The sequence below is a fragment of the Ruegeria sp. AI3 genome (assembly GCF_056541245.1).
In genome coordinates, this window is the sequence record NZ_JBQFYA010000006.1 from 57,672 (window position 1) to 115,163 (window position 57,492).

Here is a 57,492-nt window from a genome sequence, read left to right on the forward strand (position 1 = left end):
TGGAGCGGCCTAAGACGCTTGAAGAGAGGTATGAGCGGGTCCGGTTTTGCGAGCGTCTCAAGCATGGGCGTGCAGGGCCGATAGATGCCGCCGCAGTTGTCCGAGGCGGCCTTGTGCGTGCAGGCGAAACGGGTATCGCGGCGCCGGAATTGCCGCTGGATCATGGTTTACTGACGGGGAACGGGTGGTATTGGGTCCTGCACGGCCGGCCTGAAAGCAGCACCGGCGAATGCGTCAGTGCGGTCAAGGCCGAACACGCGCAGAACGACGCCCTTTGGCAACGTTTCGGCGACTGTACGACCGCGTTTTTGACCGCGATTGCCTCGGGGCATGACCCGGACGATGCGATTTCCGAAAACCAGCGATTGCTGGAAATGATCGGTGTCGTGCCAGACCCTTGCCAAACGTTTGTCAGACAGATCGAAGGCATTAGCGGTGCGGCTAAAATCTGCGGTGGGGGGTCTGTACGCGGTGATTTCGGCGGGGTGGTTCTGGTGCACATGGAGGACCATGACAAAATGGCCGATTTCATGTTGGGCTATCCTCAGATGCAATGGTCCGCGCTGCGTCTGGCCTCGGCAGGTGCAGCGATGGGCAAGGCCCCTAGCCGCAGCTCAGACGGGGCCAATTCATGATACGGGCCAGCGCACCGGGATCGGTCATGATGACCGGAGAACATGCAGTCGTTTATGGCTCCAGAGCCATCGTGGCCGCGATTGAACAAAGACTAACGGTGACGCTGCGACCGCGCACCGATCAACTGGTGCGTCTCTCCTCCGAGATTGCCGAAACGCAAACGGTCGATTTGGATCAGGTGCAAGCTGCAGGGCCCTACAAGTTTGTCCTTGCTGCAATCGCCATGCACAGGGATGCGATTGACGTCGGGATGGATATCTCGATTACGTCGGAGATTGACCCGACGCTTGGGCTGGGGTCGTCCGCCGCCGTGGCCATTGCCGCTCTGGGGGCCGTTCTCACGGTCACGGGTCAGCCGTTGAACGGTATTCACTCCAAGGCCTATCAGATCATTCAGGACATTCAGGGCCGCGGCAGTGGCGCCGATTTGGCCGCCAGCTTGCAGGGCGGTATGCTGGCTTACCGCGCTCCACCAAACCCAGAGATGGTGGCACTGCCTCACCCTCCGACGATCAGCCTGCGATACTGTGGATACAAGACCCCCACCTCGGTTGTGTTGCAAAAGGTTGCTGAACGGATGATCGTAAGAGAGGCCGAGTTCAAAACGCTTTATGCCGATATGGGTGACTTGGCCGATCATGCCATCAATGCAGCAAAGGACCGCGATTGGGTGGCCTTCGCGGACGCCCTGATGAACTATCAAAACCGGATGGAGGATTTGGGTGTGAGCGACGAAACCTTGAACCGGATCATCACATCGGCCCGACAGGCCGAAGGAGTCATGGCGGCCAAGATCTCGGGCTCTGGCTTGGGCGATTGCGTTCTGGCCCTGGGAGCGCCGCCTGACGCGTTCACTCCGGTGACACTGGCCAGCGAAGGACTGATCATACATGACTGACGCCGTTCAGACCCTCATTCAGCAAGCGATGCGAGACGCGGACGAGGTTCAAAGCTTCAGCGCCTATGCCCCAAGCAATATTGCGTTGTCGAAATACTGGGGCAAGCGGGACAGAGCGTTGAATCTGCCGCTCAACAGTTCCTTGTCGATCTCTTTGGCGGAATGGGGGTCTCATACAACTGTCGAGCCATCCCAGAGCGGGTCGGATCAGGTTTTGCTGGACGGTCAGCCTCTGCCGCCGACCTCAGAGTTCGCGCGCAAGGCGCTTGCGTTTGCGGATTTGTTTCGCGGTGGCCGCGATGTGCCACTGATGATTTCGACCAGAAACACAATTCCGACGGCGGCCGGTTTGGCATCCTCCGCCTCGGGCTTTGCTGCGTTGACCCGCGCGCTATGTGGCAGTTTCGGGTTGGACCTGCAAGCACAGGACATGAGCCTGATCGCCCGATTGGGCAGCGGCAGCGCAACCCGTTCGCTCTGGCACGGCTTTGTGCGTTGGGACAAGGGCATGCGCGCTGACGGCGGTGACAGCCACGGCGTGCCGCTTGAGCCGGTATGGCCGGAGTTCCGCATTGCCATTGTCGAGGTGGACACAGGCCCGAAACTGCACTCGTCCCGCGATGGAATGAACCACACAGTCGATACAAGCCCTCTGTTTTCCAGCTGGCCCGAGATGGCCGATCGGGACTGCAAGACCATCGAGCAAGCGATCAATGAGAGAGACTTTGAAACCCTAGGCCAAACGGCCGAGGCAAATGCGTTGGCCATGCACGCGACCATGCAAGCTGCGCGCCCTTCGCTGACCTACCTTTCAGATCAAAGCTGGGTGATCCTGCATCGTTTGTGGCAGGCCCGCAAAGATGGTCTTGCAACCTATGCCACGATGGATGCGGGGGCGAATATCAAGCTGGTTTTCCTGAAAGAAGCCGAGGCAGATGTCCTGCAAGCGTTTCCTGACGCCCGCGTGATATCTCCGTTCGAATGGTCAAACGCATAGAAGCCACGACACAAGATTGAGTGGTCGCCGCTGCCGAACGTGTCACGCTTTGGAAGGTGACCGCGCGCGATCCAATGCACGCTCACCAGGCGTTGGAGGTTGGCAATGCCCTCAAGTCTTCCTACCCTTTGGCGGGCAATAGACTTTCGCCAAAGGCTTCGCTATCCAACTTGCAGGCTCAGCGCCTTGCCGAACAGGCTCAAACACTTGTAGCAAGGGCAGTGGATATGACGGCCAACCCTAACGACAGAGCCTCAATGACGAAACTCACGCAGGATCCTCATTCGATCCGGTCTGGTGACCGGGAAAAGGTTCTGGAAGTGGCTATCGGTCGCGAGGTTCGGGCCTTTCGCAAGCAACAGAACACAACGGTCGCCGAGCTGGCGCAGGTTACCGGCCTGTCGATCGGGATGCTGTCCAAGATCGAAAACGGCAACACGTCGCCATCGCTGACCACGCTGCAACTGCTGGCCGATGCGTTGTCGGTTCCGCTGACCAGCTTCTTTCGCCGTTTTGAAGAGCGTCGCGATGCTGTCCACACCAAGGCCGGTGAAGGCGTCGAGCTAGAGCGCGAAGGCACGCGGGCGCATCACCAATACAACCTTCTCGGCCATTTAGGCGCCAATGGTTCGGGCGTGATTGTCGAGCCTTATCTGATCACTCTGACCGCGGAATCGGATGTTTTCCCAACGTTCCAGCATGGCGGGATCGAAACGATCTATGTGCTGGAGGGTGAGGTCGACTATCGCCATGGTGATCAGGTTTATCCGTTGAAACCCGGTGATACTCTGTTTTTCGACGCGGATGCGCCGCATGGGCCGGAGCGTCTGGTCAGCCTGCCAGCGCGGTATCTGTCGGTGATCAGTTACCCTCAGACAAGCTGATCCGCCTTTTATCAGAGTGCTGATAATCAGCTAGCCTAGCCTAAAGGCGTGTCGTCCGGGCTTTCTTGGGACGGCGTATTTCTGTGCGCCCAGAAATTGGGCATAATTTGCCTGTTAGGAAAAAACATTTCCTCTAGTTATTGAGGGTCCGATGTTTTGTTGCTAGCGTACACGCGCAACGAAACACGCAAGGAGAGCTGTCTGCCATGTGCGGAATTGTCGGACTATTCCTTAAAGACCAGTCACTGTCGCCCAAGCTGGGTGAGATGCTGACGGATATGCTGATCACCATGACCGACCGTGGACCCGACAGCGCTGGTATCGCGATCTATGGCGAACCATCTCAGGGCACTACAAAAGTCACCGTTCAGTCTGCAAACCCCGAACAGGACTTCGCCGGTCTGGCGGATGAGCTGGGTCAACGCCTGAACACGTCCGTGACCCAGACGATCAACGACACACATGCGGTGCTGGATATCCCCGGCGATCAGTTCGAGGCCGCGCGCGCTGCGCTAGCCGAAATCCGCCCCTCGGTCCGGATCATGAGCCGCGGAGAAAGCCTTGAGATCTACAAGGAGGTCGGTCTGCCCAAAGATGTTGCCGCGCGCTTCAACCTCAGCGGCATGACCGGCACGCATGGCATCGGCCACACGCGTATGGCCACGGAATCGGCGGTGACCACAATGGGTGCGCACCCGTTCAACACCGGGGATGACCAGTGTCTGGTGCATAACGGATCGCTGTCCAACCACAACTCGCTGCGGCGCAAGCTGCGTCGTGAGGGCGTCCATATCCAGACCGAGAATGACACCGAGGTGGGCGCGGCCTATCTGACGTGGAAAATGATGAATGGCGCGTCTCTGGGCGAGGCGCTGGAAAGCAGTCTTGAGGATCTGGATGGGTTCTTTACCTTTGTCGTTGGCACCAAGGACGGGTTCGGCGTGGTCCGCGACCCGATAGCCTGCAAACCGGCCGTCATGGCGGAAACCGATCAATATGTGGCTTTCGGCAGTGAATACCGCGCCCTGGTGAACCTGCCCGGCATCGAAGAAGCCCGCGTGTGGGAGCCGGAGCCGGCGACGGTCTACTTCTGGTCCCACACAAACACTCCTAACAAAAAGGCCGCGTAAGATGCAGACCTATGATCTTGAGGCTGACTGCCTGCGCGGGTTGAACGCCGCCCTGCAGGACCAGAGCAAAGAGACCAACCAGACCAGCTGGCAGGTGGTGAACCCCAAGGGCAGCCACGCCATCGCGGTCGGGTTGGACGCGCCGATCGAGGTGACCGTGAAAGGTTCGACCGGTTATTACTGCGCGGGCATGAACCAGCAGGCCACCATTCGGGTCGAAGGCTCGGTCGGGCCGGGCGTGGCCGAAAACATGATGTCGGGTCAGGTCATCGTCGATGGCGATGCCAGCCAATACGCTGGGGCCACGGGCCACGGTGGATTGTTGGTGATCAAGGGCAATGCCAGCTCGCGCTGCGGGATCTCGATGAAGGGGATCGACATCGTGGTGCACGGCAACATCGGCCATATGTCGGCATTCATGGCGCAGGCGGGCAATCTGGTGGTTTGCGGTGATGCTGGCGACGCGCTGGGGGATTCCCTCTACGAGGCGCGGCTGTTCGTGCGCGGCTCGGTTAAAAGCCTCGGCGCGGATTGTATCGAGAAAGAGATGCGCCCAGAGCATCTCGAGATCCTGAAGGATCTGCTTGACCGCGCTGGCAGCGATGCCAAGCCGGAAGAGTTCAAACGCTATGGCTCGGCGCGTCAGCTGTATAACTTCGACGTCGACAACTCGGCCGCTTATTAAGGATGAAGGGTATGAAAGATATGGACGATCAGACCCCCCGCACCGTGCCGATCCAGTCGGCGACTTTTTCCAACCCGATCAACGCCGAGATCCGCCGCGCGGCGGCCACCGGTATCTATGATATCCGGGGTGGAGGCGCCAAACGCAAGGTACCGCATTTCGATGACCTGCTGTTTCTGGGGGCCTCCGTCTCACGCTATCCGCTGGAGGGCTATCGCGAACGCTGTGATACCTCGGTGACGCTGGGCACGCGTTTTGCCAAGAACCCGATCCAGTTGGATATCCCGATCACCATCGCAGGTATGAGCTTTGGCGCGCTTTCGGGACCGGCCAAAGAGGCCTTGGGCCGCGGCGCTTCAGCGGCCGGCACTTCGACCACGACTGGCGATGGCGGTATGACGCCCGAGGAACGCGGCCACTCGACCAAGCTGGTCTATCAGTATCTGCCCTCGCGCTATGGCATGAACCCCAACGACCTGCGCAAGGCTGACGCGATTGAGATCGTGGTGGGGCAGGGGGCCAAACCCGGCGGCGGCGGCATGCTTCTGGGCCAGAAGATCAGCGACCGCGTGGCCGAGATGCGGACCTTGCCCAAGGGGATCGACCAGCGCTCGGCCTGTCGCCACCCGGACTGGACCGGGCCGGATGATCTTGAGATCAAGATCCTCGAATTGCGTGAGATCACCAACTGGCAGGTGCCAATCTACGTCAAGGTCGGCGCGACGCGGCCTTACTATGACACCGCACTGGCGGTAAAAGCCGGAGCCGATGTGGTTGTCATGGACGGCATGCAGGGCGGCACGGCGGCCACGCAGGATGTGTTCATCGAACATGTGGGCATTCCGACGCTGGCCTGTATCCGACCCGCAGTGCAGGCGCTGCAGGATTTGGGGGTGCATCGCGAGGTGCAGCTTGTGATCTCGGGCGGTATCCGCACCGGGGCAGACGTGGCCAAGGCGATGGCGCTTGGCGCGGATGCGGTGGCGATAGGCACGGCGGCTCTAATTGCCCTTGGCGACAACGACCCGAAATGGGAAGCTGAGTATCAGAAGCTGGGCACCACAACCGGGGCCTATGACGACTGGCATGAAGGGAAGGACCCCGCGGGCATCACCACTCAGGACCCCGAGCTTGCCGCGCGTCTTGACCCGGTTGATGCCGGGCGACGGCTGCGCAACTACCTGAAGGTCATGACGCTTGAGGCGCAGACCATCGCGCGGGCCTGCGGCCACAATCACTTGCACAATCTTGAACCCGAGGACTTGTGTGCCCTGACGATGGAGGCGGCTGCGATGGCAAAAGTGCCCCTGGCAGGCACCGACTGGTATCCGGGCAAGGCCGGGTTCTGATCTGACATTCGGAAGGCGCGGTCCCACGAGGCTGCGTCTTTCTTCTATTGGGATTGATAAACAGGGAAAGGAAGGCCGACCATGACGACAGATCTGGCAGCTTTCGCCAAAGAAAAAGGCGTCAAATATTTCATGATTTCGTTCACCGACCTGTTCGGTGGACAGCGGGCCAAACTGGTTCCCGCACAAGCCATTGCCGACATGCAGAAAGAGGGCGCCGGTTTTGCCGGGTTCGCCACTTGGCTGGATATGACCCCCGCGCATCCCGACATGCTGGCGGTGCCGGACCCGTCCTCGGTGATTCAACTGCCATGGAAGCCCGAAGTCGCTTGGGTTGCCGGTAATTGCGTGATGGAGGGGCAGGATGTGGCCCAAGCCCCACGCAACGTGCTACGCCGTCTGATCGACGAGGCCGCCGAGATGGGCCTGCATGTAAAAACCGGCATCGAAGCCGAGTTCTTCCTGCTGACCCCCGATGGCGAACAGATCAGCGACCCGTTCGATACTGCCGAAAAGCCCTGTTATGATCAGCAGGCCGTGATGCGCCGCTATGACGTGGTGCGCGAGATCTGCGACTACATGTTGGACCTTGGCTGGGGCCCGTATCAGAACGACCACGAGGACGCCAATGGCCAGTTCGAGATGAATTGGGAATTCGATGATGTTCTGAGAACCGCCGACAAGCATTCCTTCTTCAAGTTCATGACCAAATCCGTGGCCGAGAAGCATGGGCTGCGCGCCACTTTTATGCCCAAGCCGGTCGAAGGGCTGACGGGCAATGGCTGCCACGCCCATATCTCGGTTTGGGACGCGCCGGGCGCGGATGCGAAGACCAACGTGTTTGCGGGCGACGGCGACGGCCCTACCGGAGAGGTTGGGCTAGGCGAGCAGGGCAAATACTTTCTCGGCGGCATCATGAAACACGCCAGCGCGTTGGCGGCGATCACCAACCCGACGGTCAACAGCTACAAGCGCATCAACGCCCCGCGCACCATGTCAGGCGCCACATGGGCGCCCAACACAGTGACATGGACCGGCAACAACCGCACTCATATGGTGCGCGTCCCCGGCCCGGGGCGGTTCGAACTGCGCCTGCCCGATGGGGCGGCGAATCCGTATCTGCTGCAGGCGGTGATCATCGCCGCCGGTCTGTCGGGCATCCGCAGCAAGGCTGATCCGGGACCGCGCTACGACATCGACATGTACGCCGAAGGCCACACTGTCACTGACGCGCCCAAACTGCCGCTGAACATGCTGGATGGGTTGCGCGAATACGACAAGGATGCCGAGTTGAAAGAGATGATGGGGCAGGAGTTCTCTGGCGCTTTCCTGAAGATGAAGCATCAGGAGTGGAACTCGTTCGTGTCCCACTTCTCGAACTGGGAAAAACAGCATACTCTTGATATCTGAGAGCAAAAAAGAGGCCGCAGCAAAAGCTGCGGCCTTGGTCTTTTTGGCGCACAGGGCCATTCGCCAATACTGCCGATCTGCGTGTTCCGACTTTGGCGGCGTTGCAGAACCCTGAAATGGTCCTGCGCCTAGGGTTCGACGTCCTGCAAGATCGGAACTGAATGCTTTGCAAGCAATCCTGACAGTTCCGGGCGGCAAGAGCCGCAGTTCGTACCCGCCTGCAAAAGCCTGCCGATGTCATCGACATCAGCGATGTTCCGGGAACCGATGGCCCGGACGATCGTATTCAACCCAACCCCGAAACACGAACAGACAATCGGCCCGCCATCCTCGACACCGTTTGCGGAACGACCGGAGAGGAGCTGATGAGGCGCAGCATCGGGCAGGGTTGCAAGATACTCCCGCATCAAGGTCACAGGGTCCCGAGAGACAAAGAGAACGGCAAGAACGCGCGGACCGTCTGACAGGGCGATCCTGAATGACCCGCGTTTGGGGTCTTCGACCGATGTGGACAGGGCGTCCGGCAGTTGGAACCAGTCTCGGGCCGTTTCCTCCCAGTCAGAGGGCATCTCAGAGCCCGCCAGCTCGGTTCTATAGCCGTTTTCGGTTTTCGCCGTTGCCCGATATTCTGCCGACGGTGATGGAGGTGTCGCGGAGACTGCAAAACCGTACCAACCCGCCTTCATGGGTTGCAGGGACACAGCGGCGGCTTTGCTTTCGGGTTGGCCTGATACCGGGTCAGTAACGCCGGGTATCAATGCATCGACACGGGCCGAGGGGGCTGTTTCACCCGTCCAGTGGATCGGCGCGAACACCTGTCCGGGCGCGACGGCATCGGATGTCTTTAGTCGGAAGATACATGCCCCGACCGCGCTTTTGACCTCGACCAAGCTGTCGGGGTCTAGCCCGAGACGATCCGCATCATCCGGGTGAACCTCAATGAAAGGCTCAGCAAGGTGCGACGACAGGCGTGGTGACAGGCCAGTGCGGGTCATGGTGTGCCATTGGTCCCGTGTGCGCCCGGTGTTCAGAAGGAACGGGTAGCGGTCCGAGGCCTTCGCCTCGGGCGGTCTGTGGCTGACCGGGATCAGGCGGGCTTTGCCGTCAGGGTGGAAGAACTGCCCGCCGCCAAAGAACCTCCCTCCAGTGCCGTCAGGCGTCACCGGCCAGCGGGTTGGTTGCAGCTCGGCATAGTCGTCTTCCGACAGGTCCGCATATCCAGAGATGTCGAAATCGCGCCCAAAGGGTTTGGCCACCAATGACAGGGCAGCGTATTCGCGGAAAATCTGCACTGGCGAGGTATAATCGAATGCCTCTTGCCACCCCATACGGCGGCCCACTTCGGCGAGGATATCCCAATCGGCCCGAGCATGGCCCGGAGGGGTCAGTACGGCGCGCTGGCGGCTGATCGTGCGGTCCGAGTTGGTTACGGTGCCGCTTTTCTCGGCCCATCCTGCTGCTGGCAACACCACATCTGCGACGCGGGCGGTGTCTGTATGTTCGGTCAGGTCGCTGACAACCGTGAAGGGACAGGCTTTGATGGCGGCCTGCACCCGGTCGGCCTCGGGCATGGTGACGGCGGGGTTGGTATGGATCACCCAGAGAGCCTTGATCTGCCCTTTTTCGATCTCTCGAAACAGGTCGACGGCTTTCAGCCCCGGTTTCTTGGGCATGTTTGGTGCAGCCCAGAACCGCTGAACCGCCGCGCGGTGGTTTTCGTTTTCGATATCCAGATGGCAGGCGAGCATATTGGCCAACCCACCGACTTCTCTCCCGCCCATGGCGTTCGGCTGCCCGGTGACGGAAAACGGCCCCATGCCGGGTCGACCGATCCGGCCCGCAGCCAAATGGCAATTCAGGATCGCGTTGACCTTGTCCGTCCCGCTGGAAGACTGATTGACACCTTGGCTAAAGATCGTGACCACGCGCTCGGTCCTGATCCACATGTCGCAGAAGGTGTCGAGGTCTTTTTGATCCAGATCGGTCGCCGCCGGGTTGTCCTTTTGCGCGGCGGCCAATGCGTCGGTGAACCCTTTCGTATGGCTCAGAAAACCCGCGTCGACCTTTCCGGATTCGTGAATGCGGCCAAGCAGATAGTTGAATAGGGCCACATCGCTGCCCGGTGCCAGAGGCAGGTGTAGATCCGCCTGATCGCAACTTGCCGTTCTGCGCGGGTCGATCACAACGATCCGGGTCCCACGCGCCTTACGTGCCGCCATGAGCCGTTGATAGAGAACCGGATGGCACCACGCGAGGTTTGAGCCGACCAGAATAACCAAATCGGCCTGATCCAGATCCTCATAGGTTCCGGGCACGGTATCTGTGCCAAAAGCGCGTTTGTGCCCGGCCACGGTGGATGCCATGCAGAGCCGCGAATTGGTGTCGATATTCGCCGACCCGATGAACCCCTTCATCAGCTTGTTGGCGACATAGTAGTCCTCGGTCAGCAATTGCCCCGAGACGTAGAAGGCAACACTGTCCGGCCCGTGCGCCTTGATCGCCGATGAGAACCGATCCGCAACCAGTTCAAGGGCGTCATCCCAGCTGACATCCTCACCAAATGCGCGCGGGTTTCGCAGGCGGTGGTCGAGGCCGAGGGTCTCACCCAAAGCCAAGCCCTTCGAACAGAGCCGGCCATGGTTTGCCGGGTGGTCCGGGTCGCCGCGTACGGCCAGCCCTCCGGCCCCGTCGGGGCGCAGCAGGACGCCACAGCCGACCCCGCAATAAGCGCAGGTCGAGCGGACCTCGGGCAGGCCAGTGCCGTCCATCAGGCGGCGCTCCGGTGAGAGACTGTGCTGGCATCCAACAGGATGCGCCCGCCTTCGAGACGCACCGGATAGGTGGCGATCTGCCCCTCGTCAGCGCCCTGCGCCTGACCTGTGTTCAGGTCGAAGACCCAGTTGTGCAGAGGGCAGGTGACCGAATGCCCATGCACGATCCCCTCGGACAGCGGCCCGCCTTTGTGGGGGCAGCTGTTGGTGGCGGCGAAGACCTCGGCCTCGGCGGTGCGGAAGACCGCGATACAGCCGATATGCGTTTTCACCAAACGCGCGCCACGTCGTGGGATGTCTTCGATATGTCCGATGTCAATCCAGCTCATTCCGCGGCCTCCAGTGTGAAATCTGCGATCGGCGCATAGGTCTGCGCCTTGTCTTTGACGTGTTCCGCCCACGGATCCTTGCGGTAGATGCTTTGGGACAGTTCGAACCGTTCGACCAGAGCGGCACGGTTCTCCCGGTCCTCGACGACCTGAGCCTTGACCCAGTCCATGCCCACCTTGCCCAGCCATTTATACAAGCGGTCCAGATACTTGCCGCCTTCGCGATAGGCCTGAGTGACGGCCATCACGACCTCGATCGCTTCGTCTTCAGTTGGAACCTGACACAGGAGCTCGGTCTCTTTGACGTCCATACCGGCGGCCCCGCCGATGCTGATCTGGTACCCTGATTCCACGCAGACCACACCGATATCCTTGCAGGTCGCCTCGGCGCAGTTGCGCGGGCAACCTGACACCGCCAATTTCAGCTTGTGCGGGGTCCAGGAGCCCCACAGGATTTTCTCAAGCTTGATGCCTAGACCCGTGCTGTCTTGCGTGCCAAAGCGGCAATGATCGGTGCCGACGCAGGTTTTGACGGTACGCAGCCCCTTGGAATAAGCATGCCCCGAGACCAGACCGGCCTGGTTCAGATCAGACCAGATGGCGGGCAGATCTTCACCCTTCACGCCCAACAAGTCGATGCGCTGACCGCCGGTGACTTTCACCGTGGGCACGTCGTATTTGTCCGCCGCATCCGCGATGGCGCGCAATTCTTCGGGGGTGGTGATGCCTCCCCACATGCGCGGGACAACGCTGAAAGTGCCGTCCTTTTGGATGTTGGCGTGCTTGCGTTCGTTGACGAAGCGGCTTTGCGGGTCGTCTTGATATTCCAGAGGCCAGTCGGCCAGCAGGTAATAATTGATCGCCGGACGGCAGACATGGCAGCCATTCGGCGTTGTCCAGCTTAGTTCTTGCCAAACGGCGGCCTGGCTTTTTAGTTCCTGCCCCTTGATCAGACGGCGCACATCTTCATGGGTCAGATCGGTGCATCCGCAGATCGGTTGCGCCGTTGGCATTTGGAACTCATCGCCCAGAGTGACTTGCAACACCTGTTCAACCAGCCCCGTGCATGTCCCGCAGGATGCGCTGGCCTTGGTGCTTGCACGCACGGCGCCCAGATCGCTGGCACCCGCGTTAATCGCCTCGACAATGTCACCTTTGCATACGCCGTTGCAGCCGCAAATCTCCGCCTCAGGCGGCAATGCTGCAACGGCTGAAAGAGGGTCCGCAGTGTCGCCCCCCTGATAGGCGGGTCCGAAGATCAGCGTCTCGCGCATGTCTTCGATACTGGTGCCGTCCTTGATCAGCCCGAAGAACCAGCTGCCATCGTCAGTGTCGCCATACATGACAGCGCCAATCAGGCTATCCTCTTCGATCACAAGGCGTTTGTAGACCCCGCGCGAGGGGTCGCGAAACACGATATCCTCGCGTCCAGGCCCATCCGCGAAATCGCCCGCACTGAACAGATCGCAGCCGGTGACTTTCAACTTGGTCGAGAGGGTTTTCTGAACAAACGCAGCCTCTTCGCCCAATAGCGCCTGCGCCACCACCTTCGCCTGATCGTAAAGCGGCGCGACAAGGCCAAAGACAGCCCCGTCATGTTCGACGCATTCACCCACGGCGTAGACATCCGGGTCCGAGGTCAACATCTGGTCGTCCACATGGATACCGCGCCCGGTGGCCAGACCTGCCTGTTGCGCCAGCGCCGTGTTCGGGCGGATTCCCACGGCCATGACCAGCAGATCACAGGGCAATTCGGTCCCGTCGTCCAGAAGCAGCGCGCGGACTTTGCCATCTTGCCCGAGGATTTCTTTCGAGTTCGCCTGCAGGCAAATCTTGATGCCTTTGTCTTCCAGCGACTTCTTCAGCAGATACCCTGCGGCTTCGTCCAGCTGACGTTCCATCAGGTGGCCCATGATGTGAACGACGGTCACGTCGACCCCATGCGCGGCCATGCCCGCAGCGGCCTCAAGCCCCAGCAGGCCGCCGCCGATGACGACAACCTTGTTGCCCGAACCCATGCCCATCATCCGCTGGGTATCTTCCAGATCGCGATAGGCGATCACACCTTCCAGATCATGACCGGGCAGAGGGATGATGAATGGATTTGACCCCGTCGCAACAATCAGCTTGTCGTAGGGCACATGTCCGTTGACGCCCTCGACCACCTTCATCTCACGGTCGATCTTGGCAACCTGCTCGCCAAAGCGGCAGGAGATGCCGCGTTGGGCATACCAGGCGTCGTCATGGGTGACGATCTCTTCATAGGTTTTCTCGCCCGAAAGGACCGGGCTGAGCATGATGCGGTTGTAGTTCCCGCGCGGCTCGGCGTTGAACAGGGTGATGTCGAACGCATCCGGCGCGGCGTCGGTCAGGTGCTCCAGCACCCGGCCCGAGGCCATCCCTGCGCCAATGACAACAAGTCTTTGCTTCATAGTTTCACTCCGCTGCAATCGCCTTGGGGGCGGGTGTTTTAGGCTTGGCGCCGTGTTCGTATTCTTCGAGGAAATCGAGGACCTCCTGCCGGTAGGCGTAGTAATCCGGGTGCTCGAGCAGCGCTTTGCGCGTCCGCGGACGCGGCAGGTCGACCTTGGTGATCTTGCCGATTGTGGCATGCGGGCCGTTGGTCATCATCACGACACGGTCGGCCAACAGGATTGCCTCGTCCACGTCGTGGGTGACGCAGATCGCGGTCACTTTGGTGCGGGACCAGACCTCCATCAGGACCTCTTGCAATTCCCAGCGTGTGAGGCTGTCGAGCATCCCGAAGGGTTCGTCCAGCAGCAGCAGCTTGGGGGACAGGGCGAAGGCGCGGGCGATGCCGACGCGTTGCTTCATACCGTTCGAGAGATCTGAGGCAGATTTGTCCATCGCATCGGCCAGTCCGACGCGTTCCAGATAGTACTCCACCACGTCCTGCCGCTCGGCCATGCTGGCCTTGGGATAGACCTTGTCGACGCCAATCGCGACATTTTCCTTGGCGCTGAGCCAAGGGAACAGGTTGGGCGATTGGAACACCACCGCGCGTTCCGGGTCGGCCCCTTCGACGTGGCGGCCATCCAACTTGATCGCGCCTTTCGAGATGTCGTTCAGCCCTGCCGCCATGGTCAAAACCGTGGACTTGCCGCAGCCGGAATGGCCGATCAGCGAGATGAACTCACCCTTGTCGATCTTCAGGTCGAAATCCTCGACCACGGTCAGAGGGCCTTTGGGCGTCGGATACACTTTGTGCAGCTGCGAGAAGTCGAGGAAGCGGTTCTCGATCATCCCCTTTTGCGCCTCGGCCACTGCCGTTGGGACCCCGTGGATTGGGGTGACATCCGGCAGGATACGAGAGCCTTCGACCTTGGCCTCGATCCCCACATCCATCAGGTACTTGGTGACGTCAGCGCGAAGGCGTTTGAAGGTCTCATCGTTGTTCATCGCACCCCGATCGCGTGGGCGGGGAATCGACACGCGGAACTCCTGCCCCAGAGTCCCATCGGGGTTCAGAGCGACAATCCGGTCGGCCAGAATGATCGCCTCGTCGACATCGTTGGTGATCAGCACGCAGGTCTTCTTGTCGGCCTCCCAAATATGTTCGATCTCATCCGCCAGATTGGCGCGGGTCAGCGCGTCAAGCGCCGACAGAGGCTCATCCAGCAGCAGAACTTCGGGGTTCATCGACAAGGCACGCGCCACGTTGACCCGCTGGCGCATCCCGCCGGACAACTCCGCCGGGCGGCGCGATGCGGCATGGCTGAGTCCAACCATCTTCACATAGTGTGCGACTTTCTCTGCTTTCTCGGCCTTGCTGAGGCCGGGAAAGACCGTATCCACCGCCAGCCCCACATTGCCGCTGACCGTCAGCCATGGCATCAGAGAGTAGTTCTGGAAAATCACGCCACGCTCAGGGCCCGGACCCTTGATCGGAGTACCTTTGAATGTGACCTCGCCCTTGGTTGGCGTATCCAGACCGGCCATCAGGTTGATCAGGGTCGTCTTGCCGGTGCCTGAGAAGCCGAGGATCACCAGAAACTCACCCTCTTCTACGTTAAGGTCGATACCTTTCAGCACATCGGTTCGTGCAGTGCCTTCTCCGAAGGACTTCGAGGCGTTTTTGAAGCTCAGAATGCTCATCGCGCTCACCGGTTGTTTGTGAAGGTGAAGAGGGATTGCAGCGCGTACATCACCCGATCCAGCAGGAAGCCGATGATACCGATGGTGAAGACCGCAACCATGATCTTGGCGAGCGAGCTGGACGAGCCGTTCTGGAACTCATCCCAGACGAACTTGCCCAAACCGGGGTTCTGCGCCAGCATCTCCGCCGCGATCAGAACCATCCAGCCAACACCAAGCGAGAGGCGCAGGCCGGTGAAGATCAGCGGCAGTGCAGAGGGCAGCACCAATTTTGTGATCTTGGTATAGGTGTTCATTTTCAACACCTTGGAGACGTTCACCAGGTCCTTGTCGATCGAGGCTACACCCAGCGATGTATTGATCAGCGTGGGCCACAGCGAACACAGGGTGACGGTGATGGCCGAGATCAGGAAAGACTTGGCGAACCAGCCATCATTTGTGACATAAACGGCCGAGACGATCATGGTGACGATCGGCAGCCAGGCCAGCGGAGATACCGGTTTGAAGATCTGGATCAGCGGGTTCAGCGCGGCATTGGCTGTCGGCGACAGACCAGCGGCAATGCCAAGCGGCACGGCGACCACTGTGGCGATCAGAAAGCCGAAGAACACCGTTTTGATTGAGGTCCAGATTTGCTGGTAGTAGGATGGCGCCCCGGTAAAGGCGACTTCTTTCACCTTTTCGGGTTGCCCAGCATCAATGAACTTCTGATTGCGCTTTTCGACCATCGCTTCGAATTTGGCGCGCTTGGCGGCCTTGGCCTGCGCATCTTCGTTCAGGCTGACCATCTCGCTCCAAACCTGCGCAGGTCCGGGGACCGCACCAAGCGAGGTTTGTACCTTGGGGGCCAGTGTGGCCCAGAGCAGCAGGAAGGCACAGATCGACAGAACGGGAACGATCAACAACCGCCAAATCTCGGTCATCTGGGCGCGTGGGTTGTCTCCTGCGGCGGCCTTCAGGACGGGCGTGGCCCAGCTGAGGCCCAACACCTGAAACCATTTGTCAGCTGCGTTGATGCGGGTGAAAAGGCGGGCGCGACGTTCCTCGCGGGCAGCGTCTGCGTTGAATTCGGGATCGACCGTTGTCATCTGATGTGTCCTTGCGATGGCGGGGCACTTTGGGGTCCGCGCCCGACGAGGGCCGGGCGCGGCGTTTGGGGAATTAGCCTTGTACGTCGGAACCGACGATCTTCTGCTCGCCCTTCAGACCGATGGACAGGCTTTCGAGATAGGCGTTGGGGGTGCGGCCGTCATAGGCGATACCGTCGATGATATCTTCGGCCGGGGTCGGGGCTTTGTAGCCGTCGCTGTCCCAGGGGAAGTCAGCCTCGTTCGCCAGGCCTTCGTCGACCAGCAGGCGCGCGGCCTCAAGGTAGATCTCGGGCTTGTAGACCGACTTGGCGACTTCGTCATACCAGCTGTCGGGCTTGGCCTCGGCGATCTGACCCCAACGGCGCATTTGAGTCAGGTACCAGACGGCGTCCGAGTAGAATGGGTAGGTCGCATTGTAGCGGAAGAACACGTTGAAATCCGGAACCTCGCGCTTGTCGCCTTTTTCATATTCGAACGTGCCGGTCATCGAGTTGGCGATGACGTCATAATCCGCGCCCACATATTCCGGGCGGCTCAGGATCTCGACCGCCTCGGGGCGGTTGGCGTTGTCGTTTTCATCCAGCCACTGTGCCGCGCGGATCAGCGCCTTGGTCACGGCCAGAGTGGTGTTCGGATACTCTTCGGCGAACTCGGCTGTGATGCCGAAGACCTTTTCAGGGTTGTTCTTCCACAGCTCATAATCGGTGATGACCGGAACACCGATGCCTTTGAAAACGGCCTGCTGGTTCCACGGCTCACCCACGCAATAGCCGTAGATCGTACCGGCTTCCAACGTGGCGGGCATCTGCGGCGGAGGGGTTACGGACAGGAAAACATCCGCGCCAATCTGACCTGTCACGTTTTCGGGGCTGTAGTACCCCGGATGCAGACCGCCAGCGGCCAGCCAGTAGCGCAACTCGTAGTTATGGGTCGAAACCGGGAAAACCATGCCCATGTTGAACGGCTTGCCTTCGGACTTGTATTTCTCAACGACCGGTGCCAATGCCTCGGCGCTGATCGGGTGCTGCGGGCGACCGTCATCCATCTTTGGGATATTGGGCTTCATTTCTTTCCAAATCTCGTTCGAGACGGTGATGCCATTGCCGTTCAGGTCCATCGAGAAAGGCGTGATGATATGGGCTTCGGTCCCGTATCCGATGGTCGCCGCCAAAGGCTGGCCTGCCAGCATATGCGCGCCGTCAAGTTGCCCGCCGATCACGCCGTCCAGCAGCACTTTCCAGTTGGCTTGCGCTTCCAGCGTCACGAACAGACCCTCTTCCAGGAAGTAGCCCTGTTCGTAGGCGACGGCCAACGGGGCCATATCCGTCAGCTTGATAAAGCCAAAGGTCAGCTCGTCTTTTTCCAGTTCCAGCTCGGCCAATGCCGGAGAGACAAGCGCGGTAGACGCAACAAGGCCCAGAAGTAGCTTTTTCATCTCGATCCCTTTCGGTTCAGCCCAATCGCTTTGGGCAAACAAAAAAGCCGCCGACACACACCGCCGGGAGGATTGGCGGGTGGTCGAGCGGCTCTGCTCTTAGTGGATGCCCATTTCGGCGGGCGAATTCTTACGGTGGGCGTCGTTGCCTGCCGTTGACCCGATTAAGCCTTGTCGGGTTTGGGTCGTCATCCTTTTTTGGCATTTCAGAGGTACTTTTTCTGCAATGCAGCACTGTCGAATGCTGCACTGCAAAAAAAATAGGCAATCTTAACCGGTCGGCTCGAAAATGCGCCGGTCGAAAAAGACATTAGGGGGCAGAATCAGGCTGCCATGGGTTGAGGCCACAGCGGTCGAATTGGGCAGCGCTCCCTCCAGCTTTTCCGAGGCGCCCGGTGATTCCACGCCCAAACCCTGCAGTTCACGACGATAAAGATCGGTGCGAAAGACCTTGGCGGCCTGACGCTCGGCGGTTGCGACATCCAACCCATTTCGCAACGCCAATTGGTGCGCCATCCATTTCGCCTGACTGCGCCAAGGGAAGGTGGCGGCCCCGTCAAAAAATTCGACGAACCCGTCAACATGGCGCTGTTCGCCGCGGGCGGAGATCGTGAACTCTCCCATCAGCGCGCGGTCGATAAGTTCGGGCGAGACGTTTAGGTAGGATTTGCGCGACAGCATTTCAGACGCGGTTGTGCGGCTGTCTTCACTTGATAGCCAACGCCCGGCGCGCCAGACGGCCCGCATCAGGCTGCCAAGCAGATGCGGCTCGGTCTCAGCCCAGTCGTTGCGCACGGCCAGCACCTTTTCCGGTGCGCAGGTCCAGATCGCCTGGCCCGGTAGAAGTAGGGTACCGACATTGTCGTCGACCGCGAAGGATCCCCAGGGCTCACCCACGCAGAAGGCGTCGATCTCGCCTCCTGCGAGGGCCTGTGCCATCAATGGCGGAGGTACGGTGCGGATTTCCACCTTTTTTGAGGCCAGCGGGGTTCCCGCCACCCAGTAGCGCAACAGTTCGACATGCATCGAGAAAGGGAAGGGGACGCCAAAGACGAGAACGTCTCCGGCGGCTTTTGCCAATGCTGCGCCGGCTTTGGCGGCATCGACGAAATCAAAACCATATCCCTGATGTGCTAGCCGCCCGGCCAGTTGAGTGCCAACGCCAATCACGGTTCCATTCATCGACAGCACGGACACCGCCGACAGCGGCGTTGCGATACCGCCCAGACCCAAGGCCATGGCAACCGGCACCGGAGACAGCAGATGCGCCGCATCAACATGTCCAAAGGCCAGCATGTCGCGCAGGGACGACCAGGATGGGGCAGGGCGCAGATCCAGCGAGACACCCTCTGCATGGTCGAACCCCATTTCGCGCGCGACAATCAACGGTGCGGCATCGACCAGAGGTATGTAAGCCACGGGAAGGGTGACGGTCCTCATGACAACAACCCCGAGGCCGTAACCAACGCCTCGGCGACCTCGGCCACCCTGCGGTTCTGATTCATCGCGGTTTTGCGGAGCAGGGCATAGGCCTCATCCTCGGGCACGCCTTTGGCTTTCATCAACAAGCCTTTGGCGCGGTCGATCACCTTGCGTTCTTCCAATGCGCGGCGGGTTTCAGCCAGTTCCGTCCGCATCTGGCGCAGGACCTGAAACCGAGCGATGGCCGTGTCGATCACCGGCTTGATCCGTTCGGCCTGCAGGCCATCGACCACATAGGCCGAGACACCCGCCTCAACAGCGGCTTTCGCCAACCCTCCGGCTGCGCCGGACACAAACATGGCGACGGGACGCTCCAGTGGGCCGGACGCGACCGTCAATTCCTCGAGCATGTCACGCGAGGGGTTGTCGATATCAATCAGGACGATATCGGGGCTGTGGGTGGCAATCTTGCGCGCCAATCCCGAGGCATTGCCGATCACGAACACATCGACATCGCCGGACTCCTTCAGCGCATCCACGATGGCAAAGGCCCGGTCTTGGTTTTGTTCTACGACAACAACTGTCAGGTTCTGGCTCATACGGAGTCAGTTGGGCGCGCCGCATGGGGTTGGCAACAGATCGATTGCTGCGCTTGCAAAGCGACCACAAGTGTAGATCAATTTTTGGGCGAACAACGTCTGAGTGCGTATTCTTCAGGCAATCACAGGGCGCAGCTATTGGGATTGCCTAGGGGTCAGTCGCGTTCGTTCGATACAGTCGCCGCATCAGGGTCGGCGTCAGGTACATCGGAATCTGGTAGGCCCCGATAAAGACCATGATCGGGGCGATGACCTCAGGCGGCAAAGCGACAAAGAACAGGGCAATATTGCGATTGCCTGCGATCAAAGAAATAGCCGTCGCTTGTGCTGGTGGGCCGCGCCTGCGCAACAGGCTGAACATCACGGCCTGAGCGCCAAAGTTGATCACGCAGGCAAAAGCGACCCAGAACAGCGCGATGCCGGGCGCCTCCAGTGCTGTCGCGCTGAGTGATGGCATCAGGCCGATGACAAAGACCGCCAGGGTGATCGCGCCCAACCCTTCAAGACTGCTGAGCGTGGACGCGGACGGGTTTCTGAGGACAGTCAGGCGCAAGACGATCGCGGCGGAGGCCGCAACGGCGATGGTCAGGAACAGGCGGGCCGAGGCACCGGTGACGGCGCGAATATCCTCCAGCTCTGGCATGAGCCAGAAGACGGGCAGCGCCGTCAGGGGCAAAAGCGCGGTTCCCACCACCACTAGCCGCACGGCGTGTTCCGCCGGGTGACCCATCATCAGGCACATGTTCGGGCTGCCGGAAATCGAGGGCGCTGCGGCGACGATGAGCAGCGACAGGAAGATCGGCGAACTCATCCAGCCCGCAGTGTATCCGATGGCCAATAGGGTCAGCGGCACGGCAAGTTGCAGTGCTGCAATCGTGCGGATCACGCTACGCAGATCCGACAGCGAGCCGATGAGGGTGTTCGGCACCATCCGCAGGACTGTCACGAACAGCAGCAACATGACGAGTGGCGGCAACAGCGGGCGCATCGGCTCGGCGAGGCTAGGCAAGAGCAGACCGGCAACCAGCCCCGCGACCAGTACAATGGGGCCATTGCGGGCCGCCAGATGCAGCGGGTTCAAACGGCGCTACCCGCCGGGGCTCTGGCGCAGGTTATCAGGCAACCAGGTGGCCAACTCAGGGAACCAGATCAGAACAAAGACCATCAGCACCATGATCAGGAACATCGGAATGGCTGCGCGGGCGATGTAGCTCATCTCGTGGTTGGTCATGCCCTGCATCACGAACAGATTGAAGCCGATGGGTGGCGTGATTTGCGCCATTTCGACGACAACAACGATGAAGATACCGAACCAGATCAAGTCAATGCCCGCATCGCGGATCATCGGCTCGACCACGGCCATGGTCAACACGACCGACGAGATGCCGTCCAGAAAGCACCCCAGAATGATGTAGAAGACCAGCAGCACCATCAGCAGCTCGAACCGTGTCAGTTCCCACCCGGCAATGAGGTCGGCGAGGCCTCGAGGCAGGCCAGTGAAGCCCATCGACAACGACAGGAAGGCCGCGCCTGCAAGGATCAGGGCAATCATCGCGCTGGTGCGCGTTGCGCCCATCAAGCTTTCGGTGAAGGTCTTCCAGTTGAGCGAACCTTGACCGGCGGCCAGCAACAGCCCTCCGATCACGCCAAAGGCGGCGGCTTCGGTTGCAGTGGCATAGCCCAGATACATCGAGCCGATCACCACCGTGATCAGCAGGATCACCGGCAGCAGGAAGCGAGAGTTGTGGATTTTCTCGCGGAAGCTCAGCTTGGCTTCGACGTTGGGCTGCCAGTCCTTGCCGAGTTTCGAATAGATCGCGACATAGCCCATGAACATCGCGGCCAAAACGAGGCCGGGCAGGATGCCGGCAAAGAACAGCTTGGTGATCGATTCATTGATGGTGACACCATAGACGATCAGCGTCAGCGAGGGCGGGATCATCAGGCCCAATGTAGCTGCTCCGGTCAGGGTGCCGATGATCATGCGTTCGGGGTAGTTGCGCTTGCGCAGTTCCGGGATCGACATCTTGCCTACGGTGGTCAGTGTGGCAGCGGATGAGCCAGATACCGCAGCGAAGACCGTGCAGCCGACGATATTGGTATGCACTAACCCGCCGGGCAGAGGGGCCATCCATGGCGAAAGCCCTTTGAACATATCCTCGGATAATCGCGTTCGGTACAGGATTTCCCCCATCCAGATGAACATCGGCAGCGCGGTCAGGGTCCAGGACGAGGACGCGGACCAGATCGTGGTGATCATGACGTCGCCGACGGGGCGGGTTGTGAACAACTCCATCCCGACCCAGGCGACGCCCATCAGGGCAAGGCCGACCCAAACGCCAGTGCCCAGCAGGGTGAAGAGGACGAAGATGAAGAGGATGATGATCGAAAGGTTTTCCATACGCTCATTCCCCCTGACTTTGGTCGGCCAGATCGGGGGTGATGCGGTGATCCCCCTTAAACAGCACGTGGAGCAGATGGTCGGTTAGGGCGATGGCAAGGATCACGGCGCCAATCAACATGGCGGATTGAGGAATCCACAGGGCGGTTCTGTCCTGTCCCTGACTGACATCGTTGAACTTCCAACTCCAATAAACAAAGCGGTAGGCGTACCAGCAGAAATACCACATAACCGCTGTACCGATGGCGAAACACCAGATTTCCAGAACACGCCTGAACCCGTCTGGAACAGCATTCAACAGAATGGACACACGGATATGACTGCCTCGGTTCAGCGCATTGGCAAAGGCCAGAAAGGACGCGGCGGCCATGGCGTAACCGGCATAGTCGGGCGCGCCGGGAAAGACCTCTCCGGTCCAGCGGGCCAGCATCTGCACCACGATCAGCAGCAAAATGGCGATCAGGCTCAGCGCGGCCAGAACGCCTGCGGCCTGATAAATGAAATCCAGAACGGACCGAAGCCCACGCATAACCGCCATACTGTCCCCGCTTGGTTTGTCTTTTTTGAGATGGTGCGGGCGGCAGAAGGACCTGCCGCCCGATTTGGCGTTATTGCTGCGCGGCGTTGAACGCATCGACGATGGCTTTGCCCTCGTCGCCTGCAGCCTCAAGCCATTCGTTGGTCATGGTGACGCCGATTTCTTTCAGCTCACCCACCATCTGGTCAGAGGCCGGGCCAACCGTCATGCCACCATCGCGCAGACCCTGCAGTGTGAAGCCGGTATATTCCTTGGCGCGCCAGTTGCCGGCATATTCGGCCAGTTCCGCACAGGCTTTGATGACGTTCTTGTTGGCGTCAGACACACCCGACCAGACGTCCGAGTTGACCATCACGTAGTTGCGCGGCAGCCAGGCGTCGACTTCGTAGAAGTAGTTCAGGCTTTCCCAGACCTTGCGGTCATAGCCAGTCGACCCGGAGGACACCATCGAGTCCGCCACGCCCGTTGCAAAGGCCTGGCTGATCTCTGCGGCTTCAATCGTCACCGGCAGCATGCCCGTCAGTTCAGCCAGACGTGAGGTGGCGTTGTTGTACGAGCGGAACTTGATGCCCTTCATATCGGCGACCGAGTTCACCTCATTCTTGAAGTACAGCCCCTGCGGCGGCCAAGGCACGGCGTAAAGCAGCGTCAGGTTTTGCTCGGCCAGCAGGCTCTCGATCGAAGGCTTGGCCGCTTCCCACAGCTTGGCGCTGTCATCGAAGGACGTGGCAAGGAAGGGGATCGAGTCGAAGCCGAACAGTGCGTTTTCGTTCTGGTGTCCGGACAACAGGCGCTCGCCAATCGGGGCCTGCCCGGTCTGGATCGCGCGTTTGATATCGGCGCCTTTGAACAGAGAGCCCGAGGGGTGGGTCACGATCTCGATCTCGCCGCCGGTTCCGGTGGTTACACATTTGGCGAATTCAGCACCCGTGGCCGAATGGAAATTCGAGGCCGAATAGGCCATCGGCATGTCCCATTTCTCGGCCATGGCGGGGGCGGCCGCAGCGGCGGTCAATGCGGTTGCCGCGAGAAGGCTGGTGAGTTTCTTCATGATAGTCTCCCTATTGTTATGCGTTGGACTGGCTTCTTGAGCCGAATTATTCATGTTGCGAACCGTGCTGGCGCGTAAACGCTGGTATCTGTGTTTGGCGTGCGTCCCGCAATCATCTGAGCCAGCAAACGGCCGGTTTTTGGGCCGCCGGTCAGGCCGATATGGTGGTGGCCAAAGCCCATATAGGCTCCGGAAATACCGGGAACCTCACCGATGATCGGGATCGAGTCCGCCGGGGCCGGTCGGTGCCCCATCCATTCTATTTCCTCCTTCCATGTCACGCCGGGCAAGGCTGCGCGGGCGTTCTTGCGCAGCAATTCAAACGGCGCACGTGAGGGCGGAGCATCTAGCCCGCCAAATTCGACAATACCCGCCAACCGTATTCGCCCATCCATCGGTGTTGCAACAAATTTACCGGAGGCCACCATGACCGGGCTGCGGGGCATGGCCGATGGTTCGACCAGTTCCAGATGGTAGCCGCGCTCGCTTTCGAGCGGGACCGAGATGCCCAGCCGTTTGGCCAAAGGCCCGGACCAGACGCCCGCGCTGACGATGGCCGTGTCGCAGGCGATGGTCTCGCCCCCCGCGCGCACGCCGGTTACCTTGCCCGCATCTCGGGTGACATCCTCGACCTCGGTGCGCAGAATGCGCCCGCCATTGGCCTCGACATGGGCTGCAAGGTCTTTCACATAGCGGCCCGGATCAGTGATGTGGCCGTGATCCGCCAGCCGTGTCGCAAATGAGATGTCGCGACTGAAGACTGGGTCATAGTCATGCAAGGCCTGCCCTTCGAGCTCATCCCAGTGAAACCCATGCTTGCGCCGGATGCCCCACCCAAAGGCGTCCCCTTCGAAATGAGCCCGGTCGCGATAGAGGAACAGATAGTCCGACGGGACCAGCCATTTCTCCGCCCCGGTCCCTTCAGCCAAGGCCTTGTGGTCGTTCAAACTGTCGCCAATGATCGGGGTCAGGGCGGCGGCGATCCGGTCTACCTCGTCGGCTTTTGCGTGGCTCAGGTAGCGGGTCAGCCAAGGCACAAGCTTGGGGAAGTAACCCCATTTCATGAACAGCGGCTCGGATGGGCTGAACAGCATGCGGGGGGCTTTGCGTAGCAGGCCCGGCACCGTCACAGGCACGATCGAGCAGGACGCTAGAACCCCACCATTGCCATGAGACGTCCCCTCGGCAGGTCCTGCTTTATCAATCAGGATTACGTCATGCCCATCCCGCTGCAGCCAGACAGCGGCCGAGACGCCGACAATCCCGGCGCCTATGATGGCAATGGTTTTCTTGTCGCTCATGCTGCCCCCGATTTCGCAACCGCATAGTGGTTGAGCTTTGCCAGATCCGGCCTCCCGCCCAGTCCGGGGGCGTCTGGCACGATGACTTGACCGTCCCGCACCTCGAAAGGGGATTCCAGGATATCTTGCGTCAGAAAATAGCTGGCCTGATAGAATTCGCAGCCTAGCGTGATCTCGGGCGTTGCCGCGATCATGTGGGTTCCGGCGAGATGGGCCAAGCCTGCTTCAAACATGTCGCCGCCATAGGCGCTCAGCCCATGGGTGGCGGCGATGCGGGCGACCGTCTGGCCCCGCGTCAGACCACCGGATTTCATGATCTTGACCGAAACACCATCGCAAGTCCCCTCGCGCGCGGCGCGCTCCATGTCTTCGGGGCCAAAGACACTTTCATCGGCCAGCAGAGGGACGTCGATCATCTGCTTCAGTTGGGCCATCATGCCTAAGTGATGCGCCCGAACGGGCTGTTCGATGAAGTCGGGTTGAAACTGGGCCACGTCGCGCACCTGCGCCGGGGCGTCCTCGATGCTCAGCCCCTGATTATAGTCCACGCGGACGGCCATTTCGGGGTGGTTCCGGGCCAGATATTCAAGCCGCATGATGTCGAAGGCATGATCCTTGAACCCTGTCTTGAGTTTCACGATCCGAACGCCGTCGTCGCGCAACCGCGCCAACAGGTCGATGTCCTGTGCGAAGTCAGGATTGGCGATGGAGCAGCTCAGCGGGATCGCATCACGGCACTTGCCGCCCAGCAAGGCCCAAACCGGAAGTGAGGAGATGCGGCCAGTCAGGTCCAGTAGAGCGGCCTCCAACGCGGCCTTGGCTTCGGTACAATGGGCGACTGCATAAGCGGCCTGGGCCATGATCGCGGCCCGGTCGGACAGGCGCGCGCCTAAAACCAGCGGGCGCAGATAGCGGTCCAGCGCGGCAAACGTGGCCTCGGGCGTGCCGGTAAAAACCGACCAGGGTGAGGCCTCACCAAACCCTTGCGTGCCGTCCTCAGTGGTCAATCTGAGGATGACGACCTCGCACGCGCCTTCGACGGAGCCGATGCCGTGATCCCGACGCGATGTCACCGGCAGCGCAAGGTGCCACAGATCATAGCCAGTAATTTTCTGTTGTAGATCAGACATCCCACCTCCGGTCAGGACGCAGCCTGCCTTGACCAGAATATCATTTCAAATACTATATCTTGCTTATACTATCAGAAAAAATGATGATCTAATGTCCCTCAGATTTCGTCAGTTACAGGCTTTTCATGCGATCATGGAGACCGGGACAGTCACTGGCGCCGCGTCAGTGCTTGGCATTTCACAGCCGGGCATCAGCAACCTTCTGTCTCAGCTAGAGCGCGAGGCGCGTTTGCCCTTGTTCGAACGCACCAAAGGACGCTTGCTGCCCACACCCGAGGCCGAGCTTCTATATCGTGAGGTCGATACCGTGGTGCGCGGGCTCGATCACGTGGCGCAGGCGGTTACGGATTTGCAGAACAAACACCCGGGCCAATTGCAAGTCGCCGCCCCGCACATGTTGTCTTTCGGCTTCATGCCGCGTGAGATTGCGCGGTTCTCGCAATCCCGCCCCAATCTGTCGGTCAGCTTTCAATCGCAATATTCGTCGAAAATTCAGGAATGGGTGACGTCGGGCCTTTTCGAGATCGGCATTGTCGAGATGCCCATTCTGCACGACACCCTGAACGCGCGGGTTTTCCGGTTTGAGACGCTGGCGACATTCCCCGAAAACAGCCCTCTGGCTGCGCATGAGGTCCTGACCCCTGAACTGCTTGAACAGGAGCCGTTCATCGTGATGGGGCCGGAACATCAAACGCACCGTCGGACTCGCGAGGTGTTCCAGAAGGCCGGGTGCGATTGGCGGACCAAGATCCACACGCATTTGTCGGAAAACCTGCTCAGCTTCGTCAAGGAGGGCATGGGTGTAGCCCTAATCGACCCGTTTACCGTCTCATTCGATGGCGAGGCCGGCTATCAAACCCGGCCGTTTCAGCCGCCCGTGATGCTGGATCTTGCGGTCATCACCGCCAAAGGCCGCCCGCTCTCCGCCATCGGGCAGGCGTTTCTGGCGCAGTTAATGACCTCGATTGAGATCTTTGCCGAGGGCGCTGTACCAGACGAAAGGCAGGCGATCGGATAACGCTGTTGGCAAGTCGCATGAGGATGTGAAACTGTCGGGCGAATTCGACGCTCAGAACGCAGGAGGAGGGGCAGATGATCGCACAAGGGGGGAAATCCATCTACGGGGCGTCGGTGGGTATCTTGATGCTCGACGCGCGGTTTCCGCGCATTCCGGGCGACATGGGTAACGCAACGACCTGGCCGTTTCCGGTGTTGTATCGGATCGTGCGCGATGCCTCGCCTGACCTTGTTGTGCGGCACGGCGCCGAGGGCATGTTGAGCGCGTTTGTCGATGCAGCCCGTGACCTTGTTCGTGATGGCGCGGACGGCATCACCACGAATTGCGGTTTTCTGTCCTTGTTCCAGCAAGAATTGTCCGAGGCCGTTCCGGTTCCGGTCATGACCTCATCGCTGATGCAGGTCGAGATGGTTAATCGCATTCTGCCAGCTGGAAAGCGTGCTGGGGTCCTGACCATCTCGGCCTCGACGCTGACCGAAGACCATTTGCGGAAAGCACTGGTGCCCGAAGGAACGCCGATCGGAACGACGGAAGGAGGGCAGGAATTCACGCGCGCAATTCTAGGTAGTGAAGAGTCTCTGGATGTCGAAAAGGCGCGCGCTGACAATGTCGAGGCGGCTCTGCAGTTGCAAGAGAACCATCCTGAGCTTGGCGCAATCGTTCTGGAATGCACCAATATGTGCCCCTATGCGGCCGATATCCAAAGCGCGACGGGGTTGCCTGTTTTCTCGATTGTCAGCTTTGTGACGTGGTTCCAATCCGGTCTTTTGCCGCCAAGGTTCTGAAATCAGGATACTTCGATATGTTGGGAAAACTCAACGATAACAGAGGTTAAGGAGAAATATCTCTGCCCTCGCGTCAATTACTAAAAATTTAGTTTGACAGATGCGCGGTAAATCGCTGATGTTGGTTGCCATCCGGTTCGCGCCGGAATCCATAGTTTTTGGGAGGAAACAGATGCGGAGACATCTACTTTCCGCAGTGGCGGCGGCTGCCGTCATTGCGGGGCACGGTCCCGTTTGGGCCGACGAAGCCGCAGCACAACGTTGGATCGACGACGAATTCCAGCCATCGACTCTGTCGAAAGACGAGCAGATGGGCGAGATGAAGTGGTTCATCGAAGCTGCACAGCCTTATGCCGGCATGGAAATCAACGTTCTGTCAGAAGGCATTCCGACGCACTCGTACGAATCCGAGGTGCTGACCAAGGCGTTCGAAGAGATCACCGGGATCAAGGTCAACCACCAGATCCTCGGCGAGGGCGAAGTGGTTCAGGCCGTTCAGACTCAGCTGCAGACGGGCCGGAACCTCTATGACGGCTACGTCAATGACAGTGACCTGATCGGAACGCACTCTCGCCTGCAACTGGCCTATCCGCTGACCGACATGATGGCGGGCGACTGGGCGGCGACGACCTCGCCAACGCTGGATCTGGATGACTTCATGGGCATTCAGTTCACCACAGGTCCGGATGGCAAGCTGTATCAGCTGCCCGACCAGCAGTTTGCGAACCTCTACTGGTTCCGCAAGGACTGGTTCGATGACGAGGCCAACAAGGCCGCCTTCAAAGAGAAGTATGGCTATGACCTTGGCGTTCCAGTCAATTGGTCCGCTTACGAAGACATTGCCGAATTCTTCACCAACGACGTGAAAGAGATCGACGGTGTGACAATCTACGGTCACATGGACTACGGCAAACGCGCACCTGACCTGGGTTGGCGTATGACCGACGCGTGGCTGTCGATGGCCGGTGCCGGTGACGTGGGTGAGCCAAACGGTATCCCCGTTGACGAATGGGGCATCCGCATGGAAGCGGGCACCTGTAACCCTGTCGGGGCCTCCGTCTCGCGCGGCGGTGCGGCCAACGGTCCAGCTGCGGTCTACGCGATCCGCAAGTGGGATGAGTGGCTGCGGGCATACGCTCCTCCGGGTGCGGCGTCTTATGACTTCTACCAGTCGCTGCCAGCGCTTAGCCAAGGCAACGTGGCCCAGCAGATCTTCTGGTACACCGCCTTTACCGCCGACATGGTGAAGCCGAAGTCCGAAGGCAACAACACCGTGGATGACGAAGGCACGCCGCTGTGGCGGATGGCGCCCAGCCCGCACGGCCCCTATTGGGAAGAAGGCCAGAAGGTCGGCTACCAAGACGTGGGTTCCTGGACGTTCCTTAAGTCGACCCCCGAGGATCGTGCTCAGGCGGCCTGGCTCTATGCTCAGTTCGTGACGTCGAAGACTGTTGACGTGAAGAAGTCCCATGTGGGGCTGACCTTCATCCGCGACAGCTCGGTTAACCACGAGTCGTTCACCGAACGCGCACCCAAGCTGGGTGGTCTGGTCGAGTTCTACCGCTCGCCTGACCGTGTGGCATGGTCGCCGACCGGCATCAACGTGCCGGATTATCCGAAGCTGGCCCAGATCTGGTGGCAGCAAATCGGTGACGTGAACTCGGGCGCCTTCACCCCGCAAGAGGCGATGGATCGTCTGGCCGAAGAAATGGACATCACCATGGCCCGGATGCAGGCCGCGGATGAAAGCGCCGGCGTCTACGGCGGCTGTGGTCCACGTCTGAACGAGCCGCAGGATCCTGCCTTCTGGCTGGAGAAAGAGGGCTCGCCCAAGGCCAAGCTTGAGAACGAAAAGCCGCAAGGCCAGACCGTCAACTATGACGAACTGGTTCAGCGCTGGCAGTCTCAGTAAGCGATTGAAACCGGGGGTGCCGATTGCGGCATCCCCATCCCAAGACCAAGACAGCGCATCGCGCTGCGGGATCGGAATTCACGGACATGATCGAACTTAAAGACGCGACCAAACGGGTCGGGAACGTCATCCATATCAAACCCACATCCCTGACACTGCAGACCGGCCATTTCAATGTGCTGCTGGGCGCGACGGGATCGGGCAAGACCTCTCTGATCAAGATGATGGCCGGGTTGGACCCAATTGCCTCTGGCAAGGTCTTCATGGATGGGCAGGATGTGACGAAGCTGAACACGCAGAAGCGGCAGATCAGCCTAGTCCACCAGTTCTTTGTGAACTACCCGCATATGACCGTTTTCGACAACATCGCCTCTCCCTTGCGCGTGGCTGGCATGGCGAAATCCGAAATCGAAGGCCGCGTGGAAGAGGCTGCCGATCTGCTTCAACTGCGCCCGATGCTACATCGCCGCCCGCATGAGCTGTCCGGTGGCCAGCAACAACGTACCGCCTTGGCGCGTGCGATTGCGAAAGAAAGCCGCGCCGTGTTCCTGGATGAGCCGCTTGCCAACCTCGACTACAAGCTGCGCGAAGAACTGCGTGAGCAGTTGCCGGATCTGTTTGCCGGGCGTGGCGCCGTGGTGGTCTATGCGACCTCGGAACCCGAAGAGGCGCTCTTGCTGGGTGGACATACCGCATTGATGGAAGACGGGTATGTGACGCAGTTCGGCCCGACGGCTGATATTTACCGGAATCCCGAAAATCTGGCCGCGGCACGCGTATTCTCGGACCCGCCGATCAACGTCGCCCGCATCACGGTTTCCGGCGCCCAAGCACAGCTTGCCGGAGGCGGCGGTTGGGCGGTTCAGAACATGGCCGATGGCGAATACATGGTCGCCGTGCGTCCGCATCGCGTCACCCCGATCCGGACGTCCGAGGCCGACGTGGAGCTAACAGGCCGCGTGATCGTGACCGAACTTTCGGGATCGGACTCCAGTGCACATTTCCGGCATGGCTCGGACGACTGGGTGTCTTTGGCGGCAGGGGTTCACCCCTATCAGGTCGGCGAGGATCACAGTTTCTACATGAACCCGGCGCATTGCCGGTATTTCGGCCAAGACGGCCAAAGGGTGGCCTGACATGGCACAGATCAAGCTTTCCAATTTGCGACACAGCTACATGCCCGCGCCGAAAGGCCCCGAGGACTATGCGCTGAAAGAAGTCGATGTCACGTGGCGCGACGGCGGTGCCTATGCGCTGCTGGGGCCGTCTGGCTGCGGCAAGTCCACTCTGCTGAATATCATCTCGGGGCTGCTGACACCGTCTAAGGGTCAGATTCTGTTTGACGGTCAAGATGTTACGGCCCTGCCACCCGATCAGCGCAACATTGCGCAGGTGTTCCAGTTTCCGGTGATCTACGACACGATGACCGTGGGCGAAAACCTGGCCTTTCCCCTGAAAAACCGAGGCGTCGACCCCGCCAAAATCAAGCGGCGCGTCGATGAGATCGCCGAGATGCTTGATGTTACGGATATGCTGAACACCCGCGCCAGCGGCCTCAGCCCGGACAACAAGCAGAAAATCTCGATGGGGCGCGGGCTGGTGCGCGATGATGTGAACGCGGTGATGTTTGATGAGCCGCTGACCGTGATCGACCCGCATCTGAAATGGAAGCTGCGCTCGAAGCTGAAAGAGCTGCACCAGAAAGTGCAGGCAACCATGATCTACGTGACCCACGACCAGACCGAGGCGCTGACCTTCGCGGATGAGGTGGTCGTGATGCAAGACGGCGAGGTCGTTCAGATCGGTACCCCTGTTGAGCTGTTCGAGCGCCCGCAGCACACCTTCGTTGGCCACTTCATCGGCTCCCCCGGCATGAATGTTCTGCCCTGCGAGGCCAAAGGCGACCGGGCCGTGTTCGAGGGACATGAAGTGGTGCTAGAAGGCCCTACTCACGGCGACGGAGGACGCACCGATCTGGGTATCCGCCCGGAATATGTGGGCTTCGGCGATACCGGCATTCCGGCGCATGTCACCAAAGTGTCCGATATCGGCCGCCACTATGTGGTCAGCGCGATGGTCGGCAATACGGCCCTCAAGGCGGTGACCGAACATAGTGTGCCTGAACCGGGCTCAGAGGTCTTCCTGCAATTCAAACCAGAACAATCTCGCGTTTACCGCGACGGCTGGATCGCAACCGAGGAGCGCAGCTGATGAGAACGGAAAACCAAAAAGCCTGGTTCTTTGTCCTGCCGGTGTTGGCACTGGTCGCGTTCAACGCGCTGGTGCCGATGATGACGGTGGTCAACTACTCGGTGCAGGAAACCTTCGGCAACAACCAGTTCTTCTGGGAGGGGCTTGGCTGGTTCGAGCAAATCCTGCGTTCGGACCGCTTTCAGGCCGCGCTGGGACGGCAGTTCCTGTTTACCTTCCTGATCCTTCTTATCGAAGTGCCTTTGGGTATCATCGTCGCGCTGTCGATGCCGCGCAAAGGCTTCTGGGTGCCGGTCTGTCTGGTCCTGATGGCCCTGCCGATGCTGATTCCTTGGAACGTGGTTGGCTCGATGTGGAACATCTTCACGCTGCCCAAGATCGGCCTACTGGGCTACTTCCTGAATGACGTTCTGGGCATCAACTATGATATGACGCAACAGCCTCTGTCGGCTTGGATCACGGTCGTTGTCATGGATGTCTGGCACTGGACGTCGCTGGTCGTGCTGCTGTGCTATGCGGGCCTCGTGTCGATCCCCGATGCCTATTATCAGGCCGCAAAGATCGACGGTGCCAGCCCTTGGTCGGTGTTCCGCTATATCCAACTGCCCAAGATGAAAACCGTCCTGACCATCGCCGTTCTGCTGCGCTTCATGGACAGTTTCAACATCTATACCGAGCCCTTCGTTCTAACCGGCGGTGGCCCGGGCAACTCAACCACCCTGTTGTCGATCGACCTTGTGAAGATCGCGTTGGGACAGTTCGACCTTGGCCCTGCAGCCGCCATGAGCCTGATCTACTTCGCTATCACGCTGCTGGTCAGCTGGGTCTTCTACACTCTGATGACAAAGGATGACGCGCAATGAAGAAGCGGTCTCTTATCCCGATCCTCTATATCGCGTTTCTGATGCTGCCGATCTATTGGCTGGTGGCGATGTCCTTCAAGACCACGAACGAGATCCTGTCGGGCTTTTCCTTGTTTCCCCAGACCTTCACGCTGGAGAACTACACCACTATCCTCACCGACCCGACGTGGTACTGGGGCTATATCAACTCGATCATCTATGTGACGATCAACACAGTTCTGTCGGTCTGTGTGGCCTTGCCTGCGGCCTATGCGTTCTCACGCTATCGGTTTCTGGGCGACAAGCAGCTGTTCTTCTGGCTGCTGACCAACCGGATGGCCCCTGCTGCTGTTTTTGCGCTGCCGTTCTTCCAGCTCTACTCCTCGATCGGTCTGTTTGACACTCACCTCGCCGTGGCTTTGGCGCATACGCTGTTCAATGTGCCTTTGGCGGTGTGGATTCTGGAAGGGTTCATGCGGGGTATCCCGAAAGAGCTGGACGAGACGGCCTATGTTGACGGCTATTCCTTCCCGCGATTCTTCGTGACGATCTTCCTGCCCAACATCAAAGCGGGTGTGGGTGTTGCAGCCTTCTTCTGCTTCATGTTCTCGTGGGTCGAGATGCTGTTGGCCAAGACGCTCACCGCGGTTGAGGCCAAACCCATCGCCGCTGTGATGACCCGCACCGCCTCGAGCGCGGGGTATGAGTTGGGTCTGCTGGCAGCCGCTGGAACCCTGACCATCATTCCCGGCGCCATTGTCATCTGGTTTGTCCGCAACTACATCGCGCGTGGTTTCGCGATGGGACGTGTATGAGGTTCGATATGCGCAAACTTCTTATCATCCTTCCCTTCCTGCCCTCTGCGGCATTTGCCCAGCAGGCGGGTTGGGGCAGCGTCGGCCAGCAAGAGGAAAAAGGCTTTTCATGGACCGATCCGCTGTGGCCTGATTTCTGGATGGCTTGGACGCCAGCCACGCTGGCTTTGTTCGTCGGCATCTTCTCGGCCATTGCACTTATCGGCGTGCTGGAAGGGTTCAAATTCCGCGATGGCATTGAACGCAAGGGCGTGTTGGGTCTGACCACGACGCTGGGTGACCGCTTGTTCATCACGCTGCTTGGCTCGGCCTATATCTTTCTGGCCTGGCTCGGTTTCGTGGGTCAACCGGTCTGGACACCGCTGTTTCTGTCCATCGGCTGGGGTTTCTTCGTTTTCTGGAAAGTTTAGGCTTTGACAAAACACGAAAGGATGCTTGTCTGACAGGCACACCAATCATGACGACACCAAGAGCAATGCGAAAGAAAAAGACGACAAATCTGCTGACCGAGGTTGAACTGGAGTTCATGAACGAGCTTTGGGCCCTAGGGGAAGGCTCGGTGCGTGATGTATTGGACCGCCTGCCACCGGAACGGAATCTGGCTTATACTTCAGGTGCTACGATCCTGCGTATTCTCGACGAAAAAGGTTTTGTCGAAAGCCGCAAGGACGGAAAAACCCTGATCTACAGCCCGCTTCTTGACAAGGATCGGTACCAGGCCCGCTCGCTTCAGAACCTCTCGCGGACGTTGTTTGACAACACACCAGCCTCGCTGGTGGCGCGCTTGGTCGATGATGCGGGTCTGAGCGAGGCGGATCTTGAGGATATTCGGGCATTGGTAGAAAGGAGACTGCAAAATGACAGCGGTTAAGCCGGTTCTCGATGCCTATCTCGAACTGAATTTTGTTCTGATCCTATCGGTCGCGTTGTGGTTCGCAGCTCGATTTGTTCTGTCTCGAACCTCGATGCGACTGTCCTTTTCCGATCAGTTTCGTCTGCTCAGGGCGCTGGTGCTTTGCCTTATGCTCAGCCCGGTGCTGGCCTTTGGGGTGGCGCATCTGTTCGAACTTATCTGGCCCGGTCAGCCGATGGCCATCGGCGACGTGGCCGTTGCGGCCTATCTGAGGGGTGAGATCGCGCTGCCTGCAACCCAGTTCGAGACGCTGCTGAACACGCGCCAGCGCTGGGTCGAGGCCGCTTTGGATGGTAGCTCCGTCTGGGCCATTGCTGCACTCGCGGCCTTGGCATTGGTCTCGGCCATGCTGGTTCTCCGCGTGATCTGGGCGGCGCTGCAAATTCGTCAGACGGTACTGGACAGTTTCCTGTGGAAACGTTCGGCCAAGGTGGATGTCCGTCTGTCGGATCACATCAAAGTTCCCTTTGCCGTGCGGGGCCTGCGCCGTCGCCACGTAATCCTTCCCAGCAACCTGCTGAACGATCGCCACGAATTGCGGTTCGCGATTGCGCATGAGTTCCAGCATGTTCGCAGCGGCGACGTCGAATGGGAGCTGGTGCTGGAGTTTCTGCGCCCACTGTTCTTCTGGAATCCGGCCTATCACATCTTGCGCTATCAGTTTGAGCGGCTGCGCGAGCTTGGTTGCGATCAGGCCATTGTCGCCAGACGCAGGCTGGATACGGTGGATTATGCCAAATGCCTGCTGGACTACTGTGCCCGCACTGTCTCGCGCGAGCGTCCACAGGTCCTGAATGTTGCGCTGGTCAATGGGAACAAGGCGAAGCGGGTTCTGCGACAGCGTGTGATCGCTTTGGCAGACGGACCCAAAGGGGGTCATCCGCTGCATGCGATGGTTCTGTCTTTCAGCCTGATCTTTGCGATTGTGTTGGCCTGGGGCTCGGCCAGTTTGCGCGAGACCGACGGGTGGAGCCAAGACCGGCTTATGCTTTCGACCGTTGTCAACCTTGAGCGGCTGGAACGTCGCAACAGCGGTAATTGAAAAGCGTCGTCTCGGTCAGACCGAGACGCCTTGAAGGACTTGATCCCGTGACACATCCTGCTTGCGGCCTTCCAGCAAGATTTCTCCCCGACGCAGGACGACAAACCGGTCGGCGAGGTCGTAGGCAAAGTCGAAATACTGCTCGACCAGAAGGATCGCCATCTGGCCCTGATCGCGCAGGTGGCGGATCACTTCACCAATCTGCTGGATGATGTTGGGTTGAATGCCCTCGGTAGGTTCATCCAGCAGCAAGAGCCGGGGTTTTGTGATCAGCGCCCGGGCAATCGCCAGCTGTTGTTGCTGGCCGCCGGATAGATCTCCACCGCGCCGATGCTGCATCTGGGCCAGAACCGGGAACAAATCAAAGATCTCATCCGGCACGAAATGTTCAGCTGCGGGAAGGCAGGCGAACCCGGTTTCGAGGTTCTCGCGCACTGTTAGCAGCGGAAAGATTTCGCGCCCTTGCGGGACATAAGCGACACCTTTCCAGGCCATCTGATGCGCAGGCAGCGGGCCAAGGTCTTCTCCGTCCAGTGTCAGCGACCCGCCAGAGCGGGGATGGGTGCCCGAGATTGCCTTGATGAGGCTGGTCTTGCCGACCCCATTGGTGCCCATCACGCAGGTCACCTCACCCCTCTCGGCCTCCATCGAGATACCGTTGAGGATTTGTGAATGGCCGTAATGTAGGGTCAGATCGTTCAGTTTCAGCATCGGTCAGCGCCCCAGATAGACGTCGATGACGTCCTGATTTGATGTCACGTGGTCCAGAGACCCCTCGGCCAGAACCGAGCCTTCGTGTAGGACGGTGACCTTGCAGTTCAGGCGGCGGACAAACTCCATATCATGTTCGACGACCACAACGGCGCGGGTCTTGGCGGCTTGAACCAGCAGATCAGTTGTGTGTTCGCGCTCCTGCGGGGTCATCCCGGCGGCAGGCTCATCAACCAGCAGAAGGCGTGGTTCCTGTGCCAGCAACATCCCGATCTCGAGCCATTGTTTTTGCCCGTGGCTGAGTTCACCGGATTTACGGTCAAGTTCGTCCTTCAGGCCGATCTCATCCGCCAGTTCCTTGACCTTTCCCAGGTCGCTGTTCGTGGGGCGATAGAATAGGACGCCCAGCCAACCGCGTTTGTTCTTGAGGGCCATCAGCAGGTTTTCTCTAACGCTTTGGTCCTCAAACACGGTAGGTTTCTGGAATTTCCGGCCGACACCGGCCTGCGCGATTTTCGCCTCGCTCATCCGCAGCAATGAGACGGATTTCTCGCCCCAGATCACGCGGCCTTCGTCTGGCCGCGTCTTGCCTGTGACGATATCCATGAAGGTCGTTTTTCCGGCCCCGTTCGGGCCAATCACTGCGCGCAGTTCGGCCTCGCCGATCTGGAAGGAGAGATTGTTGATGGCACGGAACCCGTCGAAGGTAACCGAAACGCCGCTAACCTCTAACAGAGTGCTCATTCCGTTGCCTCCTTTTCGCGTAGGGCGCTGTCGTCAGGCCCAAGTGGCGCACCGTGGCGCTGCGGCGCACGGCGGTTGGTCCAGAGGTCGAACAGGCCACCGATACCCTTTGGTGCGAACAGAGTTACCAGTACGAAGGAGACGCCCAGCAACACTTGCCACCAGTCGACCCATTTGATCGTGTAGAACCCCAGCGGGATATCCGGGGCCTGTCCGCCGGTGAACCATGTGCTGAGCAGGCTGACGAAAGCCGCCCCGATGACTGCGCCGTACAGGCGGCCCCGCCCACCGATGGCAACCCAGACGGCCAGATAGATCGAAGCAATGGGGGCCATTTCCTCGGGGTTGATGATCCCGGCCTGCGGGTAGTAGAGCGCCCCCGCGATGGCTGCGATACAGGCAGTCAGGGTGAAGACAGCCAGTTTGTAAACCTCGACAGAATAGCCAAGGAACCGCACCCGCGCCTCGTTATCACGGATGCCGCGGATGACCGAGCCGAACTTGCCCGATACAACCCACGCGGCCAGCATGTAGCCCAAGCCAAGCGCAAGCGCAGAGGCCCAAAGGAACCAGACCGACACCACGTCCTGCGAGGCGGTGATACCGGGCAGGTTCTGCAAGCCAGACAGGCCGTTATTGCCGCGCAATCCGCTGTCGTTCTGGAACAGGTACAGTGCAAGCGCCAGCGTCATAGCTTGGGTCAGGATCGAGAGGTAGACGCCCGTCACCCGGCTGCGGAAGGCCAGCCAGCCGAAGATCAGCGCCAAAAGTCCGGGCACCAAAACGACCAGTATCAGTTGCAAGGTCAGGCTATGGGAAAAGGCCCAGATCAGCGGAAAGTCCGATGAACCAACCACGCCAAAAATCTGTGTCCCGATGGCGTCCACGACCTCGGACGGGGTAGGGGGGATTTCGGCTTGCGACAGAGACTCGACCACGATCAGACGGGTCCGTTCGTACATCAGCCACATGCCGATCATGTAGCCTCCTAGCCCGAAGAAGGCGAAATGGCCCAGCGAGAGGATGCCGGTGAAGCCCCAAACCAAATCCATCGCCACGGCAATCAGGCACAGGCACAGGGTCTTGCCCAGCGTCTTGACGAAACTGGTTGAGATCACTCCGATCCCAAACCCTTCGGACAGGACGGTCACGCCTAAGGTAAACAGGGACAGGATGGCCAGAAAGACCAGGACCGAGGGGTTCTTGGCGACAAAGCTACGTTCCATGGCTCAATCCCCCGCCGCGCGGCCTTTGAGGGCGATGATGCCCCTTGGCCGGAACTGGATGAAAATGATGATGAAGATGATCATGTAGGTTTGTGCCGCGAGGGTGTTGGACGGGTTCATCCACTCGATGCCCTTTTGCAGGAAGCCGATCATGCCTGCGCCCGCGAGCGCACCCCAGATATTGCCGACACCACCCACAACCACGGTCATGAAGCTTTGCACGATATAGTCGCTGCCCAGATCCGAGGTGACCTTGGCGAACAGACCAATCGCAACTCCTGCGATCCCTGCGATGCCGGAGCCAAGACCGAAAGTCAGCATGTTCACCCGCCCCGGATTGATTCCCATCGACCCCGCCATGCGCGGGTTCTGTGTCACCCCGCGCATCTCAAGCCCCAGTCGAGTGCGCATCATGATGTAGAGAAAAAGTCCCAGAAAGATCATCGCCAGCACGAAGATCGCGATGCGGATATAGCTGATCGATACCACATCGTTTAGCACCCACGCCCCGTCCAGCCAGCCGGGCGCGGTCAGCGGTCGGGCCTGCGTACCAAAGATGTTCTTGGCCAGCTGTTGGAGGGCAATCGAGATGCCGAACGTCGCCAGCAGCGTCTCCAACGGGCGCGAATAGAGCCAGCGGATCACCAACCGCTCCATCGCGACGCCCATGGCGAAGGTGACCGCGAAGGCCATCGGGATGGCAACGATGATTGAGAGCGTATGGTCGGGGATGAACTGCTGTACGACGTAGCCGGTGTAGGCGCCCATCATGATGAACTCACCGTGGGCCATGTTGATCACACCCATCACGCCAAAGGTGATAGCCAGACCGATGGCCGCAAGGAAATAGATTGACGCCAATGAGATCGCGTCCAGCGTCAGGTCGAGGGTCTGGTTTAGGCCAACCTTAAGCTCGATTTGTTCCAGCGCCTTTTCGGCGGCGGCTGTGACTTCGGGTGAGGGTTCGGCATAGGTCTCAAAGAAGACATGCGTTTCCAACGCAGAATTGATGTTGGCCTCGGTGATCAAAGCAGGCACGAGGCCGGCTTCCGCTAGAACAGCGTAAGCCTGAGCACGCGTGGTGTCAGAGTTCAGTTGCGCGACAGGAATGCCCCCAACGCGGCCGCCGTCGATATTGGCGGCCAGTGCGGCGCGTATGTCATCGGGCGACGTGCGCGGTGCGGCTAGGTCATTGGCGACCAACATGTCATATGCCTCATCCCGCGACAGGGCTTCTGATCCGGGGTCTAGAATTGTGGCGGTATTCGCGTCAGCAGGTAGATCAGTGCCCGTCTGTCGCTTCGTCACGACCAGAGGATTCAGTGCCGCGCGGACGTCCACCCCCAGATCGTCGGACATGTCTTCAATCGCAGCAACACGTGCTGCGGTATCCTCGTCATACCCGATGGTCAGCAACCGCTCGAGACGTTGCTTCTGCGCTTTCAGATCGGCATCGGGTTCGTCCTCAATCGAGGCGCGCAGCGGCTCCAGCAGAGCGCCTTCGGGATCGCGTTGGATAGATGTCAAAGCGGCCAGACGTTTTGCCCGGTCCGGGTCGGTCAGTTGGAACTGGACCAAAGCCGTCCCGATCATCGCGCGGATGCCGCTATTGGGTTTTAACTGTTTCAGGTCGGATTTCTCGAACGTTCCAACGACCTCTCCGGTGTCGAAATCGGTCAGCTCATACGAACGGCCCTCGGCCTTTTTACCCGAAAAGAACAGGCCGTCCGACTTGCGCATCCACACGTCTTTGGCGGCCCATGTCTCAAGCATCACCTGCGCTTGCGGTAGACCGCTGCTGGCAATCGCATCAATCGCCGGTTTGATCGTCTTGCGCGAGCTTTTGGCGATGATTTCCTGATGCTCTTGCAGGATCGGTTGCAAACCGCTCTCTTGCGCATTGGCCGTTAGGCAGGCGCACAGGATTGCGAGACCCGCAAGGAATAGTCGTAACATGTGGTGAAACCCGAGGTGTCTTTAGGGCAAGGCGGGCGATGACACCCGCCTTGCGAGAAGATTAGTAGTTCGACAGGGTCTGAACGCAGGTCTTGGTCTCGGTGTTGTACATACCACAACCCAGCTCTTTCCAATCCGAGATCAGAACCGCCGATTCCGGCAGGAAGTCAGTCCATGCATCACCCGGAACGACGTCGGTTTCGCTGATGATATCGAACTGACCGTCTTCCTGGATCTCACCGATCAGAACCGGTTTGGCCAGGTGGTGGTTCGGCAGCATCACGGCAGTGCCACCAGTCAGGTTCGGGAACTCCTGCCCGTACATCGCGGCGCGCACATCGTCGACTTCGGTCGATCCGGCCTCGGTGGCGGCGTTTACCCACATGTTGAAGCCGATGTAATGCGCCTCCATCGGGTCATTGGTCACGCGGTCTTCACCCATGGCGGCTTTCCACGTCTCAACGAATTCGGCGTTCACGTCGGTATCTGCCGACTGGAAGTAGTTCCACGCGGCCAGGTGGCCGACCAGGTTGGTGGTATCCAGACCCGAGAGTTCTTCCTCACCGACTGAGAAGGCTACGACCGGGATGTCATCCGCCGAAACGCCCGCAGCCGCCAGCTCTTTGTAGAAGCCAATGTTTGCATCGCCATTGATGGTCGAGATCACGCCGACCTTCTTACCATCCGCACCCAGCGCAACAACGTCCGCCACGATCTTTGACCAGTCAGAGTGACCAAAGGGGGTGTAGTTGACGAAGATATCCTCGTCCGCGATGCCTTTACCCTTCAGATAGCTTTCCAGAATATTGTTGGTGGTCCTGGGGTAGACATAGTCTGTGCCGAGCAGAGCGAATTTCTCGACCCCCAGTTCCTCCAGAAAATAGTCGGTTGCAGGGATTGCCTGCTGGTTCGGCGCGGCTCCGGTGTAAAAGACGTTTTTCGAGGATTCTTCGCCTTCATACTGAACCGGGTAGAACAGCAGGCCGTTCAGCTCTTCGATCACCGGCAGAACCGATTTCCGGCTAACCGAGGTCCAATTGCCAAAGATCACGTCCACTTCATGCACGGTCAGCAGCTCGCGCGCTTTTTCAGCAAAAAGCGGCCAGTCCGAGGCCGGGTCGACCACAACCGCCTCAAGCTGCTTGCCCAGCAGGCCGCCCTTGGCGTTTTGCTGATCGATCAGCATCAGCATCGTGTCTTTCAGCGTCGTTTCGGAGATTGCCATCGTGCCGGACAGCGAATGCAGCACGCCAACCTTGATCGTGTCTTCAGCCGACAGTGCGGCGGTGGCCATGGCAGCAAATACCAGTGATCCGGCGAGCGTGGATTTGAGCGATTTCATGTAATCCTCCTGGGCGGGGCCGGGAGAGAGGGCTTGCACAAAGGCGCACTCTTCTTCTACCTGATCCCCGCAACTGTTGTTGCGTTATCGTGTGGCGGTTGTGTCCGAGGTCCAATTCGCGCAGCCGTCACACACCCTTCGAGATGTTTCCCCCGACGAGCACCCATACGGTTTCTGCATCGCGGCAATCTTGGCAACCTGTCGGTCAGGTAAATGCAAAAATCAGCCGCATCTGATTAATTTTTAATCCATTGCCCGACTGTGTGCCAAAAATTTGGTCACCTGCATCGGTTTTGTGTTCGATTACGACACCCGAGAATGGTTTTCCGCCATCCGAGACCCGAAACACAGGGCATGAACTGACGCCTCGGGGGTGACCAATTACGCAACTTGCCCATATAACGCCCATCACGGACAAAACCCCTCCCCGTGCCAAGGGGGCCGTGTCAATCAGCACCAAACCGTTGGGCAGGCGGTCGGTTCTGGACGTATTCCGCCAATCCGGTTCCTTTAAGTGCCTGTTCCCACGAGCTGAATCGCACGCGTTGGATGCGGTTCTGCTGAACACTGCTGGCGGCGTCACCGGTGGGGATGCGTTTCGGTTCACCGGAACAGCGGGCAAAGGTACCACTCTGACGATGACGACGCAGGCGTGTGAGCGTGCCTACAAGGCTCAGCCCGGCCCCTATGGTCAGGTCGTCAATCACCTGACCGTCGCGTCTGGCGCGCGCATGAACTGGCTGCCGCAAGAGACAATCCTGTTCAACGGCAGTGCTCTGGATCGTCGACTATTGGTCGAAATGGAGCCGGACGCGACTTTGCTGATGGTCGAGCCTTTAGTCTTTGGACGCGCGGCGATGGGCGAAACCCTGACGGATATCCGTTTGCGGGACCGGATCGAAATTCGGCGCGGTGGAGCCCCTCTGTTCTTGGATACAATGCGATTTTCCGGCGACCTGCACGCCCATCTCGCGAAGCCCCATATTGCAGACGGGGCGGGTGCAATGGCGCTGGTCGTCTTTGCCTGCAGTTCGGCCGAAGGGCAGTTGGACACGGTGCGCCAGATGTTGCCCGAAACGGCAGGTGCAACGCTGATACATGGTGATCTGCTGGTGATCCGGATGCTGGCCGAAAACAGCTTTGCCCTGCGCCGTGAGCTGATGCCGGTTCTGCGGCAACTCAACAACAACACTCTTCCCCGATGCTGGATGATCTGAGATGAACCTGACCCCCCGCGAAAAAGATAAACTGATGGTCGCCATGGCCGCCGAAGTTGCCCGCAAACGCCTTGCCCGAGGGGTCAGGCTGAACCATCCCGAGGCCATCGCCCTGATCACCGACGCTGTGGTCGAAGGTGCGCGCGACGGTCGTTCTGTGGCTGACATGATGCAGGCCGGAGCCGAAGTGATCACCCGGGATCAATGCATGGAGGGCGTGCCCGAGATGATCCACGAGGTTCAAGTCGAAGCCACCTTTCCCGACGGCACCAAGCTTGTGACCGTCCACAACCCCATTCGCTAACAAAGGAACCAAGATATGACCCGTATGCTTTTCCCCGCCCTGATCGTTGCAGGCCCTGCCGCCGCCCACACCGATACGCATATCCATGCGCACGGCATAGACTACGCGACCCTTGGCGTTGGCCTGGCGGTTGTCGCACTGGCCGCAATCGCGCTGATGGTGAAGTTGAACAAATGATCCCCGGAGAGCTGTTCCCGGCCGAGGGTGAGATCACCCTGAACGCAAGTGCCAAGGCGATCACTCTGATGGTCGCCAATACCGGCGACCGCCCGGTTCAGGTCGGCTCGCACTATCATTTCGCCGAAACCAACCCGGCGCTCGACTTCGACCGTGCAGCGGCACATGGGCTGCGTTTGGACATCGCCCCCGGCACCGCTGTTCGGTTCGAGCCCGGTCAGGCGCGAGAGGTTTCGCTGATCCCGATCGGCGGAGCGCGCAAGGTCTATGGGTTCAATCAAAAGGTCATGGGGTCGCTCTGATGCCAGCAACAATAAAACGTTCTGACTATGCCGCGATGTTCGGCCCCACTACTGGCGACAGGCTGCGGCTGGCGGATACCGATCTGGTCATCGAGGTCGAACGCGACCTGACCGCAGAACGCGCGGGCGCTGCCGCCACCGGGGGGACGGGCGACAATGCGCTGCTCTATGGCGAAGAGGTCAAGTTCGGTGGGGGCAAGGTGATCCGCGATGGGATGGGGCAGTCTCAGGCCACGCGGGCCGAGGGGGCCGTGGATACGGTTATCACCAATGCGCTGATCGTGGATCACTCGGGTATCTACAAGGCGGATGTGGGCCTGAAGGACGGACGCATCGCCAAAATCGGCAAGGCCGGGAATCCCGATACTCAACCCGGCGTCGATATCATCATCGGTCCCGGCACCGAGGCCATCGCGGGCGAGGGGCGCATCCTGACTGCAGGGGGCTTCGACAGCCATATCCACTTTATCTGCCCTCAGCAGATCGAAGATGCGCTGCATTCCGGCCTGACCACTATGTTGGGAGGGGGGACGGGCCCTGCGCATGGCACTCTGGCCACCACCTGCACACCCGGGCCTTGGCACATCGGGCGGATGTTGCAGGCCGCCGACGCGTTTCCGATGAACTTGGCCTTTGCGGGTAAAGGCAATGCCTCTCTGCCTGCGGCGCTGGAGGAGCAGGTCAACGCAGGTGCCTGCGCTCTGAAACTGCATGAGGATTGGGGCACGACCCCCGCCGCCATCGATTGCTGCCTCTCGGTGGCCGACGCGATGGATGTGCAAGTCATGATCCATACCGACACGCTGAACGAATCCGGTTTTGTCGAGAACACCGTGGGCGCAATGAAAGGCCGCACGATCCACGCCTTTCACACCGAAGGCGCAGGCGGTGGCCACGCCCCCGATATCATCAAGATCTGCGGCGAAAACCACGTTTTGCCGTCTTCGACCAACCCCACGCGCCCCTTCACTGTGAATACGGTCGAAGAGCATCTGGATATGCTGATGGTGTGCCACCACCTCGACAAATCCATCCCCGAGGACGTGGCCTTTGCCGAAAGCCGCATCCGGCGTGAGACGATCGCGGCCGAGGACATCCTCCACGACATGGGCGCGTTCAGCATCATCGCTTCGGACAGTCAGGCGATGGGTCGGGTCGGAGAGGTTCTGATCCGTACATGGCAGACCGCCGACAAGATGAAAAAGCAACGCGGCCGCCTGCCCGAGGAAACAGGTGACAATGACAACTTGCGCGTACGTCGCTACATCGCGAAATACACCATCAACCCGGCGATTGCGCATGGCCTGAGCCATCAGATCGGCAGTATTGAGGAAGGCAAACGCGCCGATCTGGTCCTGTGGAACCCGGCTTTCTTCGGGGTGAAGCCCGAGATGGTCTTGTTGGGTGGCACCATCGCCTGTGCGCAGATGGGCGACCCGAATGCCTCGATCCCTACGCCGCAACCGGTCTATAGCCGCCCCATGTTCGGAGCATACGGCCGGTCGGTTGAAAACTCGGCGATCACATTTGTCTCGGAGGCCGCGCAAGCGGGCGGGATCGGAGATACACTGGGACTGGCGAAACAAACCGTCGCCGTGCGCAACACGCGCGATATCGGCAAGCAGGATTTGCTGCTGAATGATGCAACGCCCCAGATCGAGGTTGACCCGGAAACCTATGAGGTCCGAGCCGATGGGGAGCTGCTCACCTGTCAACCTGCCGAAGTGCTGCCGATGGCGCAGCGCTATTTCATGTTCTGATTTAAAGAAGGAGGCCACGATGACCACTGCGATCAAAACCGCCCGAATCTATCACGATCACCACCACGATCCGGCGCACGCTCAGGTCTCGCTGGACTATGACGGGCGTTTCCTGCGCCGTAAAATGCTGGCCACCGATGATGGTGAGTCCTTTTTGGTCGATCTGGCGCACACGAAATCCCTCGACCATGGTGGGGTTCTGGTGCTGGAGGATGGACGCGAGATTGAAATCATCGCCGCACCGGAAGAGTTGCTGGAAATCAGCGGGGACAATCTGCTGCACCTTGCGTGGCATATTGGCAATCGCCACACGCCCTGTCAGATCGAAGCCGACCGGCTTCTGATACAACGCGATCATGTCATTCGAGATATGCTTTTGAAACTGGGCGCAGAAATCCAAGAGGTCGTTGAGCCTTTCACCCCCGAAGGCGGCGCTTATGGTCATGGCAGGACACATGGCCACGCTCACTAATTCCGATATCCTAACCTTGGTGCAGTGGTTGTCTCCGGCCTATCCGGTTGGCGGCTTCGCCTATTCTCATGGGTTGGAGGCCGCTATTGAACTTGGTTCGGTTACCTGCCCTCAGGATACGGGCGCCTGGGTGTCGGACGTATTAGAGCATGGCTCTGGCTGGAACGACGCGCTTTTTCTGGGGGCGGCTTACGCCGCCGAAACCCCGGTCGACTTGACCGACATCGACGCCACAGCCCGCGCGTTCAGCGCCTCATCTGAGCGGTTGATGGAAACCAGTTTGCTCGGGCAGGCGTTTGGAGCCGTGACCGGGGATGTCTGGGGCTTGGACTTGCAGCGCCTGACTTATCCGGTGGCGGTAGGGCGTGCGGCACGATTGCAGAATTTGCCGTTGCCATTGGTTACCGAGATGTTCCTGCAGGCGTTCCTGAGCAATCTGGTCGCCTGCGCAACGCGCCTTGTCCCCTTGGGGCAAACCGATGCGCAGCGGCTGATACGGGACCTAACGCCCCTCTGCACAACGATTGCCGCAAAGGCGCGGGACGCGGGTCTGGAGGATCTCAGTTCGACGGCGTTCCTGCCGGATATCGCGGCAATGAAGCATGAAACACAGTATTCAAGGATTTTCCGAACATGAGCAGTACGAACGGCCCCCTTCGCGTCGGCATCGGAGGCCCCGTCGGCGCGGGCAAAACCACCCTGACCGCCGCGCTGTCTGAGGCGCTACGCGATATCTGTTCGGTGGGCGTGATCACAAACGACATCTACACCCAAGAGGACGCCGAGGCGCTGATGCGGATGCAGATCCTGCCTCAGGACAGGATCATCGGCGTTGAAACCGGCGGTTGCCCGCATACCGCGATCCGAGAGGACGCCTCGATCAACCTTGCGGCTGTGGCCGAGATGCAGTCGCGCCACCCGGAGATTGACGTCGTGCTGATCGAAAGCGGCGGCGATAACCTGTCGGCTACGTTCAGCCCGGAATTGGCGGATGTCACGCTCTACGTGATTGATGTGGCTGCGGGTGAGGAAATCCCGCGCAAGGGGGGGCCCGCGATCACGAAATCGGATCTGTTGATCATCAATAAAACCGACCTCGCGCCGCATGTAGGCGCGTCGCTTGAGGTGATGCAGGAAGACGCCACGCGCATGCGCAAGGGTCGGCCGTTCTTGTTCGCCTCACTGCGCCAACGGCAGGGCGTGCCTGAAATCGTCAGCGCGCTTGCTGCGATTGGTGGGCTTGAAACGGCCTGAAGGAGAGCAGTCGCCGCTGCTCGGCGCGGCGACTGTCATTTCTAATTCGGAGTGGGGTGAAAACTGGATGTTGGCCGGGGCAATCAGGCCCCGACATTCACCACCATCTTGCCGAAATTCTCACCGCGCAGCAGCTGGTTTAGCGCTTCGGGTGCGGCCTCCAGCCCCACGACCATGTGCTCGCGATATTTGACCGATCCGTCCTGAATCCAGCCTGTCATATCCCTGACGAACTCCTTGTAGAGTGAGGCCGGGAAGCTGTCGAAGATGATGAACCCCTGAGCCTTCACCTTCATCCGCAGCAGCGTGCCCATGATCGCAGGCCCCATATCCGGACCGTCCGGCAAGCCAGGCAGGTTGTACCATGAGACCACGCCGCAGATCGGGATGCGCGCAAAAGCGTTCAGCAAAGGCAGGACACCGTAAAGCACCTTGCCGCCAACATTTTCGAAGTAGACGTCAATCCCATCCGGGCAGGCGGCGCGCAATTGATCAGCGAAATCGGCAGCCTTGTGGTCGATACAGGCGTCGAAGCCCAGATTTTCCACCACATGCGCACATTTTTCGGCTCCGCCCGCAACGCCCACGACCCTGCACCCTTTGATCTTAGCGATCTGTCCCACGGTTGCTCCGACCGGGCCGGATGCGGCGGCAACGACCACGGTTTCTCCGGGCTTGGGTTCGCCGATCTGTAGCAACCCGGCATAAGCGGTGTAGCCGGGCATACCCAGAATACCTAACGCCCAAGACGGGTTTTGCGGTGCTTTGCCCATGTTTATGACCTCGGTCCCGTCCGAGATCGCATAATCCTGCCAACCGCTACCAGACAGCACATAGTCACCCGCTTCGAATCCGTCGAGGTTCGAGGTCACAACCTCTCCCACAACCTGTCCAGTCATGACCCCGCCAATCGCCACTGGCTCGGCGTAGGACTTCGCGTCATTCATCCGCCCGCGCATATACGGGTCCAGCGACAGGTAGCAGGTGCGGACCAACATCTCTCCTGCACCAGCAGTAGGGATATCCGTTGTCTCAAGCCGCAGCGTGTTGTCATCGGGTTCCCCCTTGGGGCGTTCGTTCAGAACGATGCGGCGGTTTGTGTCTGCGGTCTGGGGCATGGTCTTCTCTCTCTACTGAGGCTGGTTTGTCGCGCCGGCACGTCACAAGGATCGGGGCGTCGGATTTTGTGATACCGTTCTGTATTTCGGGCGGCGCGTCAATCTTTTCACACCTTTGTGCCGCAGGGTTTGCTCAGCAAAACAGCAGGGTTGAAGTTTGCCGTAGGCTCTAAGTTTGCCGGCACGTTTTCCGTTTGACTGCGCCGCAAATTAATTTAAGCCTTCGCAAAGAGATAGCCCCCAATCCAGACGTTCGCATGCCATCCAGCTTAGAAATACCAGCGACGTTGGGCCGCCGACCCGGGCATCCCTATAGGAAGGCCTATGATTGGTGGCCGCCCCCATCCCAGCGCTGAGATTGAACCCGAATTTCAACTCAACGCGAAAGATTAACATGACAACTCAAACTCTCTCGAAACCGGTTCAGGTTGAACTGGCCGAAACACATGTGCGTATCACCTGGCCCGACCATATGACCGGGGATTTCCCGTTCATCTGGCTGCGCGAAAACGACCCTGCAGGGTTCCATCCGCAGACGCAGGAGCGCCTCACAGACCTCACCGCCATTGCGCTGGATATCAAACCCGTGCAGGCATTCCAGTCCGACAACAGCCTGCTTGTTGTCTGGGCCGAGGATCAGGCACCCACCGGTTTTGATCTGGACTGGCTGCGCGATCGCCGCCCCGGCCAACCTGCTTTTGACCCGGCTGATACCGGTTTTGTCACATGGCGGGCCGAGCTTTTGCCCGCCGGTATCCCGCGCGCGAATGCCGATGGGGTTATGACTCAAGACAGTGCTTTGAAGGACTGGCTGATCGCAGCGCGTCAATACGGGCTGAGCATTGTGGACCATCTGGCCGATACCACCGAAGCTGGCATGGACGTCGCGCGCCGGATCGGGTTTCTGCGCGAGACCAATTTTGGTCTGACCTTCGAGGTCAAGTCTAAACCCAACCCGAACAACCTTGCCTATACGCCGGTTGCATTGCCGCTGCACACCGACCTGACCAATCAGGAACTGCCTCCGGGGTTCCAGTTCCTGCATTGTCTCGCCAACGAGGCTGAGGGCGGTGAGTCACTGTTCTGCGACGGCTATGCGGTCGCAGAGGATCTGAAACTAGAAGATCCCGATGCCTTTGACGCCCTGTGCGACATCTCGATCCCGTTCCGGTTCCATGATGGAGAAACGGACATCCGCTCGCGTAAACGGGTCATCACCTGCGATGAAAACGGCGACGTGATCGAGATCTGCTTCAACGCGCATCTGGCGGATTTCCTTGATATCAAGCCCGCTCTGATGCCGTGTTACTACCGCGCCTATCAGAAGTTCATGGCGATGACACGCGACCCCAAATACTTGCTTCAACTCAAGCTGAGGGGTGGCGAAATGGTGGTCTTTGACAACCGCCGTGTGCTGCATGGACGGTCGGCCTTCGACCCCAACACAGGTCACCGTCACCTGCACGGCTGCTATGTGGATCGAGGTGAATTTGAAAGTCGTCTGCGCGTTCTCTCGCGTTAAGCGTCTGACAAAAGAGCAGCGCCGTCTTGGGGCGGCGCTGTCCCACTACACCCTGTTGCGGAAGGCCGAGGGGGTCTGCCCGAACTCCGCCTTGAAGGCGCGAGTCATAGCACTGGTATTTTCGTAGCCCGACCGGCCGGCGATTTCGGCGATGGATTGCTCGGTCTCTTCGGTCAGCCTGCGCGCAAGGTTCAGACGCAACCGACGATAGAGCGCTTGGGGTGTGGTTTTCAGGTCCGCCTGAACGCGCATTTCCAGCCGTTTCTGAGTGCAGCCCGCTTTGCGCGCGACCTGCGTGATCGACAGCGGTGTTTCAAGGTTTGCCTGCATGATGGCCAGAGCGCGATTCACCAGAGTGTCTTCGGTTTGCATCGGTAAGGCATAGTGGTCGCTTCGACCGCGGCTCATAAACAGATGGGCGACCTCCATCGACAACAGTGGGCCGTGATCCTTGCGGACAAGCGCAAGCGCTAGATCAAACGCCGCCATCGCCCCGGAACAGGTCAGACGCACGCCATCAACGACGTAGCGCTCTTGCACCACGTCCACGGCGGGAAAGGCTTCTTCAAATCGAGAAAGCTCGTCCCAGTGAATCGTCGCGCGGTACCCATCCAGCAACCCGGCCTGCGCCATCAACCAGCTGCCGGTATCCAGTCCGGCCACCTGCGCGTGCCTTTTTGCAGCCGCCAGCAGGGCGCGCAGGGTCGAGGGCGTGCCCAATTGCAAGAACCCGTAGGAGGGCATCACGACCAGAGCATCTCCTCGCTGGTCGGTCAGGGCGGCATCCGGCGTCACCGCAAGCCCGCTGGAGCTGTGGACAGATTCGCCGTCCACGGAACAGAACCGCCAATCATACAAAGACTGCCGGGACAGAGTGTTGGCCGCCCGCAGAGGCTCGACCATGTTGGCGAGGCAGTGGTTCGAGAATCCATCGAACAGCAGAATGTTAAATCTGTGACTCAAAATTTTACCAACTCTGCACGCCAGGAGGCGAAAACTGCATGCCGTGACCATGAGGAATCTCGTTTCCTGCGTCAATCACCTATCCAAGGATATCGCGCCATGCAGTTTGGTCTGACCGAAGAACAGGACATGATCGTCTCGACAGTCCGTAGTTTTGTCGAAAACGAAATCTACCCACATGAGGCCGAGGTTGAGCGCACCGGTCAGGTGCCGCATGAGCTGGGCGAAGAGATCAAACAGAAATGCATCGATCTGGGTTTTTATGCCTGCAACTTTCCCGAAGAGGTTGGCGGCGCAGGCCTTTCGCATCTAGATTTTACGCTGGTCGAGCGCGAGTTGGGCCGGGGATCGATGGCTCTGACCCATTTCTTTGGTCGTCCGCAGAACATTCTGATGGCCTGCAACGAAGAACAGCGCGAACGCTATTTGCTGCCTGCTGTGCGTGGCGAAAGGATGGATGCGCTGGCGATGACCGAACCCGATGCGGGCTCGGACGTCAGGGGCATGAAGTGTCAGGCTGTGAAGGATGGGGGCGATTGGGTCATCAACGGTTCCAAACACTTCATCTCGGGCGCAGAACACGCGGATTTCTTCATCGTCTTCATTGCGACAGGCGTGGATGAGACACCAAAAGGACCTAAAAAGCGTATCACAACCTTCCTGGTGGATCGCGGAACGCCCGGGTTTGAGGTGCGCGAGGGGTATAACTCGGTCAGCCACAAGGGTTACAAGAACTACATCCTCTACTTCGACAATTGCCGCCTGCCAGACGCGCAGGTTCTGGGCGAGGTCGATGGTGGTTTCGAGGTCATGAACGAGTGGCTCTACGCGACTCGTTTGACGGTTGCGGCCTTCTCGGTTGGTCGGGCACGGCGTTGTTTCGACTATGCGCTTAACTATGCTGCCGAGCGCAAACAGTTTGGCCAGCCCATCGGTAAATTCCAGGGCATTGGGTTCCAGATCGCCGATATGATCACTGAGATTGATGCCGCGGACTGGTTAACTCTGTCGGCTGCCTGGCGCTTGGACGAAAACCTGCCTTCGAACCGCGAAATCGCCTCGGCCAAGCTCTATGCCTCGGAAATGTTGGCGCGGGTCACCGACGCGACGCTGCAAATCTATGGCGGCATGGGTCTGATGGACGACTTCCCGATCGAACGCTTCTGGCGCGACGCACGGGTTGAGCGGATCTGGGATGGCACCAGCGAAATCCAACGCCATATCATCAGCCGTGATCTTCTGCGTCCGTTGGGCGCCTGACGATGACCAAAGACCTCACCCGGCTTTTGCGCCCTAACTCCATCGCTGTGATCGGCGGTGGTGCTTGGTGTCAGCAGGTCATTCTACAGTCTGAACGTATGGGCTATGCGGGACAGATCTGGCCTGTTCATCCCAAAGCGACCGAGATCTCTGGCCATAGGGCCTATGCCAGTCTCGAAGACCTGCCAGCATCGCCTGACGCCGTTTTCATCGGCATCAACCGCCATGCCACGATTGAGGCGGTTCGCATCCTTTCTGCCACTGGCGCCGGTGGTGCGGTGTGTTTTGCGTCAGGTTTTTCCGAGGCCGTGGCCGAGGATGACACAGGCGGCGATCTGCAGGCACAACTGGTCGCAGCTGCGGGCGACATGCCCATTCTGGGACCCAATTGCTATGGTTTCATCAACGCGTTGGACGGGGCTTTGCTATGGCCCGACCAACACGGGGCCAAGCCGGTCGACTCTGGCGTGGCGATCCTGACGCAAAGTTCGAATATTTCGATCAACCTGACCATGCAGAAACGCGCGCTGCCCATCGCCTATATGGTGACCTGTGGGAACATGGCGCAAACCAGTCAGGCGCAGATCGCTTCGGCCTTGCTGGACGATCCGCGTGTGAGTGCCGTTGGTTTGCATATCGAAGGCTTCAAGGACATCCGCGAATGGGAGGCACTGGCCCAGAAGGCCCACTCCAAAGGTATCCCTCTGGTGTCGCTCAAGGTCGGCGCGTCCGAACAGGCTCAGGCCGCGACCGTGTCGCATACCGCCTCTCTGGCGGGAAGCGACGCAGGTGCGCAGGCCCTTTTGGAGCGGCTCGGCATCCCACGCCTATCGGCGTTGCCTGATTTTCTGGAGACGCTGAAACTGCTGCATTGCTATGGCCCGTTTTCAGGCAGCAACATCGCCTCGATAAGCTGTTCCGGGGGTGAGGCCAGCCTGATCGCGGACATGGCCGTTGGAACTGGGTTGTCCTTCCCCCGCCTAAGCGACGGTCAGAAAGCCCGCCTGCGAGAGGCACTCGGTCCGATGGTGGCGCTGAATAATCCGCTGGACTACCACACTTATATCTGGCGCGATGAAGCGGCGATGGCGAAAGCCTGGGCTGGGATGACGGGAGACGACATCGATCTGACGTTCTCGATCCTCGACTATCCGACCACGGATGCGAGCGACTGGGCCTACGCCTCTCGTGCTGCGATGAAAGTGCGTGCGGAGACCGGCGCGCGATTTGCTGTTGCCGCGACTTTGCCCGAGTTGATGCCCGAAGATGTAGCGCAAGAGCTTATGGACGGCGGCGTGGTGCCCTTCATGGGGCTGCGCGAAGCTCTTGCCGCAACCGAAGCGGCAGGCCAGATCACAGACCCTTCGGACAAACCGGTCACATTGCCCGGAACGGCTGAGGCCAAAAGGACACTCACCGAAGGCGAGTCCAAACGCGTTCTGGCCGAGTGTGGACTGCGCATCCCGCAGAACCGCACAGTCGCAGGTGCCGACCAGGCGCGCGCTGCCGCTCAGGACATGGACGCGCCATTTGCGGTCAAGGGCGTGGGGCTGGCTCATAAGTCAGAACACGCGGCTGTGCGATTGGGTGTTCTTGCCGAAGACGTGGCCGACGTCGCCGCAGATATCGGCACCCCTGAAATTCTGATCGAAGAGATGATCACCGGAACAGTGGCCGAGCTTCTTGTAGGCGTGGTGCGCGATCCAGCACACGGGTTTGTCCTGACCCTGGGTGCAGGCGGTGTTCTGACCGAAGTGCTGTGCGATACCGCCTCCTTGCTGGCGCCCAGTTCTGCTGATGACATCCGCAACGCCTTGGGTAAATTGAAGATTGCACCGCTTCTGGCAGGCTATCGTGGTCAACCGGCGGCTGATATGGATGCCATCGTGGCCGCTGTTGAGGCCGTTCAGGCCTATGTCATGCGAAACGCCGACACGCTTGGCGAGGTCGAAATTAACCCGCTCCTCTGCACGCCCGACAAGGCGGTGGCCGTGGATGCCCTCATCAGAAAGGCCTGAGATATGGACCCGATCAAAACCCGCCGCGACGGCGCGATCCTTGAGGTCACATTGGACCGGCCCAAGGCCAATGCCATTGATCTTGCCACCAGCCGCATCATGGGCGACGTCTTTGCCGAGTTCCGCGACGACCCGGACCTGCGCGTCGCGATCCTGACAGGTGCCGGAAAGAAGTTCTTTTGCCCCGGATGGGACCTGAAAGCCGCAGCCGATGGAGATGCGGTCGATGGGGACTATGGCGTTGGCGGTTTTGGCGGTCTGCAGGAATTGCGCGACATGAATAAACCCGTCATCGCAGCTGTAAACGGCATTGCCTGCGGGGGAGGGTTGGAGCTTGCGCTGTCGGCCGACATGATCCTCGCCGCAAACCATGCGAGTTTTGCCCTGCCGGAAATCCGCTCGGGCACCGTGGCGGATGCGGCCAGCGTCAAATTACCAAAACGCATCCCGTACCACATCGCGATGGAGCTGCTGCTGACGGGCCGCTGGTTCGACGCGGAGGAAGCCAACCGCTGGGGTTTGGTGAATGAGATCGTGGCCGCGGATCAACTGATGGATCGCGCGTGGGAACTCGCCCGCCTGTTGGCCTCGGGCCCACCGCTGGTTTATGCCGCGATCAAAGAGGTTGTTCGCGATGCTGAAGACAGCAAGTTTCAGGACGCCATGAACCGAATTACCAAAAGGCAGCTGCGCAGCGTCGATACTCTCTATGCCAGTGAGGACCAGATGGAAGGCGCGCGCGCGTTTGCGGAGAAGCGTGATCCTGTCTGGAAGGGCAATTAAGCAAAACTGGGGGTCTGACGCCTCTCCGCGGCTCCGTCTTTGATGGGGCCGCAACACCTAAGTAGCTGCGCCCAACGGTTCCCGGGTAGGCCTGCTAACGGATTGCATGCTTGTGTCATATTGAATTAGGACACGCCTGCCCCATGGGGCGTCTGCAACTCAAACCTGCGCCACAAACCGCACGCAGCCAAACCGAAATCCATGCCACCTAATCCATGAATTGTTCAGCGTGCGACAGAAACTGTTGCCTGAATCCGGCTGCATGTGAACAATTAGACTTGACTATGTGCCATTTATTTTTCCTAACTAACCAGTCAATCAAAAAAACAGGGAGGCTCCAGTGAAAGCCCTAACAACCATTTCAACCCTTGCCATTCTGGCATCTGCCGGGGCGGCATTGGCCAATTGCGACGAGGTCGTATTCTCGGATGTCGGCTGGACCGATATCACGGCGACCACTGCCGCAACGACAACGATTCTTGACGCTCTGGGCTATGATACCGAGATCAAGATCCTTTCCGTTCCAGTGACTTACACTTCGATGGCTGAAGGCGATATCGACGTGTTCCTGGGCAACTGGATGCCGACCATGGAAGGCGATATCGCGCCGTATCGCGAGGCGGGAACGGTTGAAACAGTGCGCGCGAACCTGGAAGGCGCCAAGTACACTCTGGCCGTCAACGCTGCAGCCGCCGAGCTGGGCATCAAGGATTTCGCTGATATTTCAACACACTCCGATGCTCTGGACGGCAAAATCTTCGGAATCGAGCCGGGCAATGACGGCAACCGTCTGATTCAATCCATGATCGATGGCGATTCGTTTGGCCTCTCTGGTTTCGAAGTCGCTGAAAGCTCCGAGCAAGGCATGCTGGCGCAGGTGGACCGCGCTTCGCGCAAGGGCGATCCGATCGTGTTCCTGGGTTGGGAACCCCATCCAATGAACGCCAATTTCGAGATGTCCTACCTGACCGGTGGCGATGAGTTCTTTGGCCCCAACTTCGGCGGCGCGACCGTGTTCACCAACACCCGCAAAGGCTATGCAGAAGAGTGCCCGAATGTTGGCGCGCTACTGAACAACCTGGAATTCTCGCTGGCAATGGAAAACGAGATCATGGCCGCGATTCTGGATGGTGGCGAAGATCCGGCGGACGCAGCCAGCGCATGGCTGAAAGCCAACCCGGATGCCTATACCCCATGGCTGGACGGTGTCACGACCCGCGACGGTGGTGACGCAGTCGCCGCAGTAAGCGCAGCACTGGGTCAATAACCTTAAACGCCCTTCGCCGCGCGTCTGTGGCGGAGGGCTTTTTTGTGGCCTGATCTCAGGCCCGGAATACTCTGAAAGGCAGACAGATGGATTGGCTGACCGACAACAAGATACCCGTCGGCAAGACGGCCCGAGCGGTTTTTGAATGGCTCCAAGAGATAGGGGAGCCATTTTTCGATTGGTTGTCCTGGGTTCTTGAGGCGCTGATTGATGGCATATTGTGGGTGCTGCAAACCCCGCATCCTTTGATCGTTGTGGGCGTCTTCGTGGGTATCACGTGGCTGTTGCAGCGCAATTGGAAGGTTTGCCTGTTCGTGGCGCTGGGGTTCCTGTTCATTCTCAATCAGGGTTATTGGGAAGAAACGACGGAAAGCCTGACTCTGGTTCTATCCTCCTGTCTGGTCTGTATGGCGATTGGCGTGCCTATTGGCATCGCGGCGGCGCACAGGCCCAAGCTTTACGTGGCGATGCGGCCGGTGCTGGACCTGATGCAAACCCTGCCGACCTTCGTCTATCTGATCCCCGCGATCGTGTTCTTTGGTATCGGCATGGTGCCGGGCCTGATCGCGACCGTGATTTTCGTTTTGCCCGCTCCGATCCGCCTGACCCATCTGGGTGTGTCCTCAACCCCGACCCCTCTGCTTGAAGCGGCCGAGGCCTTTGGTGCGACCAAATCCCAGACCCTGTGGAAGGTCGAACTGCCTTACGCGCTGCCGCAGATCATGACAGGGCTGAACCAGACCATCATGTTGTCGCTGTCGATGGTTGTCATCGCCGCTCTGGTTGGCGCTGACGGCTTGGGTGTGCCGGTCGTGCGGGCGCTCAATCAGGTGAACACGGCCCTTGGTTTCGAATCCGGCTTTGTCATCGTTGTTGTGGCGATCATCCTCGATCGCGTCCTCAGAGTGGAGCATTGATCCATGACCGCAGTTGAATTTGACAATGTTTCAATCGCGTTCGGCAACGACCCCAAAAGCGCGTTGCCCTTCATGGACGAGGGCAAAGACCGCGCAACGGTGAAAGAGGCCTGCGGGCAAGTGCTGGGCGTCCACAATTGCTCGCTGACCGTGCATGAGGGCGAAACGCTGGTGCTGATGGGGCTGTCTGGTTCGGGCAAATCCACGTTGCTGCGGGCAGTGAACGGGTTGAACCCGGTGATCCGCGGCGCGGTGCGGGTCTCGGACGGATCGGAGATGGTGGATGTTACCAACGCCGACGCCCGCACCCTGCGCCGGGTGCGTCAGAACCATATTGCGATGGTGTTCCAGCAATTCGGACTGCTGCCGTGGCGCACGGTTCGTGAAAACGTTTGGCTAGGGCTGGAGCTGTCGGGCATGTCCCGCACTGAGAGGTTGCAGCGCACCGATGAACAGCTCGCTCTGGTC

Annotated in this window: 54 protein-coding genes (2 of these 54 running past the window's edge); 33 read left to right on the forward strand and 21 right to left on the reverse strand. The window is 59.5% G+C overall.

The window, feature by feature from the left end; all coding sequences use genetic code 11:
* The 8 genes from ACRZ95_RS10880 to glnT all read left to right on the forward strand — a co-directional run.
* Positions 1–635, forward strand: partial view of a GHMP family kinase ATP-binding protein gene (locus ACRZ95_RS10880; RefSeq protein ID WP_170675906.1) — the 3' portion only. It extends 496 nt beyond the left edge of the window; the window shows 635 of its 1,131 coding nt (coding positions 497–1,131); the start codon falls outside the window, past its left edge; its stop codon occupies positions 633–635.
* Positions 632–1,534, forward strand: a complete 903-nt coding sequence (locus tag ACRZ95_RS10885) for a GHMP family kinase ATP-binding protein (RefSeq protein ID WP_170675905.1) — start codon at positions 632–634, stop codon at positions 1,532–1,534. The genes ACRZ95_RS10880 and ACRZ95_RS10885 overlap by 4 nt, the downstream gene beginning before the upstream one ends.
* On the forward strand, positions 1,527–2,531 hold the full coding sequence (gene mvaD, locus ACRZ95_RS10890; RefSeq protein ID WP_480554931.1) for a diphosphomevalonate decarboxylase: 1,005 nt from the start codon (positions 1,527–1,529) through the stop codon (positions 2,529–2,531). The genes ACRZ95_RS10885 and mvaD overlap by 8 nt, the downstream gene beginning before the upstream one ends.
* 257 nt (positions 2,532–2,788) lie before the next feature.
* The gene (locus ACRZ95_RS10895; protein WP_480554933.1) at positions 2,789–3,415 is read left to right on the forward strand and encodes a helix-turn-helix domain-containing protein; all 627 of its coding nucleotides are present in this window, start codon (positions 2,789–2,791) and stop codon (positions 3,413–3,415) included.
* Positions 3,416–3,621: 206 nt separating this feature from the next.
* Positions 3,622–4,545, forward strand: coding sequence for a class II glutamine amidotransferase (locus tag ACRZ95_RS10900; protein ID WP_170675903.1), 924 nt, complete (start codon positions 3,622–3,624; stop codon positions 4,543–4,545).
* Between the two features lies 1 nt (position 4,546).
* A complete protein-coding gene (locus ACRZ95_RS10905) occupies positions 4,547–5,230 on the forward strand; it encodes a GltB/FmdC/FwdC-like GXGXG domain-containing protein (protein WP_170675902.1) in 684 nt (227 codons plus the stop codon).
* A gap of 20 nt (positions 5,231–5,250) precedes the next feature.
* Positions 5,251–6,579, forward strand: coding sequence for an FMN-binding glutamate synthase family protein (locus ACRZ95_RS10910; RefSeq protein ID WP_170676138.1), 1,329 nt, complete (start codon positions 5,251–5,253; stop codon positions 6,577–6,579).
* A gap of 81 nt (positions 6,580–6,660) precedes the next feature.
* The gene (gene glnT, locus ACRZ95_RS10915) at positions 6,661–7,989 is read left to right on the forward strand and encodes a type III glutamate--ammonia ligase (RefSeq protein WP_170675901.1); all 1,329 of its coding nucleotides are present in this window, start codon (positions 6,661–6,663) and stop codon (positions 7,987–7,989) included.
* 128 nt (positions 7,990–8,117) lie between these two features.
* On the opposite strand, the gene ACRZ95_RS10920 is transcribed toward glnT, so the two are convergent.
* The 14 genes from ACRZ95_RS10920 to ACRZ95_RS10985 all read right to left on the reverse strand — a co-directional run bounded on the left by ACRZ95_RS10920 (position 8,118) and on the right by ACRZ95_RS10985 (position 26,173).
* Positions 8,118–10,757 (reverse strand): nitrate reductase, encoded by a 2,640-nt coding sequence (locus ACRZ95_RS10920; protein ID WP_170675900.1) that lies wholly within the window; start codon positions 10,755–10,757, stop codon positions 8,118–8,120.
* Positions 10,757–11,089 (reverse strand): nitrite reductase small subunit NirD, encoded by a 333-nt coding sequence (gene nirD, locus ACRZ95_RS10925; protein WP_170675899.1) that lies wholly within the window; start codon positions 11,087–11,089, stop codon positions 10,757–10,759. Before nirD ends, ACRZ95_RS10920 begins: the two co-directional genes overlap by 1 nt.
* Positions 11,086–13,521, reverse strand: coding sequence for a nitrite reductase large subunit NirB (gene nirB, locus ACRZ95_RS10930; protein WP_170675898.1), 2,436 nt, complete (start codon positions 13,519–13,521; stop codon positions 11,086–11,088). The genes nirD and nirB overlap by 4 nt, the downstream gene beginning before the upstream one ends.
* A 4-nt stretch (positions 13,522–13,525) precedes the next feature.
* Positions 13,526–15,205 (reverse strand): ABC transporter ATP-binding protein, encoded by a 1,680-nt coding sequence (locus tag ACRZ95_RS10935; protein ID WP_170675897.1) that lies wholly within the window; start codon positions 15,203–15,205, stop codon positions 13,526–13,528.
* 5 nt (positions 15,206–15,210) lie between these two features.
* On the reverse strand, positions 15,211–16,293 hold the full coding sequence (locus tag ACRZ95_RS10940) for an ABC transporter permease (protein WP_170675896.1): 1,083 nt from the start codon (positions 16,291–16,293) through the stop codon (positions 15,211–15,213).
* Positions 16,294–16,366: 73 nt separating this feature from the next.
* Entirely contained in the window at positions 16,367–17,731 is a 1,365-nt protein-coding gene (locus tag ACRZ95_RS10945; protein ID WP_170675895.1) for a CmpA/NrtA family ABC transporter substrate-binding protein, read from the reverse strand.
* Positions 17,732–18,001: 270 nt separating this feature from the next.
* Complete coding sequence (locus ACRZ95_RS10950) at positions 18,002–19,171, reverse strand: ABC transporter substrate-binding protein (RefSeq protein ID WP_170675894.1); 1,170 nt, start codon at positions 19,169–19,171, stop codon at positions 18,002–18,004.
* A complete protein-coding gene (locus ACRZ95_RS10955; RefSeq protein WP_170467312.1) occupies positions 19,168–19,752 on the reverse strand; it encodes an ANTAR domain-containing response regulator in 585 nt (194 codons plus the stop codon). The genes ACRZ95_RS10950 and ACRZ95_RS10955 overlap by 4 nt, the downstream gene beginning before the upstream one ends.
* Positions 19,753–19,900: 148 nt before the next feature.
* On the reverse strand, positions 19,901–20,833 hold the full coding sequence (locus tag ACRZ95_RS10960; protein ID WP_170675893.1) for a hypothetical protein: 933 nt from the start codon (positions 20,831–20,833) through the stop codon (positions 19,901–19,903).
* Positions 20,834–20,839: 6 nt separating this feature from the next.
* A complete protein-coding gene (locus ACRZ95_RS10965) occupies positions 20,840–22,153 on the reverse strand; it encodes a TRAP transporter large permease subunit (RefSeq protein WP_170549260.1) in 1,314 nt (437 codons plus the stop codon).
* A 4-nt stretch (positions 22,154–22,157) separates the two neighbouring features.
* A complete protein-coding gene (locus ACRZ95_RS10970) occupies positions 22,158–22,682 on the reverse strand; it encodes a TRAP transporter small permease (RefSeq protein WP_419738744.1) in 525 nt (174 codons plus the stop codon).
* 79 nt (positions 22,683–22,761) lie between these two features.
* Entirely contained in the window at positions 22,762–23,742 is a 981-nt protein-coding gene (locus ACRZ95_RS10975) for a TRAP transporter substrate-binding protein (RefSeq protein ID WP_170378565.1), read from the reverse strand.
* Between the two features lie 50 nt (positions 23,743–23,792).
* Positions 23,793–25,043, reverse strand: coding sequence for an NAD(P)/FAD-dependent oxidoreductase (locus ACRZ95_RS10980; protein WP_170643265.1), 1,251 nt, complete (start codon positions 25,041–25,043; stop codon positions 23,793–23,795).
* Positions 25,040–26,173 (reverse strand): enolase C-terminal domain-like protein, encoded by a 1,134-nt coding sequence (locus ACRZ95_RS10985; protein ID WP_170675892.1) that lies wholly within the window; start codon positions 26,171–26,173, stop codon positions 25,040–25,042. Before ACRZ95_RS10985 ends, ACRZ95_RS10980 begins: the two co-directional genes overlap by 4 nt.
* A 91-nt stretch (positions 26,174–26,264) precedes the next feature.
* On the opposite strand from ACRZ95_RS10985, the gene ACRZ95_RS10990 reads away from it, so the two are divergent.
* The 10 genes from ACRZ95_RS10990 (at position 26,265) to ACRZ95_RS11035 (ending at position 35,711) form a co-directional block, all read left to right on the forward strand.
* Positions 26,265–27,191, forward strand: a complete 927-nt coding sequence (locus tag ACRZ95_RS10990; RefSeq protein ID WP_170675891.1) for a LysR family transcriptional regulator — start codon at positions 26,265–26,267, stop codon at positions 27,189–27,191.
* A gap of 74 nt (positions 27,192–27,265) precedes the next feature.
* Positions 27,266–27,976 (forward strand): aspartate/glutamate racemase family protein, encoded by a 711-nt coding sequence (locus ACRZ95_RS10995; RefSeq protein WP_170675890.1) that lies wholly within the window; start codon positions 27,266–27,268, stop codon positions 27,974–27,976.
* 172 nt (positions 27,977–28,148) lie between these two features.
* A complete protein-coding gene (locus ACRZ95_RS11000; RefSeq protein WP_170378557.1) occupies positions 28,149–29,888 on the forward strand; it encodes an ABC transporter substrate-binding protein in 1,740 nt (579 codons plus the stop codon).
* Between the two features lie 86 nt (positions 29,889–29,974).
* Complete coding sequence (locus tag ACRZ95_RS11005; protein ID WP_170461603.1) at positions 29,975–31,024, forward strand: ABC transporter ATP-binding protein; 1,050 nt, start codon at positions 29,975–29,977, stop codon at positions 31,022–31,024.
* A gap of 1 nt (position 31,025) precedes the next feature.
* On the forward strand, positions 31,026–32,099 hold the full coding sequence (locus ACRZ95_RS11010; protein ID WP_170675889.1) for an ABC transporter ATP-binding protein: 1,074 nt from the start codon (positions 31,026–31,028) through the stop codon (positions 32,097–32,099).
* Positions 32,099–32,962: a carbohydrate ABC transporter permease gene (locus ACRZ95_RS11015; RefSeq protein WP_085807799.1), complete on the forward strand. Its 864-nt coding sequence runs from the start codon at positions 32,099–32,101 to the stop codon at positions 32,960–32,962. The genes ACRZ95_RS11010 and ACRZ95_RS11015 overlap by 1 nt, the downstream gene beginning before the upstream one ends.
* Positions 32,959–33,756: a carbohydrate ABC transporter permease gene (locus tag ACRZ95_RS11020; RefSeq protein WP_170378551.1), complete on the forward strand. Its 798-nt coding sequence runs from the start codon at positions 32,959–32,961 to the stop codon at positions 33,754–33,756. The genes ACRZ95_RS11015 and ACRZ95_RS11020 overlap by 4 nt, the downstream gene beginning before the upstream one ends.
* Positions 33,757–33,764: 8 nt before the next feature.
* Positions 33,765–34,166 carry a DUF2160 domain-containing protein gene (locus tag ACRZ95_RS11025; RefSeq protein ID WP_170378549.1) on the forward strand — a complete coding sequence of 134 codons (402 nt, stop codon included), beginning with the start codon at positions 33,765–33,767 and terminating at the stop codon, positions 34,164–34,166.
* Positions 34,167–34,231: 65 nt separating this feature from the next.
* Entirely contained in the window at positions 34,232–34,627 is a 396-nt protein-coding gene (locus tag ACRZ95_RS11030) for a BlaI/MecI/CopY family transcriptional regulator (protein WP_170378547.1), read from the forward strand.
* Positions 34,614–35,711 carry a M56 family metallopeptidase gene (locus ACRZ95_RS11035; RefSeq protein ID WP_170675888.1) on the forward strand — a complete coding sequence of 366 codons (1,098 nt, stop codon included), beginning with the start codon at positions 34,614–34,616 and terminating at the stop codon, positions 35,709–35,711. Before ACRZ95_RS11030 ends, ACRZ95_RS11035 begins: the two co-directional genes overlap by 14 nt.
* Positions 35,712–35,726: 15 nt before the next feature.
* On the opposite strand, the gene urtE is transcribed toward ACRZ95_RS11035, so the two are convergent.
* From urtE to urtA, 5 genes are all read right to left on the reverse strand, one after another.
* Positions 35,727–36,422 (reverse strand): urea ABC transporter ATP-binding subunit UrtE, encoded by a 696-nt coding sequence (gene urtE, locus ACRZ95_RS11040; protein WP_170643272.1) that lies wholly within the window; start codon positions 36,420–36,422, stop codon positions 35,727–35,729.
* A 3-nt stretch (positions 36,423–36,425) separates the two neighbouring features.
* Complete coding sequence (urtD, locus tag ACRZ95_RS11045) at positions 36,426–37,166, reverse strand: urea ABC transporter ATP-binding protein UrtD (RefSeq protein WP_170675887.1); 741 nt, start codon at positions 37,164–37,166, stop codon at positions 36,426–36,428.
* Positions 37,163–38,392: an urea ABC transporter permease subunit UrtC gene (gene urtC / locus ACRZ95_RS11050; protein WP_170675886.1), complete on the reverse strand. Its 1,230-nt coding sequence runs from the start codon at positions 38,390–38,392 to the stop codon at positions 37,163–37,165. Before urtC ends, urtD begins: the two co-directional genes overlap by 4 nt.
* A 3-nt stretch (positions 38,393–38,395) precedes the next feature.
* A complete protein-coding gene (urtB, locus tag ACRZ95_RS11055) occupies positions 38,396–40,348 on the reverse strand; it encodes an urea ABC transporter permease subunit UrtB (RefSeq protein ID WP_170675885.1) in 1,953 nt (650 codons plus the stop codon).
* Between the two features lie 61 nt (positions 40,349–40,409).
* On the reverse strand, positions 40,410–41,690 hold the full coding sequence (urtA, locus tag ACRZ95_RS11060; RefSeq protein ID WP_170675884.1) for an urea ABC transporter substrate-binding protein: 1,281 nt from the start codon (positions 41,688–41,690) through the stop codon (positions 40,410–40,412).
* Positions 41,691–42,133: 443 nt separating this feature from the next.
* Here urtA and ACRZ95_RS11065 point away from each other — a divergent pair, with 443 nt between their 5' ends.
* From ACRZ95_RS11065 to ureG, 8 genes are read left to right on the forward strand one after another with little or no spacing between them, the layout of a single operon-like run.
* Positions 42,134–42,907 (forward strand): urease accessory protein UreD, encoded by a 774-nt coding sequence (locus tag ACRZ95_RS11065; protein ID WP_170675883.1) that lies wholly within the window; start codon positions 42,134–42,136, stop codon positions 42,905–42,907.
* 1 nt (position 42,908) lies between these two features.
* A complete protein-coding gene (locus tag ACRZ95_RS11070) occupies positions 42,909–43,211 on the forward strand; it encodes an urease subunit gamma (RefSeq protein ID WP_170378531.1) in 303 nt (100 codons plus the stop codon).
* Between the two features lie 15 nt (positions 43,212–43,226).
* Positions 43,227–43,388 carry a hypothetical protein gene (locus tag ACRZ95_RS11075; protein ID WP_170675882.1) on the forward strand — a complete coding sequence of 54 codons (162 nt, stop codon included), beginning with the start codon at positions 43,227–43,229 and terminating at the stop codon, positions 43,386–43,388.
* Positions 43,385–43,690: an urease subunit beta gene (locus ACRZ95_RS11080; RefSeq protein WP_170643278.1), complete on the forward strand. Its 306-nt coding sequence runs from the start codon at positions 43,385–43,387 to the stop codon at positions 43,688–43,690. Before ACRZ95_RS11075 ends, ACRZ95_RS11080 begins: the two co-directional genes overlap by 4 nt.
* Complete coding sequence (ureC, locus tag ACRZ95_RS11085) at positions 43,690–45,450, forward strand: urease subunit alpha (RefSeq protein WP_170675881.1); 1,761 nt, start codon at positions 43,690–43,692, stop codon at positions 45,448–45,450. The genes ACRZ95_RS11080 and ureC overlap by 1 nt, the downstream gene beginning before the upstream one ends.
* A 19-nt stretch (positions 45,451–45,469) precedes the next feature.
* Complete coding sequence (ureE, locus tag ACRZ95_RS11090; protein ID WP_170378524.1) at positions 45,470–45,922, forward strand: urease accessory protein UreE; 453 nt, start codon at positions 45,470–45,472, stop codon at positions 45,920–45,922.
* A complete protein-coding gene (locus ACRZ95_RS11095; RefSeq protein ID WP_170675880.1) occupies positions 45,906–46,559 on the forward strand; it encodes an urease accessory UreF family protein in 654 nt (217 codons plus the stop codon). The genes ureE and ACRZ95_RS11095 overlap by 17 nt, the downstream gene beginning before the upstream one ends.
* Entirely contained in the window at positions 46,556–47,176 is a 621-nt protein-coding gene (gene ureG / locus ACRZ95_RS11100) for an urease accessory protein UreG (RefSeq protein WP_170675879.1), read from the forward strand. Before ACRZ95_RS11095 ends, ureG begins: the two co-directional genes overlap by 4 nt.
* A gap of 83 nt (positions 47,177–47,259) precedes the next feature.
* Here the strand turns inward: ureG and ACRZ95_RS11105 are convergent, their stop codons facing one another.
* Positions 47,260–48,294 carry an MDR family NADP-dependent oxidoreductase gene (locus ACRZ95_RS11105; RefSeq protein WP_170675878.1) on the reverse strand — a complete coding sequence of 345 codons (1,035 nt, stop codon included), beginning with the start codon at positions 48,292–48,294 and terminating at the stop codon, positions 47,260–47,262.
* A gap of 472 nt (positions 48,295–48,766) precedes the next feature.
* Here ACRZ95_RS11105 and ACRZ95_RS11110 point away from each other — a divergent pair, with 472 nt between their 5' ends.
* On the forward strand, positions 48,767–49,816 hold the full coding sequence (locus tag ACRZ95_RS11110; RefSeq protein WP_480554974.1) for a TauD/TfdA family dioxygenase: 1,050 nt from the start codon (positions 48,767–48,769) through the stop codon (positions 49,814–49,816).
* Between the two features lie 45 nt (positions 49,817–49,861).
* Here the strand turns inward: ACRZ95_RS11110 and ACRZ95_RS11115 are convergent, their stop codons facing one another.
* The gene (locus tag ACRZ95_RS11115) at positions 49,862–50,779 is read right to left on the reverse strand and encodes a GlxA family transcriptional regulator (protein WP_480554940.1); all 918 of its coding nucleotides are present in this window, start codon (positions 50,777–50,779) and stop codon (positions 49,862–49,864) included.
* Between the two features lie 99 nt (positions 50,780–50,878).
* Between ACRZ95_RS11115 and ACRZ95_RS11120 the strand changes: the two genes are divergently transcribed.
* The 6 genes from ACRZ95_RS11120 to choV form a co-directional block, all read left to right on the forward strand.
* On the forward strand, positions 50,879–52,039 hold the full coding sequence (locus ACRZ95_RS11120; protein ID WP_170675875.1) for an acyl-CoA dehydrogenase family protein: 1,161 nt from the start codon (positions 50,879–50,881) through the stop codon (positions 52,037–52,039).
* 2 nt (positions 52,040–52,041) lie between these two features.
* On the forward strand, positions 52,042–54,057 hold the full coding sequence (locus tag ACRZ95_RS11125; protein ID WP_170675874.1) for an acetate--CoA ligase family protein: 2,016 nt from the start codon (positions 52,042–52,044) through the stop codon (positions 54,055–54,057).
* Positions 54,058–54,060: 3 nt separating this feature from the next.
* The gene (locus tag ACRZ95_RS11130; RefSeq protein ID WP_170675873.1) at positions 54,061–54,840 is read left to right on the forward strand and encodes a carnitinyl-CoA dehydratase; all 780 of its coding nucleotides are present in this window, start codon (positions 54,061–54,063) and stop codon (positions 54,838–54,840) included.
* Positions 54,841–55,180: 340 nt separating this feature from the next.
* Positions 55,181–56,107, forward strand: a complete 927-nt coding sequence (gene choX / locus ACRZ95_RS11135; protein ID WP_170675872.1) for a choline ABC transporter substrate-binding protein — start codon at positions 55,181–55,183, stop codon at positions 56,105–56,107.
* A gap of 86 nt (positions 56,108–56,193) precedes the next feature.
* Positions 56,194–57,024, forward strand: a complete 831-nt coding sequence (gene choW / locus ACRZ95_RS11140; RefSeq protein ID WP_170378502.1) for a choline ABC transporter permease subunit — start codon at positions 56,194–56,196, stop codon at positions 57,022–57,024.
* A gap of 3 nt (positions 57,025–57,027) precedes the next feature.
* Positions 57,028–57,492, forward strand: the 5' portion of a protein-coding gene (choV, locus tag ACRZ95_RS11145; protein ID WP_170675871.1) for a choline ABC transporter ATP-binding protein. It continues 561 nt past the right edge of the window; 465 of the gene's 1,026 nt are visible here — the first part of the coding sequence; the start codon lies at positions 57,028–57,030; the stop codon falls past the right edge of the window.

Coding starts and splice junctions, on each gene's coding strand:
- ACRZ95_RS10885 (WP_170675905.1), top strand. CDS start 632: ATGATACGGGCCAGCGCACCGGGATCGGTCATGATGACCGGAGAACAT.
- mvaD (WP_480554931.1), top strand. CDS start 1,527: ATGACTGACGCCGTTCAGACCCTCATTCAGCAAGCGATGCGAGACGCG.
- ACRZ95_RS10895 (WP_480554933.1), top strand. CDS start 2,789: ATGACGAAACTCACGCAGGATCCTCATTCGATCCGGTCTGGTGACCGG.
- ACRZ95_RS10900 (WP_170675903.1), top strand. CDS start 3,622: ATGTGCGGAATTGTCGGACTATTCCTTAAAGACCAGTCACTGTCGCCC.
- ACRZ95_RS10905 (WP_170675902.1), top strand. CDS start 4,547: ATGCAGACCTATGATCTTGAGGCTGACTGCCTGCGCGGGTTGAACGCC.
- ACRZ95_RS10910 (WP_170676138.1), top strand. CDS start 5,251: ATGGACGATCAGACCCCCCGCACCGTGCCGATCCAGTCGGCGACTTTT.
- glnT (WP_170675901.1), top strand. CDS start 6,661: ATGACGACAGATCTGGCAGCTTTCGCCAAAGAAAAAGGCGTCAAATAT.
- ACRZ95_RS10920 (WP_170675900.1), bottom strand. CDS start 10,757: ATGGACGGCACTGGCCTGCCCGAGGTCCGCTCGACCTGCGCTTATTGC.
- nirD (WP_170675899.1), bottom strand. CDS start 11,089: ATGAGCTGGATTGACATCGGACATATCGAAGACATCCCACGACGTGGC.
- nirB (WP_170675898.1), bottom strand. CDS start 13,521: ATGAAGCAAAGACTTGTTGTCATTGGCGCAGGGATGGCCTCGGGCCGG.
- ACRZ95_RS10935 (WP_170675897.1), bottom strand. CDS start 15,205: ATGAGCATTCTGAGCTTCAAAAACGCCTCGAAGTCCTTCGGAGAAGGC.
- ACRZ95_RS10940 (WP_170675896.1), bottom strand. CDS start 16,293: ATGACAACGGTCGATCCCGAATTCAACGCAGACGCTGCCCGCGAGGAA.
- ACRZ95_RS10945 (WP_170675895.1), bottom strand. CDS start 17,731: ATGAAAAAGCTACTTCTGGGCCTTGTTGCGTCTACCGCGCTTGTCTCT.
- ACRZ95_RS10950 (WP_170675894.1), bottom strand. CDS start 19,171: ATGAGGACCGTCACCCTTCCCGTGGCTTACATACCTCTGGTCGATGCC.
- ACRZ95_RS10955 (WP_170467312.1), bottom strand. CDS start 19,752: ATGAGCCAGAACCTGACAGTTGTTGTCGTAGAACAAAACCAAGACCGG.
- ACRZ95_RS10965 (WP_170549260.1), bottom strand. CDS start 22,153: ATGGAAAACCTTTCGATCATCATCCTCTTCATCTTCGTCCTCTTCACC.
- ACRZ95_RS10970 (WP_419738744.1), bottom strand. CDS start 22,682: ATGCGTGGGCTTCGGTCCGTTCTGGATTTCATTTATCAGGCCGCAGGC.
- ACRZ95_RS10975 (WP_170378565.1), bottom strand. CDS start 23,742: ATGAAGAAACTCACCAGCCTTCTCGCGGCAACCGCATTGACCGCCGCT.
- ACRZ95_RS10980 (WP_170643265.1), bottom strand. CDS start 25,043: ATGAGCGACAAGAAAACCATTGCCATCATAGGCGCCGGGATTGTCGGC.
- ACRZ95_RS10985 (WP_170675892.1), bottom strand. CDS start 26,173: ATGTCTGATCTACAACAGAAAATTACTGGCTATGATCTGTGGCACCTT.
- ACRZ95_RS10990 (WP_170675891.1), top strand. CDS start 26,265: ATGTCCCTCAGATTTCGTCAGTTACAGGCTTTTCATGCGATCATGGAG.
- ACRZ95_RS10995 (WP_170675890.1), top strand. CDS start 27,266: ATGATCGCACAAGGGGGGAAATCCATCTACGGGGCGTCGGTGGGTATC.
- ACRZ95_RS11000 (WP_170378557.1), top strand. CDS start 28,149: ATGCGGAGACATCTACTTTCCGCAGTGGCGGCGGCTGCCGTCATTGCG.
- ACRZ95_RS11005 (WP_170461603.1), top strand. CDS start 29,975: ATGATCGAACTTAAAGACGCGACCAAACGGGTCGGGAACGTCATCCAT.
- ACRZ95_RS11010 (WP_170675889.1), top strand. CDS start 31,026: ATGGCACAGATCAAGCTTTCCAATTTGCGACACAGCTACATGCCCGCG.
- ACRZ95_RS11015 (WP_085807799.1), top strand. CDS start 32,099: ATGAGAACGGAAAACCAAAAAGCCTGGTTCTTTGTCCTGCCGGTGTTG.
- ACRZ95_RS11020 (WP_170378551.1), top strand. CDS start 32,959: ATGAAGAAGCGGTCTCTTATCCCGATCCTCTATATCGCGTTTCTGATG.
- ACRZ95_RS11025 (WP_170378549.1), top strand. CDS start 33,765: ATGCGCAAACTTCTTATCATCCTTCCCTTCCTGCCCTCTGCGGCATTT.
- ACRZ95_RS11030 (WP_170378547.1), top strand. CDS start 34,232: ATGCGAAAGAAAAAGACGACAAATCTGCTGACCGAGGTTGAACTGGAG.
- ACRZ95_RS11035 (WP_170675888.1), top strand. CDS start 34,614: ATGACAGCGGTTAAGCCGGTTCTCGATGCCTATCTCGAACTGAATTTT.
- urtE (WP_170643272.1), bottom strand. CDS start 36,422: ATGCTGAAACTGAACGATCTGACCCTACATTACGGCCATTCACAAATC.
- urtD (WP_170675887.1), bottom strand. CDS start 37,166: ATGAGCACTCTGTTAGAGGTTAGCGGCGTTTCGGTTACCTTCGACGGG.
- urtC (WP_170675886.1), bottom strand. CDS start 38,392: ATGGAACGTAGCTTTGTCGCCAAGAACCCCTCGGTCCTGGTCTTTCTG.
- urtB (WP_170675885.1), bottom strand. CDS start 40,348: ATGTTACGACTATTCCTTGCGGGTCTCGCAATCCTGTGCGCCTGCCTA.
- urtA (WP_170675884.1), bottom strand. CDS start 41,690: ATGAAATCGCTCAAATCCACGCTCGCCGGATCACTGGTATTTGCTGCC.
- ACRZ95_RS11070 (WP_170378531.1), top strand. CDS start 42,909: ATGAACCTGACCCCCCGCGAAAAAGATAAACTGATGGTCGCCATGGCC.
- ACRZ95_RS11075 (WP_170675882.1), top strand. CDS start 43,227: ATGACCCGTATGCTTTTCCCCGCCCTGATCGTTGCAGGCCCTGCCGCC.
- ACRZ95_RS11080 (WP_170643278.1), top strand. CDS start 43,385: ATGATCCCCGGAGAGCTGTTCCCGGCCGAGGGTGAGATCACCCTGAAC.
- ureC (WP_170675881.1), top strand. CDS start 43,690: ATGCCAGCAACAATAAAACGTTCTGACTATGCCGCGATGTTCGGCCCC.
- ureE (WP_170378524.1), top strand. CDS start 45,470: ATGACCACTGCGATCAAAACCGCCCGAATCTATCACGATCACCACCAC.
- ACRZ95_RS11095 (WP_170675880.1), top strand. CDS start 45,906: ATGGCCACGCTCACTAATTCCGATATCCTAACCTTGGTGCAGTGGTTG.
- ureG (WP_170675879.1), top strand. CDS start 46,556: ATGAGCAGTACGAACGGCCCCCTTCGCGTCGGCATCGGAGGCCCCGTC.
- ACRZ95_RS11105 (WP_170675878.1), bottom strand. CDS start 48,294: ATGCCCCAGACCGCAGACACAAACCGCCGCATCGTTCTGAACGAACGC.
- ACRZ95_RS11110 (WP_480554974.1), top strand. CDS start 48,767: ATGACCGGGGATTTCCCGTTCATCTGGCTGCGCGAAAACGACCCTGCA.
- ACRZ95_RS11120 (WP_170675875.1), top strand. CDS start 50,879: ATGCAGTTTGGTCTGACCGAAGAACAGGACATGATCGTCTCGACAGTC.
- ACRZ95_RS11125 (WP_170675874.1), top strand. CDS start 52,042: ATGACCAAAGACCTCACCCGGCTTTTGCGCCCTAACTCCATCGCTGTG.
- ACRZ95_RS11130 (WP_170675873.1), top strand. CDS start 54,061: ATGGACCCGATCAAAACCCGCCGCGACGGCGCGATCCTTGAGGTCACA.
- choW (WP_170378502.1), top strand. CDS start 56,194: ATGGATTGGCTGACCGACAACAAGATACCCGTCGGCAAGACGGCCCGA.